The 56555-nt window shown below is 70.9% G+C and carries 52 protein-coding genes (2 of these 52 cut by a window edge); 39 read left to right on the top strand and 13 right to left on the bottom strand.

Features of this window, described 5'->3' with window-relative positions; translation table 11 throughout:
- The 6 genes from ACZ4N4_RS36445 to ACZ4N4_RS36420 all read left to right on the top strand — a co-directional run.
- On the top strand, positions 1-458 hold the 3' end of the coding sequence (locus ACZ4N4_RS36445; protein WP_453573300.1) for an ABC transporter substrate-binding protein. 1342 nt of this gene lie to the left of the window's left edge; the window shows 458 of its 1800 coding nt (coding positions 1343-1800); the start codon falls outside the window, past its left edge; the stop codon is at positions 456-458.
- 111 nt (positions 459-569) lie between these two features.
- On the top strand, positions 570-1568 hold the full coding sequence (locus ACZ4N4_RS36440; RefSeq protein ID WP_453573302.1) for an ABC transporter permease: 999 nt from the start codon (positions 570-572) through the stop codon (positions 1566-1568).
- Complete coding sequence (locus ACZ4N4_RS36435) at positions 1565-2662, top strand: ABC transporter ATP-binding protein (protein WP_453573304.1); 1098 nt, start codon at positions 1565-1567, stop codon at positions 2660-2662. The genes ACZ4N4_RS36440 and ACZ4N4_RS36435 overlap by 4 nt, the downstream gene beginning before the upstream one ends.
- A gap of 14 nt (positions 2663-2676) precedes the next feature.
- Positions 2677-4008 carry an ABC transporter ATP-binding protein gene (locus ACZ4N4_RS36430; protein WP_467596903.1) on the top strand — a complete coding sequence of 444 codons (1332 nt, stop codon included), beginning with the start codon at positions 2677-2679 and terminating at the stop codon, positions 4006-4008.
- Positions 4009-4284: 276 nt separating this feature from the next.
- Positions 4285-5676, top strand: a complete 1392-nt coding sequence (locus ACZ4N4_RS36425; protein ID WP_453573309.1) for a M1 family metallopeptidase — start codon at positions 4285-4287, stop codon at positions 5674-5676.
- Positions 5677-5723: 47 nt separating this feature from the next.
- The gene (locus tag ACZ4N4_RS36420; RefSeq protein WP_450765839.1) at positions 5724-6383 is read left to right on the top strand and encodes a trimeric intracellular cation channel family protein; all 660 of its coding nucleotides are present in this window, start codon (positions 5724-5726) and stop codon (positions 6381-6383) included.
- Here the strand turns inward: ACZ4N4_RS36420 and ACZ4N4_RS36415 are convergent.
- A complete protein-coding gene (locus tag ACZ4N4_RS36415; RefSeq protein WP_467596900.1) occupies positions 6292-7521 on the bottom strand; it encodes an alpha/beta hydrolase in 1230 nt (409 codons plus the stop codon). The two genes, ACZ4N4_RS36420 and ACZ4N4_RS36415, sit on opposite strands and share 92 nt — an antisense overlap.
- A 165-nt stretch (positions 7522-7686) precedes the next feature.
- On the opposite strand from ACZ4N4_RS36415, the gene ACZ4N4_RS36410 reads away from it, so the two are divergent.
- Positions 7687-8538 (top strand): thioesterase family protein, encoded by an 852-nt coding sequence (locus tag ACZ4N4_RS36410; protein ID WP_467596898.1) that lies wholly within the window; start codon positions 7687-7689, stop codon positions 8536-8538.
- 206 nt (positions 8539-8744) lie between these two features.
- Positions 8745-9131: a hypothetical protein gene (locus tag ACZ4N4_RS36405; protein WP_467596895.1), complete on the top strand. Its 387-nt coding sequence runs from the start codon at positions 8745-8747 to the stop codon at positions 9129-9131.
- A 75-nt stretch (positions 9132-9206) separates the two neighbouring features.
- Here ACZ4N4_RS36405 and ACZ4N4_RS36400 read toward each other — a convergent pair whose 3' ends face one another.
- On the bottom strand, positions 9207-9836 hold the full coding sequence (locus ACZ4N4_RS36400) for a TetR family transcriptional regulator (protein WP_453573322.1): 630 nt from the start codon (positions 9834-9836) through the stop codon (positions 9207-9209).
- A gap of 122 nt (positions 9837-9958) precedes the next feature.
- Here ACZ4N4_RS36400 and ACZ4N4_RS36395 point away from each other — a divergent pair, with 122 nt between their 5' ends.
- From ACZ4N4_RS36395 to ACZ4N4_RS36385, 3 genes are all read left to right on the top strand, one after another.
- A complete protein-coding gene (locus ACZ4N4_RS36395; protein ID WP_453573324.1) occupies positions 9959-10126 on the top strand; it encodes a hypothetical protein in 168 nt (55 codons plus the stop codon).
- A 33-nt stretch (positions 10127-10159) separates the two neighbouring features.
- Positions 10160-10432 (top strand): DUF4190 domain-containing protein, encoded by a 273-nt coding sequence (locus ACZ4N4_RS36390; RefSeq protein WP_360485177.1) that lies wholly within the window; start codon positions 10160-10162, stop codon positions 10430-10432.
- Positions 10433-10628: 196 nt separating this feature from the next.
- A complete protein-coding gene (locus ACZ4N4_RS36385; RefSeq protein ID WP_467596892.1) occupies positions 10629-11792 on the top strand; it encodes a cysteine desulfurase family protein in 1164 nt (387 codons plus the stop codon).
- An 82-nt stretch (positions 11793-11874) separates the two neighbouring features.
- Here the strand turns inward: ACZ4N4_RS36385 and ACZ4N4_RS36380 are convergent, their stop codons facing one another.
- Positions 11875-13491: a multicopper oxidase family protein gene (locus tag ACZ4N4_RS36380; protein WP_467596889.1), complete on the bottom strand. Its 1617-nt coding sequence runs from the start codon at positions 13489-13491 to the stop codon at positions 11875-11877.
- Between the two features lie 222 nt (positions 13492-13713).
- On the bottom strand, positions 13714-14367 hold the full coding sequence (locus tag ACZ4N4_RS36375) for an N-acetylmuramoyl-L-alanine amidase (RefSeq protein WP_467596886.1): 654 nt from the start codon (positions 14365-14367) through the stop codon (positions 13714-13716).
- 60 nt (positions 14368-14427) lie between these two features.
- Here ACZ4N4_RS36375 and mnmA point away from each other — a divergent pair, with 60 nt between their 5' ends.
- A complete protein-coding gene (gene mnmA / locus ACZ4N4_RS36370; RefSeq protein ID WP_453386215.1) occupies positions 14428-15567 on the top strand; it encodes a tRNA 2-thiouridine(34) synthase MnmA in 1140 nt (379 codons plus the stop codon).
- On the opposite strand, the gene ACZ4N4_RS36365 is transcribed toward mnmA, so the two are convergent.
- Positions 15557-15883, bottom strand: coding sequence for a DUF427 domain-containing protein (locus tag ACZ4N4_RS36365; protein WP_450765856.1), 327 nt, complete (start codon positions 15881-15883; stop codon positions 15557-15559). The genes mnmA and ACZ4N4_RS36365 overlap by 11 nt on opposite strands.
- Positions 15884-15933: 50 nt before the next feature.
- Between ACZ4N4_RS36365 and ACZ4N4_RS36360 the strand changes: the two genes are divergently transcribed.
- The 5 genes from ACZ4N4_RS36360 (at position 15934) to ACZ4N4_RS36340 (ending at position 22966) form a co-directional block, all read left to right on the top strand.
- A complete protein-coding gene (locus ACZ4N4_RS36360; protein WP_453573337.1) occupies positions 15934-16473 on the top strand; it encodes an LOG family protein in 540 nt (179 codons plus the stop codon).
- Between the two features lie 16 nt (positions 16474-16489).
- Complete coding sequence (locus ACZ4N4_RS36355; RefSeq protein WP_453573340.1) at positions 16490-17182, top strand: SDR family oxidoreductase; 693 nt, start codon at positions 16490-16492, stop codon at positions 17180-17182.
- Positions 17183-17310: 128 nt separating this feature from the next.
- The gene (locus ACZ4N4_RS36350; RefSeq protein ID WP_467596881.1) at positions 17311-18312 is read left to right on the top strand and encodes a methionine synthase; all 1002 of its coding nucleotides are present in this window, start codon (positions 17311-17313) and stop codon (positions 18310-18312) included.
- A 13-nt stretch (positions 18313-18325) separates the two neighbouring features.
- A complete protein-coding gene (gene ligA / locus ACZ4N4_RS36345; protein ID WP_453573346.1) occupies positions 18326-20521 on the top strand; it encodes an NAD-dependent DNA ligase LigA in 2196 nt (731 codons plus the stop codon).
- 213 nt (positions 20522-20734) lie between these two features.
- Positions 20735-22966, top strand: a complete 2232-nt coding sequence (locus ACZ4N4_RS36340) for a putative bifunctional diguanylate cyclase/phosphodiesterase (RefSeq protein ID WP_467596878.1) — start codon at positions 20735-20737, stop codon at positions 22964-22966.
- A gap of 167 nt (positions 22967-23133) precedes the next feature.
- On the opposite strand, the gene ACZ4N4_RS36335 is transcribed toward ACZ4N4_RS36340, so the two are convergent.
- Positions 23134-23712: a TetR/AcrR family transcriptional regulator gene (locus ACZ4N4_RS36335; RefSeq protein ID WP_467596875.1), complete on the bottom strand. Its 579-nt coding sequence runs from the start codon at positions 23710-23712 to the stop codon at positions 23134-23136.
- Positions 23713-23807: 95 nt separating this feature from the next.
- Between ACZ4N4_RS36335 and ACZ4N4_RS36330 the strand changes: the two genes are divergently transcribed.
- The 6 genes from ACZ4N4_RS36330 to gatB all read left to right on the top strand — a co-directional run bounded on the left by ACZ4N4_RS36330 (position 23808) and on the right by gatB (position 28391).
- On the top strand, positions 23808-24179 hold the full coding sequence (locus ACZ4N4_RS36330; protein WP_450765869.1) for a DUF4267 domain-containing protein: 372 nt from the start codon (positions 23808-23810) through the stop codon (positions 24177-24179).
- Positions 24180-24222: 43 nt separating this feature from the next.
- Positions 24223-24714: a cupin domain-containing protein gene (locus ACZ4N4_RS36325; RefSeq protein ID WP_351710992.1), complete on the top strand. Its 492-nt coding sequence runs from the start codon at positions 24223-24225 to the stop codon at positions 24712-24714.
- A gap of 111 nt (positions 24715-24825) precedes the next feature.
- Complete coding sequence (gene gatC, locus ACZ4N4_RS36320) at positions 24826-25122, top strand: Asp-tRNA(Asn)/Glu-tRNA(Gln) amidotransferase subunit GatC (RefSeq protein ID WP_018544665.1); 297 nt, start codon at positions 24826-24828, stop codon at positions 25120-25122.
- 6 nt (positions 25123-25128) lie between these two features.
- Positions 25129-26622, top strand: a complete 1494-nt coding sequence (gene gatA / locus ACZ4N4_RS36315; protein ID WP_453573356.1) for an Asp-tRNA(Asn)/Glu-tRNA(Gln) amidotransferase subunit GatA — start codon at positions 25129-25131, stop codon at positions 26620-26622.
- A complete protein-coding gene (locus tag ACZ4N4_RS36310) occupies positions 26619-26861 on the top strand; it encodes a hypothetical protein (protein WP_351739584.1) in 243 nt (80 codons plus the stop codon). The genes gatA and ACZ4N4_RS36310 overlap by 4 nt, the downstream gene beginning before the upstream one ends.
- Positions 26862-26876: 15 nt before the next feature.
- Entirely contained in the window at positions 26877-28391 is a 1515-nt protein-coding gene (gene gatB / locus ACZ4N4_RS36305) for an Asp-tRNA(Asn)/Glu-tRNA(Gln) amidotransferase subunit GatB (protein WP_453573359.1), read from the top strand.
- A gap of 50 nt (positions 28392-28441) precedes the next feature.
- Here gatB and ACZ4N4_RS36300 read toward each other — a convergent pair whose 3' ends face one another.
- Positions 28442-29239 carry an SAM-dependent methyltransferase gene (locus ACZ4N4_RS36300; protein ID WP_467596869.1) on the bottom strand — a complete coding sequence of 266 codons (798 nt, stop codon included), beginning with the start codon at positions 29237-29239 and terminating at the stop codon, positions 28442-28444.
- Between the two features lie 186 nt (positions 29240-29425).
- Here ACZ4N4_RS36300 and ACZ4N4_RS36295 point away from each other — a divergent pair, with 186 nt between their 5' ends.
- From ACZ4N4_RS36295 to ACZ4N4_RS36275, 5 genes are all read left to right on the top strand, one after another.
- The gene (locus ACZ4N4_RS36295) at positions 29426-29749 is read left to right on the top strand and encodes a hypothetical protein (protein ID WP_453573364.1); all 324 of its coding nucleotides are present in this window, start codon (positions 29426-29428) and stop codon (positions 29747-29749) included.
- Positions 29750-29848: 99 nt separating this feature from the next.
- Positions 29849-30424 (top strand): GNAT family N-acetyltransferase, encoded by a 576-nt coding sequence (locus ACZ4N4_RS36290; protein ID WP_453573367.1) that lies wholly within the window; start codon positions 29849-29851, stop codon positions 30422-30424.
- Between the two features lie 35 nt (positions 30425-30459).
- Complete coding sequence (locus ACZ4N4_RS36285) at positions 30460-31098, top strand: hypothetical protein (RefSeq protein ID WP_467596867.1); 639 nt, start codon at positions 30460-30462, stop codon at positions 31096-31098.
- Between the two features lie 197 nt (positions 31099-31295).
- A complete protein-coding gene (locus ACZ4N4_RS36280) occupies positions 31296-31487 on the top strand; it encodes a hypothetical protein (protein WP_453573373.1) in 192 nt (63 codons plus the stop codon).
- A gap of 203 nt (positions 31488-31690) precedes the next feature.
- The gene (locus tag ACZ4N4_RS36275) at positions 31691-34744 is read left to right on the top strand and encodes a helix-turn-helix transcriptional regulator (RefSeq protein ID WP_467596864.1); all 3054 of its coding nucleotides are present in this window, start codon (positions 31691-31693) and stop codon (positions 34742-34744) included.
- On the opposite strand, the gene ACZ4N4_RS36270 is transcribed toward ACZ4N4_RS36275, so the two are convergent.
- Together ACZ4N4_RS36270 and ACZ4N4_RS36265 are read right to left on the bottom strand one after the other, a co-directional pair.
- Positions 34732-35910 (bottom strand): PQQ-dependent sugar dehydrogenase, encoded by a 1179-nt coding sequence (locus tag ACZ4N4_RS36270; protein ID WP_467596861.1) that lies wholly within the window; start codon positions 35908-35910, stop codon positions 34732-34734. The genes ACZ4N4_RS36275 and ACZ4N4_RS36270 overlap by 13 nt on opposite strands.
- A gap of 147 nt (positions 35911-36057) precedes the next feature.
- Complete coding sequence (locus ACZ4N4_RS36265; protein ID WP_453573381.1) at positions 36058-37059, bottom strand: aldo/keto reductase; 1002 nt, start codon at positions 37057-37059, stop codon at positions 36058-36060.
- Between the two features lie 72 nt (positions 37060-37131).
- Here ACZ4N4_RS36265 and ACZ4N4_RS36260 point away from each other — a divergent pair, with 72 nt between their 5' ends.
- From ACZ4N4_RS36260 to serA, 6 genes are all read left to right on the top strand, one after another.
- A complete protein-coding gene (locus tag ACZ4N4_RS36260; protein ID WP_467596859.1) occupies positions 37132-38082 on the top strand; it encodes a 2-hydroxyacid dehydrogenase in 951 nt (316 codons plus the stop codon).
- Positions 38083-38484: 402 nt separating this feature from the next.
- A complete protein-coding gene (locus ACZ4N4_RS36255) occupies positions 38485-41523 on the top strand; it encodes a putative bifunctional diguanylate cyclase/phosphodiesterase (protein ID WP_467596857.1) in 3039 nt (1012 codons plus the stop codon).
- A 243-nt stretch (positions 41524-41766) separates the two neighbouring features.
- A complete protein-coding gene (locus ACZ4N4_RS36250) occupies positions 41767-43617 on the top strand; it encodes an acetolactate synthase large subunit (RefSeq protein WP_467596854.1) in 1851 nt (616 codons plus the stop codon).
- A gap of 21 nt (positions 43618-43638) precedes the next feature.
- On the top strand, positions 43639-44163 hold the full coding sequence (ilvN, locus tag ACZ4N4_RS36245) for an acetolactate synthase small subunit (protein WP_123973946.1): 525 nt from the start codon (positions 43639-43641) through the stop codon (positions 44161-44163).
- Positions 44164-44282: 119 nt separating this feature from the next.
- A complete protein-coding gene (ilvC, locus tag ACZ4N4_RS36240; RefSeq protein WP_360484627.1) occupies positions 44283-45281 on the top strand; it encodes a ketol-acid reductoisomerase in 999 nt (332 codons plus the stop codon).
- A gap of 227 nt (positions 45282-45508) precedes the next feature.
- Positions 45509-47098: a phosphoglycerate dehydrogenase gene (serA, locus tag ACZ4N4_RS36235; protein WP_453573393.1), complete on the top strand. Its 1590-nt coding sequence runs from the start codon at positions 45509-45511 to the stop codon at positions 47096-47098.
- A gap of 105 nt (positions 47099-47203) precedes the next feature.
- Here serA and ACZ4N4_RS36230 read toward each other — a convergent pair whose 3' ends face one another.
- Positions 47204-48715: an MFS transporter gene (locus ACZ4N4_RS36230; RefSeq protein ID WP_467596850.1), complete on the bottom strand. Its 1512-nt coding sequence runs from the start codon at positions 48713-48715 to the stop codon at positions 47204-47206.
- A 97-nt stretch (positions 48716-48812) separates the two neighbouring features.
- On the opposite strand from ACZ4N4_RS36230, the gene ACZ4N4_RS36225 reads away from it, so the two are divergent.
- Complete coding sequence (locus ACZ4N4_RS36225; protein ID WP_453573397.1) at positions 48813-49388, top strand: TetR/AcrR family transcriptional regulator; 576 nt, start codon at positions 48813-48815, stop codon at positions 49386-49388.
- Positions 49389-49412: 24 nt separating this feature from the next.
- Here the strand turns inward: ACZ4N4_RS36225 and ACZ4N4_RS36220 are convergent, their stop codons facing one another.
- Positions 49413-50717: a PucR family transcriptional regulator gene (locus ACZ4N4_RS36220; RefSeq protein WP_467596847.1), complete on the bottom strand. Its 1305-nt coding sequence runs from the start codon at positions 50715-50717 to the stop codon at positions 49413-49415.
- Positions 50718-50859: 142 nt separating this feature from the next.
- Here ACZ4N4_RS36220 and ACZ4N4_RS36215 point away from each other — a divergent pair, with 142 nt between their 5' ends.
- Both ACZ4N4_RS36215 and pruA read left to right on the top strand, forming a co-directional pair.
- Positions 50860-51786 carry a proline dehydrogenase family protein gene (locus tag ACZ4N4_RS36215; protein WP_453573402.1) on the top strand — a complete coding sequence of 309 codons (927 nt, stop codon included), beginning with the start codon at positions 50860-50862 and terminating at the stop codon, positions 51784-51786.
- Positions 51787-51869: 83 nt separating this feature from the next.
- Positions 51870-53501, top strand: a complete 1632-nt coding sequence (pruA, locus tag ACZ4N4_RS36210; protein ID WP_453573404.1) for an L-glutamate gamma-semialdehyde dehydrogenase — start codon at positions 51870-51872, stop codon at positions 53499-53501.
- Positions 53502-53586: 85 nt separating this feature from the next.
- Here the strand turns inward: pruA and ACZ4N4_RS36205 are convergent, their stop codons facing one another.
- Positions 53587-54579, bottom strand: coding sequence for a zinc-binding dehydrogenase (locus ACZ4N4_RS36205; RefSeq protein WP_467596844.1), 993 nt, complete (start codon positions 54577-54579; stop codon positions 53587-53589).
- A gap of 104 nt (positions 54580-54683) precedes the next feature.
- On the opposite strand from ACZ4N4_RS36205, the gene ACZ4N4_RS36200 reads away from it, so the two are divergent.
- Together ACZ4N4_RS36200 and ACZ4N4_RS36195 are read left to right on the top strand one after the other, a co-directional pair.
- Complete coding sequence (locus tag ACZ4N4_RS36200) at positions 54684-55598, top strand: LysR family transcriptional regulator (protein WP_467596841.1); 915 nt, start codon at positions 54684-54686, stop codon at positions 55596-55598.
- 223 nt (positions 55599-55821) lie between these two features.
- Positions 55822-55953 carry a hypothetical protein gene (locus ACZ4N4_RS36195; RefSeq protein WP_089098576.1) on the top strand — a complete coding sequence of 44 codons (132 nt, stop codon included), beginning with the start codon at positions 55822-55824 and terminating at the stop codon, positions 55951-55953.
- Positions 55954-56080: 127 nt separating this feature from the next.
- On the opposite strand, the gene ACZ4N4_RS36190 is transcribed toward ACZ4N4_RS36195, so the two are convergent.
- Positions 56081-56555, bottom strand: partial view of a purple acid phosphatase family protein gene (locus ACZ4N4_RS36190; RefSeq protein ID WP_467596838.1) — the final stretch only. The gene runs 1118 nt beyond the window's last position; only the last 475 of its 1593 coding nucleotides appear in the window; the start codon falls outside the window, past its right edge — the gene reads right to left on this strand; it ends in the stop codon at positions 56081-56083.

Here is a 56555-nt window from a genome sequence, read left to right as displayed (position 1 = left end):
CGTCGCTGAAGAAGATCGGCATCAACGCGCAGATCGACCAGTTCGACGGTTCGCAGACCACCGGCATCATCGGCAGCCCCGCGAACGTGAAGAAGAAGGGCTACGGCATCATCATCATGGGCTGGGGCCCGGACTTCCCGACCGTCCAGGGCTTCGGTCTGCCGCTGTGGGACAGCAAGTACATCGCGCAGAGCGGTAACAACAACTTCGCCCTGATCAACGACAAGACCATCGACGGTCTGTTCAACCAGTACGTCACCACGCTGGACGACACGGGCAAGACCAAGATCTCGACGGAGATCAACCACAAGGTCATGGAGGGCGCGTACTACCTGCCCTTCACCTTCGAGAAGTTCCTCAACTGGCGCAGCGACAACCTCGCGAACGTCTACACGACGGACAACTACAGCGGTACGTACGACTTCGTCAACCTCGGCCTGAAGAACCCGAAGAAGTAAACCGGCACACCCGCCGTACAGGCACGAAAGGCAGGTGAAGGCCGGCGCGGCGTGGTCGCGGGCCATCGGATGACCTCCGGTGGCCCGCGGCCCCGCGGCGGGCCGTAAGCTGTGCTCGCTTACCTCATCAGGCGGCTGTTCGCCGCCGCAGTGATGCTCGTGGTCATCGTCATGGTGGTCTTCGGCATCTTCTTCCTCGTCCCCAAGTGGGCGGGCGTCGACATCGCCTCGAGCTTCGTGGGCAAGCAGGCCGACCCGGCAGCCGTCGAGGCCGTACGGCAGAAGCTGGGCCTGAGCGACCCGATCTACTCCCAGGTCTGGGAGTTCTTCAAGGGCATCTTCGTCGGTCGCACCTACTCGGGCGGCGGCGACGTCACGCACTGCGCCGCGCCCTGCTTCGGCTACTCCTTCCGCAGCGAGCAGGCCGTCTGGCCGGTGCTCACCGACCGCTTCCCGGTGACCCTGGGACTGGCGCTCGGTGCCGCCGTGCTGTGGCTGATCTTCGGCGTCGCGGCCGGTGTGCTCTCCGCGCTCAAGCGGGGCACCATCTGGGACCGCGGTGCGATGGTCGTCGCCCTGGCGGGTGTCTCCCTCCCCATCTACTTCACCGGTCTGCTCAGCCTGGCGATCTTCGCCTTCGGGCTGAAATGGATCGACGCGCAGTACGTGCCCCTCAGCCAGAGCTTCGGTGGCTGGTTCGGCGGCATGATCCTTCCCTGGATCACCCTCGCCTTCCTCTACGCGGCGATGTACGCCCGGATCACCCGCGCCACCATGCTGGAGATCCTCGGCGAGGACTACATCCGCACGGCGCGCGCGAAGGGCCTCAAGGAGCAGACCGTCATCGGCAAGCACGCCATGCGCTCCACGATGACCCCCATCCTGACCATGCTCGGCATGGACCTCGGCGCCCTCATCGGCGGCGCCATCCTGACGGAGTCGACGTTCAACCTGCCCGGCCTCGGCCGCGCGGTGCTCGACGCCATCCGCAACCAGGACCTGCCCATCATCCTGGGCGTGACCCTGATCACTTCTCTCGCGGTGCTGATCGCCAACCTCGTGGTGGACATCCTGTACGCCGTGATCGACCCCCGAGTGAGGCTCACATGACCGAACTGAGCAAGAGCGGGGCCGCCGTGGGCGAGCCCACCTCCGCTTCGCCCGCCCCGACGTCCTTCCTGGAAGTGCGCGACCTGAAGGTGCACTTCCCGACCGACGACGGCCTGGTCAAGTCCGTGGACGGGCTCAGCTTCACGCTGGAGAAGGGCAAGACCCTCGGCATCGTGGGCGAGTCCGGCTCCGGCAAGTCGGTGACCTCGCTCGGCATCATGGGCCTGCACACCGCCGGCCAGTACGGCCGGCGCAAGGCGCAGATCTCCGGCGAGATCTGGCTGGACGGCACCGAGCTGCTGTCCGCCGACCCCGACCACGTGCGCAAGCTGCGCGGCCGGGAGATGGCGATGATCTTCCAGGACCCGCTGTCCGCGCTGCACCCGTACTACACGATCGGCCAGCAGATCGTGGAGGCGTACCGGATCCACCACGACGTCGACAAGAAGACCGCGAAGCGGCGTGCGGTCGAGATGCTCGACCGGGTGGGCATCCCGCAGCCGGACAAGCGCGTCGACAGCTACCCGCACGAGTTCTCCGGCGGTATGCGCCAGCGCGCGATGATCGCGATGTCGCTGGTGAACAACCCCGAGCTGCTCATCGCGGACGAGCCGACGACGGCCCTGGACGTGACCGTCCAGGCGCAGATCCTCGACCTGATCCGGGACCTGCAGACGGAGTTCGGTTCCGCGGTCATCATCATCACCCACGACCTGGGCGTCGTCGCCGAGCTCGCCGACGACATCCTGGTGATGTACGGCGGCCGCTGCATCGAGCGTGGCCCGGCCGAGAAGGTGTTCTACGAGCCTCGCCACCCCTACACCTGGGGCCTGCTCGGCTCGATGCCGCGGCTCGACCGCGAGCAGCAGGAGCGCCTGATCCCGGTCAAGGGCTCCCCGCCCTCCCTGATCAACGTCCCGTCCGGCTGCGCCTTCAACCCGCGCTGCCCGTACGCCGACGTTCCTAAGGACAACGTCACCCGCACGGTCCGCCCCGAGCTGACCGAGGTCGGCAGCCAGCACTGGGCCGCCTGCCACATGACGCAGGAGCAGCGGGAGCGGATCTGGACCGAAGAGATTGCGCCGAAGCTGTGAGCGAGGACAAAGCGGTGACCATCCCTGCGCAGAGCGAAGGTGCCACCCTCACCAAGGACGCCACCCCCGGCGAGACCCTGCTGAAGGTGACCGGGCTCCAGAAGCACTTCCCGATCAAGAAGGGCCTGCTCCAGCGGCAGGTCGGCGCCGTGCACGCGGTCGACGGCCTCGACTTCGAGGTCAGGGCCGGTGAGACGCTGGGCGTCGTGGGCGAGTCGGGCTGCGGCAAGTCGACGATGGGCCGGCTGATCACCCGGCTCCTTGAACCGACCGGCGGCAAGGTCGAGTTCGAGGGCAAGGACATCACGCACCTCGGGGTGGGCGGCATGCGTCCGCTGCGCCGCGACGTTCAGATGATCTTCCAGGACCCGTACTCCTCGCTGAACCCGCGCCACACCATCGGCACGATCGTCGGAGCGCCCTTCAAGCTGCAGGGCGTCACGCCCCCGGGCGGCATCAAGGCGGAGGTCCAGCGGCTGCTGTCGGTCGTGGGCCTCAACCCCGAGCACTACAACCGCTATCCGCACGAGTTCTCCGGCGGTCAGCGCCAGCGCATCGGCATCGCCCGCGCGCTCGCCCTGAAGCCGAAGCTGGTCGTGGCGGACGAGCCGGTCTCGGCGCTGGACGTGTCGATCCAGGCGCAGGTCGTCAACCTGCTGGACGACCTCCAGCAGGAGCTCGGTCTGACTTACGTGATCATCGCGCACGACCTCTCGGTCGTCCGGCACGTCTCGGACCGGATCGCGGTGATGTACCTCGGCAAGATCGTGGAGCTGGCCGACCGCGAGTCGCTGTACAAGGCGCCGATGCACCCGTACACCAAGGCGCTCATGTCGGCGGTGCCGATCCCGGACCCGCGGCGCAAGAACGCCAAGAGCGACCGCATCCTGCTCCAGGGTGACGTGCCCTCGCCGATCTCGCCGCCGAGCGGCTGCCGCTTCCACACCCGGTGCTGGAAGGCGACGGAGATCTGCAAGACGACCGAGCCGAAGCTCGTCGAGCTGAAGCCGGGTCAGCAGGTCGCCTGCCACCACCCGGAGAACTTCGCCGACCAGGCCCCGCAGGACACGGTTCTGCTGACGGTCGCCAAGGAGGCGGCCGAGCTGGTCGCGGCCGAGGTGCTCGCGGAGTCCGCGGAGACGTCGGCGGCGGTGGCGGCGGAGGTCGCCGAAGCCGCGACTCCGGCGGAGGCCGAGAGCCAGGAACCGGCCGAGGCCGAGGACCAGGAGTCGGCGGAGGCCGAGAGCCAGGAACCGGCCGAGGCCGAGGACCAGGAGTCGGCGGAGGCCGAGAGCCAGGAACCGGCCGAGGCCGAGGACCAGGAGCCGACTGACAAGCGGAACTGATCGCTTGTCGAAGTGCGACGCGGAAGTACCGGCAGGGTCCGTCCCTGCCGGTACTTTCTTCATGTCATGCCGTGGTCGCCGTAATTCCCACGCACCGTCTCCCGGTCGGCGTCGGCGCGGAGGTGACCCCGGCGCCGGAAGCCGACGTGTCACGAGAGCCAGGAGTCAACCGGCCGGTGACGCATGACAAGTTGGCAAAGTCATGCACATGACCGTACGAGAGCCTGCAGAGTCGTCCGTGTCCGATTATCGGCACACGCTCGAGAGGGACGACTCATGAAACTCTCCCGTTCGGCACGTTTAGGGGCCCTCGCGACAGCGGCGGCCTCTTTCCTTGTCATAGCCGCCTCCCCCGCCCCCACCCAGGGCACCCCCGGCATCGGCGACCCCTACTTCCCCGAGCTGGGCAACGGCGGCTTCGACGCCCGTCACTACGACCTCGACGTGGCGTACAACCCGGACACCGACCGTCTCGACGGCCGTACGACGCTCACCGCCCACGCCACCCAGAACCTCTCCTCCCTCGATCTCGACCTCCAGAAGCTGGAGGTCACACGTGTCGAAGTGAACGGCAGACGCGCCCAGTTCGCGCGCACCGGCGACGAGATCACCATCACGCCGAGGAACCCGCTGTCCAAGGGCCGCGACTTCACCGTCTCCGTCACCTACGGCGGCGTCCCCGAACCCCTCAGCGGCCCCATCGTCTTCGGCTCCGACTACGGCTGGATGAAGACCACCGACGGCGTCTTCGTCGCCTGCGAGCCCAACGCCGCCTCCACCTGGTTCCCGTCGAGCGACCACCCCTCCGACAAAGCCACCTACGACATCCGGATCAAGGCCCCGAAGGGCCTGACCGGCGTCTCCAACGGCCGGCTGGTCTCGACGTACGACAAGGGCGCCTCGACGTACACGCACTGGCGCGAGAGCCGGCCCATGGCGACCTATCTCGCCACCGCCACCATCGGGAAGTTCGACGTGCGGACGGGCAAGACGCCCTCCGGCATCCCGATCTACGTCGCCATCGACCCGGTCCTCGCGAACAGCAACAGCGTCGACGTGTACGCCGTGACCGCCGCCGCCACCGACTACTGGTCGCAGATCTTCGGGCCGTACCCCTTCGAGGAGACCGGCGCCATCGTCGACGACATGCCGGAGGCCGGGTTCTCGCTGGAGGTGCAGAGCAAGCCGGCCTACTCGGCGGTGCGCAACGAGACGACGATCGTGCACGAGCTGGCCCACCAGTGGTTCGGCGACTCGGTGAGCGTGGCGCAGTGGAAGGACATCTGGCTCAACGAGGGCTTCGCCACCTACGCCCAGTGGCTGTGGGCGGAGCACCAGGGCACCCGCTCGGCCCACGACTCCTTCCTGGCCGGCTACAACTCCCGCGCCGCGGACAACCCGTTCTGGGGGACCGTCGTCGCCGACCCGCAGCGCGACACCATGTTCGCCTCCGCCGTCTACCAGCGCGGCGCGATGACCCTCCAGATGCTGCGTGAGCGGATCGGGGACACCGCGTTCTTCAAGCTGCTGCCCGCCTGGACGAAGCTGCACCGGTACGGCAACGCCGACACCGCCGACTTCATCCGGCTCGCGGAGAAGGTCTCCGGTCAGCAGCTCGACGACCTCTTCCGGACCTGGCTGTTCACCCCAGGGAAACCCGCCCTGTGAGCCTGGCTTTGTAAGGTTCATGCACCCTGACAGGTCACAATGTCAGGGTGCAGCTCCAGCAACTCTTCACTCCCTCCGTCCAGCACACGCTCGATGTCATCGGCATCTTCGTGTTCGCGATCTCCGGCGCGCTGCTGGCCGTCCGCAAGAACTTCGACGTCTTCGGCATCGCCGTGCTCGCCGAGGTCACCGCGCTGGGCGGAGGGATCTTCCGGGACGTGATCATCGGGGCGGTGCCCCCGGCCGCCTTCACGGACCTGGGGTACTTCATCACCCCCCTGCTCACGGCGCTCGTGGTGTTCTTCCTGCATCCGCACGTCGAGCGCATCCAGTCGTCGGTGCTGGTCTTCGACGCGGCAGGCCTCGGCCTGTTCTGCGTGACCGGCACCACGAAGGCGTACTCCTACGGCCTCAACCTGACCGCCTCGGTCGCCCTGGGGCTCGCCACCGCGGTCGGCGGCGGTGTGCTCAGGGACGTGCTCGCCAACGAGGTCCCCTCGCTGCTGCGCTGGGACCGCGACCTGTACGCGGTCCCGGCGATCGTCGGGGCGACCATGGTGGCGGTGTGCATCCGTTACGACGCGCTGACCCCGTTCACCAGCGGGCTCGCGGTCGTCACCGCTTTCGTGCTGCGCCTGCTCGCGATGCGGTTCCACTGGCGAGCGCCGCGTGCGTGGAACCGCCGGACGACGGTTCGCGAGGAGTAGTACCGGCCCTGACGTGGCTCTGGCCCATGTTGACCGTCAGCCACTCGAAGACGGCCGGGACCTGGGGCCGCCACAGCGCCATGTTGTGACCGCCCGCGCTGCGCGGCAGGAACACCACATGCACGGTGGTCGGCGCCTTGGCGATCTGTTCGAGCGCCACTCCGGCCTGGTAGCCGTCGCCGGACTCGCCGGAGACGTAGAGGGCGATCCGAGGCGGGGCGGCCGCCTTCCGGAGCAACAGGTAGGGATTGTTCCGCTCGCGCAGGGTCACGCTCTGCGCGGCGAGTGAATTGCGTTCGCCGATCGGGTCGTTGTAGCCCGACAGGCTGATCGCGGCCCGGTAGCGGTCCGGGTGGGCGACGGCCAGCTTGACCGCGCAGTGCGCGCCCGCCGAGTACCCGGCGACCGCCCAGTTCGCCGGGGCCGCGGCGGCGCGGAAGTTGTCGGTCACCATCTTCGGCACGTCGACGCTGAGCCAGCTGTCGGCGTTCACGGTGCCCGGGATGTTGGCGCAGCCGGTGTCCACGCCCGCCAGCAGGTTGGTGCGCGGGGCGACCAGGATGAAGGGCGCGACCCGGCCGCTCCGCATCAGCGGCAGCAGCTGCTCGTGCACCTTCAGCGAACCGAACCAGGCCTTGGCCGAGCCGGGATAGCCCGGCAGCAGCTCCACCACCGGGAACCGGTGGTAGCGGTACTCCGGTTCGTCGTACTGGGGCGGCAGCCAGACGTAGACCTCGGCGTTGACGCCCGAGACCCGGCCCTTGAGCTGGGTGACCCGGACCCCGCCGGCCGCGCGCATGGCCGGCCCCTCGGACGCCGTGAAGCTCTGCCTCACCTTGGGCAACCGTTTCAGAGCTATGCCGCCGGTACCGTCCTGGCCGAGGTTGGCGGCCTGCTGGACGTGGTCGCCGGTGCCGAGCAGGTCGGCCCAGTTGTCGTACAGGTCGTTCTGGTTGTTGACCAGCACGAAGATCAGCGTCACCGCGGTGGCCTGCGCGAACAGCAGCATCAGGACCCGGGCCGCGGTGCGCACGGCCTGGGGCCCGCGCATCCTCGACCACAGGACGAGCGGGAGTATGAGGGCGACCACGGACAGGACGATGGTCGTGTAGAGGAACGGAGTCCCGGTGAGGCTCATGACCCCATAGAGGGGAATTCCGGGCTCCGGGTTACGGACGTGTCCGGACACTTACCTAGAAATTGCCGGAACCTCACCCGGCGGGTGGATCCCTTACCGGCCGGGCTGCTGGTATGTAGATCACAAAAGCTACCGCTTAGTAATCAATTCTTGTACTGTTCAGCCATGCCAGAAGCAGCTTCCACGCGGGCCGTGATCGGCGACAGCGAGTTCGACCGCGACACCGCGGTCACCCGGCGCGCGCCCGGGGTCTACGACATCGACCTCTCGGCCGGCTGGACCATCATCAGCGCCGTCAACGGCGGCTATCTGCTGGCCGTCCTCGGCCGGGCCCTCGCGGACACGCTGCCGCATCCGGACCCGTTCACCATCTCCGCGCACTACCTGACCGCGTCCCAGCCGGGCGCGGCCGTGATCCGCACGGACACCGTCCGCACCGGCCGCACCCTCTCCACCGGCCAGGCCTCGCTCTTCCAGTACGACGACGACGGCAACGAGGTCGAACGCATCCGCGTCCTCGCCTCCTACGGCGATCTCGCCGCCCTCCCCGACGACGTCCGCACCACGGCGACCCCGCCGGCCATCCCGCCGATGGACCAGTGCTTCGGGCCCGAGGACGGACCCGCCCCGGTCGAGGGCAGCTCCGCCATCACCGAACGCCTGATGCTGAAGCTGGACCCGTCGACCCTGGGCTGGGCCCTCGGCGCCCCCTCGGGCAAGGGCGAGATGCGCTCCTGGTTCGGGCTCGCCGACGGCCGCGACGCCGACCCGCTCGCCCTGCTCCTGGCGGTCGACGCGCTGCCGCCCACCGCCTTCGAGATCGGCCTCAAGGGCTGGGTCCCCACGGTGGAACTCACCGTCCACGTCCGCCACCGCCCCGCCCCGGGCCCGTTGCGTGTCTCCATCACCACCCGCAACCTGGCCGGCGGCTTCCTGGAGGAGGACGCCGAGGTCTGGGACAGCGCCGACCGACTGGTCGCCCAGTCACGGCAGTTGGCCCGGGTCCGGCTCGGCTGACGTATCCGCGGGGACCCCGTTCTGTCACGGACGCGTACCAGCGAGTAGACCGCGACCATCCGGAAAGTAGCAGGTCAGCGCGTTTTCTTGAGCCGCCCTTTACCCGAGTCACAGGCCGGGGACAGGGCGGCCCCAAGTGCGCCCTAAGCACCGTTGGTTGAGTGCCACGCCTCAGGACTCCCTCATCCTTTATGGAGCTGTCTCTCATGAAGCGTGTACGTCTCGTCCCCGCGGTCGCCCTGCTCGCCGTGTCTCCGCTGCTGCTGACCGCGTGCGGCTCGGGCGACTCGTCGTCGTCCTTTGGCAGCGGCAACTCCGGCCAGTCGCAGTCCTGTCAGGCGCCGTCCGGCATGCCGACCCGCAACGCCTCCGGGATGCCGAGCGGTGCTCCCTCCGGCGCGCCCACGGGCAACTCCACCGTCCAGCCGACCGGTACCCCCACCGGGATGCCGAGCGGCGGTCCGGGCGCCGGCGGCCAGGGCGGCCCCGGCGGCGGTCAGGGCGGCGGCGGTTGCGGCGGCGGTCAGCGCGGGCCCGGCGCGGGCGGCGCGGCGCCCAGCGGGGCTCCGACCCGGCAGGCCACGAAGAGCTGACAGCAGGCGTCGTACGGCAGGGGCGGCGCGTCCGGCGAACGGGCGCACCGCCCCTTCGCGTCGCCCGGACAGTCCCTAGTCCAGCCAGTGCTGCCGGCCGAGGCTGATCAGACGCATCTGGCGGGCGGCGACCTGGGTGACGCGCTGCCGCTCCGCCTCCGAGGGCTCCGGCGACTCCAGGGTCTCCAGGAACAGGGACGCGGTCATGAGCATCTGGTCCACGTAGAGGTGGGCGAGCATCAGCAGGTCGTCGTCGTTCCACCCGGCGGCCTCGGGGTCCTTGGCCAGCTCGGTCTTGACCTCCTCGGCGAACCGGGCCAGTTGGTCCCGGATGGCCTCGCGCACCGGCTGCACCCCGCCGTGCCGCTCCCGGGCGATGAACCGGACGTGCGCCGGGTGCGCGGCCACATGGTCGGCGATCAGCCGCACGGCGCGGGTGATGCGCTCCGGGCCGGGCGTGGAGACGGTGGTGCGGACCATGGGGTGCAGGCTGCCGAGCGCCTCGTCGACGAGGGCGACGCCCAGGTCGGCGGTGGAGCGGAAGTGCCGGTAGAAGGCGGTCGGGGCGACGCCGACGGCCCGGGTGACCTCGCGCAGCCCCAGGCTGCTCAGGCTCTGCTCCTCCAGCAGCCCCAGCGCCGCGTCCAGGAATGCCTGGCGGGTCTTCTGCTTCTGGGCCTGTCGGATGCCGAGGGTGTGACTCATGTCATCCAGTTAACAACTGTTCTCCGGAATTGAAAAGCCGTCGGAGTTGCTAGACTCAAAGTCAGTGAACAAGTGTTACTACAACCGTTCACCCAAACTTAACGGAGGGGGGATCGAATCCCATGCTGTTCCTCGTCGCCGCACTCATGCTGCTCGGCGTGGTGCTGGGCACCGTGGCCCACGCGCCGCTCGACGTCACCGCAGGACTCGCCGCCGTGATCGCCGTCTGGCTGGCCGTCTTCGCACTCCGCGAGCGCAACGCCCGCCGGCGCCGCACCTCGGCCAACTGACCGTCCACCACGACTTCCAGGAGCTGAGCCATGCTGCACCTCACCGCCCCGGCCACCACCCGCCCCGAACCCCGCACCCGCGACGCCGACGGCATGGCCGTGGCGTCCTTCATCCTCGGCCTCCTCGGCCTCCTCGTCCTGAACCTGTTCCTGGGCCCGATCGCGATCGTCCTGGCCCTGGTCTCCCTGTGGCGCGGCACGCAGCGCAAGGGCCGCGCATACCTGGGCCTGGCCCTGGGCGTCGCGGACCTGGCGGTCCTCGCCATCGCGATGGAGATCTCGAACACGGTGTCCTGGAGCTTGTGAGCGGGACCCTGTGAGCCTCGTTCACCCTGGGAGCCTCGTTCAGGGAAGCGCCCCAAAGGGGCGCGGGGCTGTGTCCATGTGCGGCTCCGCCACGTGGGCGCGACCAGCCCCGCACGGCCCGCGGTGACCCACCGGCCGAGCCGACCACGGCGCCCCTCGGTTCCATGGCGAAGCCCCCCGTAGAATCGTCGTCATCATGGCCTACCTCGACCACGCCGCCACGACCCCGATGCTCCCGGAGGCGGTAGAAGCCCTCACCGCCACCCTCGGCGTCACCGGCAACGCGTCCTCCCTGCACGCCTCCGGCCGCAAGGCCCGCCGCACGGTCGAGGAATCCAGGGAAACCCTCGCGGCAGCGCTCGGCGCCCGCCCCAGCGAGGTCGTCTTCACCTCCGGCGGCACCGAGGCCGACAACCTCGCGGTCAAGGGCCTCTACTGGGCCCGCCGTGACGCCGACCCCGCCCGCACCCGCGTCCTGTCCAGCCCGGTGGAACACCACGCGGTCCTCGACGCGGTCGACTGGCTCGGCGAACACGAGGGCGCGACGGTGGAGTACCTCCCCGTCGACTCCTACGGCCGGGTCCACCCCGAGGCGCTGCGCGAGGCGATCGCCCGCAATCCCGACGACGTGGCCCTCGCCACCGTCATGTGGGCCAACAACGAGATCGGCACGATCCTGCCGGTCCGCGAACTCGCCGACGTGGCAAGCGAGTTCGGCATCCCCCTGCACGCCGACGCGGTCCAGGCCGTCGGCCAGACCCCGGTGGACTTCGCCGCCTCCGGCCTCGCCGCGATGACCGTCTCCGGCCACAAGGTCGGCGGCCCGTACGGCATCGGCGCCCTGCTCCTCGGCCGTGAGTACACCCCCGTGTCGGTCCTGCACGGTGGCGGCCAGGAGCGGCACGTCCGCTCCGGCACCCTCGACGTCCCGGCGATCGCCTCCTTCGCGGTCGCGACGAACCTCGCCGTCGAGCGCCGCGAGTGGTTCGCCCGCGAGATCGGCGCCCTGCGCGACCAGTTGGTCGACGCCGTGCGTGCGGCCGTACCGGACGCGATCCTCGGCGGCGACCCGGTGGACCGCCTGCCGGCCAACGCGCACTTCACCTTCCCCGGCTGCGAGGGCGACTCGCTGCTCCTGCTGCTCGACGCCCAGGGCATCGAATGCTCGACGGGCTCCGCGTGCACGGCCGGGGTGGCCCAGCCCAGCCATGTCCTGCTGGCCACCGGGACCGATCCGGACCTGGCCCGCGGCACCCTGCGCTTCTCGCTCGGCCACACCTCCACCCAGGCCGACGTGGAGGCGGTCGCCAAGGCGATCGGCCCGGCGGTGGAGCGGGCCAGGGTCGCCGGGCTGAGCTGAGGCCCGGCGACGAAGGCGGCCCGAGCGGCTGCCGCCGGCGCTTCCACCGCCGGCGGCAGCCGTCCCGAGAGCCAGGTTCGGGCTAGCTCTCGGTGACCATGAGGGACGCCATCATGCCCTCGTCCTCGTGCTGCAGCAGATGGCAGTGGAGCATGTACATGTACGTGTCGTCGGTGAAGTCGGTGAACTCCATGGCGATCTCGATGGAGCCGCCGCCGACCACCTCGTAGGTGTCGTACCAGCCGAGTTCGACGCCGGTCGGATCGTCGCCGTTGATGGAGATCAGCTGATACGGCACGTCGTGCAGATGGAACGAGTGCTCCAGCTGCGTGCCGTTCTTGATCGTCCAGATCTCCTTCGACCCGAGGGTCGTGCTGATCATGGCCATCGAGCTCATGCTGGTACCGGCCGAGCCGTTGATGGTCATGGTGGTGCCGCTCTGGCCGAGGGTGATGGTCCGGGCGGTGAAGTCGCTGGTGTCGTACCGGTCGATGGTCCGCAGCGAGGCGGGCAGGTCGTCCGGGGTGTCGGTGCCGCCGGCGGCGACGGTCAGGAAGTCGTACGTGCCGCTGCCGCCGCGGACCCAGCCGGTGGTGACGACCGCCTGGAGGGTGACGTCGTCCGAGAGGTCCATGACCATCTCGGCGCGGGCGCCGGCCACCAGCCGGATCTCGGTCACGTCCGCGGCCGCGGACAGATAGCCCTGGTCGGTGGCGATCTGCGACATCGTGCCGCCGTCGCTGCGCTGGATGGTGATGATGTCCGACGGCGAGGCGTTGAGCAGCCGGAACCGGGTGCGGGTCTTGGTCGCGGAGAAGGTGAGCGTGGTGTCGTCGACGTTGGTGCCGTTGACCAGCAGCGGGTAGTTCAGGTCCCCGCTGAGGTAGCCGGTCAGGTCGTACTTGATGTCGCCGTCGTCGTCCACGGCCAGGCACTGGAAGATCAGCGGGATGTCGTCGGTGCCGTAGGTGCTGGGCAGCGCGGCGCTGGTGGTGTTGTCGTCGTCCTCGACGATGATCATGCCGGCCAGGCCGTGCACCGCCTGCTTCGCCGTGGTGCCCAGGGCGTGCGGGTGGTACCAGAGCGTCATGGGCTCGTCGAGCACCTCGAAGGTCGGCGACCAGATCTCCCCGTCGGAGAAGGCGACCTGGGGACCGCCGTCCATCTTGGCCGGCACGTGCGCGCCGTGGAAGTGGACGGTGGTGTCCTCGCCCAGGCTGTTGGTGATGTTCAGGAGGACCGTGTTGCCCTTGGTCCACTTCATGGTGGGGCCGAGGAAGGACTGGTTGTAGCCCGCGGTGGTGCTGGTGACCCCGCTGAGCACCTCGGCGCTGCCGGTCTGCGCCTCGATCGTGTAGGTGGTGGTGCTGTCGGAGGTGCTGCCCTCCAGCAGGTCCGGGATGGACAGGGTGGCGGTGTTGGTCGCGGCGCCGGCCTTGTTGCCGCTGGCGTCGGTCAGCAGGGCGAAGGTCGCGCCGCCCGCGGCGACCGCGCCCAGACCGACGCCGGCCATGCCGCCGAGGAACTTCCGCCGGTGAACGCCCTTGCCGCGCTTGGCCGTCGCGTCCTTGGAGTGCTCGGCCCCGGTGACGCGCCCGGCCCTGGAGTGCTCCGCGCCCTTGGCGCGCCGGCGCCTGCCGCGGGTGCCCTGCTCTTCGCTGCCGCCCGTCTCGAAGGAGGGCTCTGAGGTGTGGGTCATGGCGGGGATGTTTGACCTGGGGACTGTGTGAAATCTGAGGCGAAGTTAGGAGGAGAGCGGGCGGACTGTGCGGCGGCCATGGATGCTGGTGATGCTTAACTCCCTTGCGAAGAGCCGGAGTTGACCAGACCCAGCTGGCGCCCGGGGTGGGGGACGCAACGGACACAGACGGCACGCAGAGCGAGCACAGGATAACGATTCACTCACATGCGGAACCGTGGCTCAGGACTGTCCGACCCGCCGTACAAGACCCATGTAGCGCTCCCAGTCCCAGTGCTCGCCCGGGTCGGTGTGGTCCGTCCCCGGCACCTCCACATGACCGATCACGTGCTCCCGGTCCATGGACATGCCGTACCGCCGGCATATCGCGGCCGTCAGCCGCGCCGACGCCGCGTACATCGCGGCGGTGAAGTCCTCCGGGCGGTCCACGAAACCCTCGTGCTCGATGCCGACACTGCGCTCGTTGTACGACCGGTTGCCCGCGTGGAACGCCACGTCCAGCTCCCGGACCAGCTGGGTGACACGCCCGTCCTTGCGCACGATGTAGTGCGCCGCCGCCTCGTGCGCCGGGTCCTGGAAGACCTTCACCGCGCTCGCGTAGCCGCCCTGGGTGACATGGATGACCACCCGGTCGATCGGGTAGTCGTCCGGCCGGTTCGCCGTCCGGTAGTTCGCGGGTGATGCGGCCACCCAGCGCGCGCCCCTGAAGTCCACCGCGCCCGCCACCCGCGCCTTGCGCACCCCCGGCAGCCGCCAGTACAGCCGCGTCAGCTCGTCCCTGGTCAGCGCCACCGTGCCCGCGGCCGCCGCCGCCCCGCCGACCAGCAGCGCCCGCCGCCCGATCCGCCGGTCCCGATCACCGCTCGTCGCCCCCATGTGATCCCCAACGGATACTCGCGGGCCCCGGTTCCCGCGTCCCCTTACCCTGGAGGGGCTATGACTGACACCCCGCAGCGCACCCGCCCCCTCCGCGTCCTCGCCGCCATGTCGGGCGGCGTGGACTCCGCCGTCGCCGCCGCCCGTGCGGCCGAGGCGGGCCACGACGTCACCGGCGTCCATCTCGCGCTCTCCGCGAACCCCCAATCCTTCCGCACCGGCGCGCGGGGCTGTTGCACCATCGAGGACAGCCGCGACGCCCGCCGCGCCGCCGACGTCATCGGCATCCCGTTCTACGTCTGGGACCTCGCCGACCGCTTCCGCGAGGACGTCGTCGAGGACTTCGTCGCCGAGTACGAGGCGGGGCGCACCCCCAACCCGTGCCTGCGCTGCAACGAGAAGATCAAGTTCGCGGCCCTGCTCGACAAGGCCCTCGCCCTGGGCTTCGACGCCGTCTGCACCGGCCACTACGCGAAGATCGTGACGCTCCCCGACGGCTCCCGCGAGCTGCACCGGGCCTCCGACATGGCGAAGGACCAGTCGTACGTCCTCGGCGTCCTGGACGAGCAGCAGCTCGCGCACGCGCTCTTCCCGCTCGGCGACACCCTGACGACCAAGGACGAGATCCGCGCCGAGGCCGAGCGCCGGGGCCTCGCGGTGGCGAAGAAGCCCGACTCCCACGACATCTGCTTCATCGCCGACGGTGACACCCAGGGCTTCCTGGCCCGGCGGCTCGGCAAGGCCGAGGGCGACATCGTCGACGAGTCCGGCGCCAAGGTCGGCACCCACGAGGGCGCGTTCGGCTTCACCATCGGCCAGCGCAAGGGACTGCGGATCGGCACCCCGGCGGCCGACGGCAAGCCGCGCTACGTCCTCGACATCTCGCCGGTCGACAACACGGTGACGGTCGGCCCGGCCGCCGCCCTGGACGTCAGCGCGCTGACGGCGATCCGGCCCCGCTGGTGCGGCACCGCCCCCACCGGCCCGGCCCTCTACACCGCCCAGCTCCGCGCCCACGGCGGCGAGACCGAGGTCAGCGCCGAACTCGTCGACGGCGAACTGCGCGTCACGTTCACCGAGCCGGTCCGAGGCGTCGCACCCGGCCAGGCGATCGTCCTGTACGACGACACCCGGGTCGTCGGCTCGGCGACCATCGCGTCGACCGTCCGGGCGGCGGACACGGCAGCCGTCAGCCAGTGACCTCTACGTCGTAGAAGCAGAGGTGGTCCTTGATCTGGGCGACGTCGGACTTGGGGTCGGGGTAGGCCCACACCAGGTCCGGCGCGTCCGGCAGGGACCAGTAGGAGGCGGTGCCCTTGAAGGGGCACACGGTGTGCGACTCGGAGGGCGTCAGGAGATCGAGCCGGACGTCTTCGGCCGGGATGTAGTACCGCACCGGGGAGCCGGTCTCGCGCAGGACGAGGGGCCGATCGCTTTCGGCCAGAATCAGATCGCCGTGCACCACGCGCACGCGCTGGTCGCTCTTCTCGATGGTGATCGTGTGTCCAGAAGCCATACAGGGATGACAGCGGCGGGGGCCGGGTTGTTCCCGCCTACCCTGACCTCATGCGAATCTGTGTCTTCCTCTCCGCCGCCGACCTGGACGAGCGCTACACCCGGCCGGCCCGCGCCTTCGGGGAACTGATCGGCAAGGGCGGCCACACCCTCGTCTGGGGCGGCTCCGACACCGGTCTCATGAAGGTCGTCGCGGACGGCGTCCACGAAGCCGGCGGCAAGCTGGTGGGCGTCTGCGTCGAGTTCCTCGCGAACAAGGCCCGCCCCGGCGCCGACGAGATGGTGATCGCGTCCGACCTCGCGGAGCGCAAGCGGCTCCTGCTGGAGAAGGCCGACGCCGTGGTGATCATGGTCGGCGGCACCGGCACCCTGGACGAGGCCACCGAGATCCTGGAGCTGAAGAAGCACGGCCGTACGGACAAGCCGGTCGTCCTGCTGAACACCGCCGGTTTCTACGACGGCATCGAGCAGCAGTTCCACCGCATGGAGGAGGAGGGCTTCCTGCCCCGCCCCCTGGCGGAGCTGATGCACTTCGCCGCCGAACCCGCCGACGCGCTCGCCTACCTTGAGGCGAACCGGCCCGTCGACTGATGCGAGCATGGCCCCCATGGCAACTCATGTGATCACCGGTGCCGGATCCGGCATCGGCGCCGCCGTGGCCCGCCGCCTGCACGCGCGCGGGGACGACCTCGTCCTGCACGCGCGCGACGCGGGCCGCGCGAAGGAACTGGCCGCCGACTTCCCCGGTGCCCGCACGCTGGTGGGCGACCTGGCGGACCCGGACAAGCTCTCCTGGGCCTTCTCGCACCAGTCGCTCCCGGACCGGGTCGACTCGCTGCTGCACATCGCGGGCGTGGTCGACCTCGGCGAGATCGGCGAGCTGACCCCGAAGTCCTGGCGCCACCAGCTGAACGTCAACCTGGTCGCGCCGGCCGAACTGACCCGCCACTTCCTGCCCCAACTGCGCGCCGCCCGGGGCCATGTGCTGTTCGTCAACTCGGGCGCCGGCCTCAACGCCGGCGCGGGCTGGTCGGCGTACGCGGCCTCCAAGCACGGCCTGAAGGCCCTCGCCGACGCCCTCCGCCAGGAGGAACACGGCAACGGCGTCCGGGTCACCTCGGTCTACCCCGGTCGCACGGCGAGCCCGATGCAGGCCAAGGTCCACCAGCAGGAGGGCAAGGACTACGACCCGGCGCAGTGGATCGACCCGGAATCGGTCGCGACCACGATCCTGACCGCCCTGGACCTCCCGAGGGACGCGGAGATCAACGACGTGACGGTTCGACCGGGTCAGGGATAGCGCTGTCAGGGGCGCGGGGCTGTGTTCACATGCGGCTACCGCCGCGTGGGCGCGACCAGCCCCCACAGCCCGCACATCACCAACCACCGCCGCACCCCCCCGTCGGCCACCGACCCTAGGCTTCCCACGTGAACGCAACCCCCTCCTTCGGCCCCGCCACAGCCATCGGCTCGCTCCCCGGCACCGACGCCCGCGAGGCCGCCAAGGCCGCGACCGGCAGCTTCGAGGACTTCCCCTTCCTCCCCGAACTGCCCGCCCGCGGTCCCGGCGCCGACATGATCGGCCGTACCGCCGGCCTGCTCGTCGAGCTGTACGCGCGCGTGGAGCCCAGCGGCTGGCGGCTCGGTGACCGGCCGGGCCGGGACACCCGGCGGGCCGTCTCCTGGCTGGGGGAGGACCTGGACGCGCTGGAGGAGTTCACCCAGCACTACGAGGGTCCGCTCAAGGTCCAGGCGGTCGGCCCCTGGACCCTGGCCGCCGCCCTGGAGCTGCGCAACGGCGAGGCGGTCCTCTCCGACCCCGGCGCCTGCCGTGACCTGGCCGCCTCCCTCGCCGAGGGCCTGCGCCTGCACCTGGCCGAGGTCCGCCGCCGGATCCCCGGCGCCCGGCTGGTCCTGCAACTCGACGAGCCGTCCCTGACCGCCGTGCTGCGCGGTCAGGTGAGGTCGGCCAGCGGCTACCGCACCCACCGGGCCGTGGACCGCCAGCTCGTCGAGTCGACGCTGCGGGACGTCATGGGCGTCCACGCCGACGGCCCGGTGGCCGTGCACTCCTGCGCCCCCGACGTCCCCTTCGCACTGCTGCGCCGCGCCGGGGCCGCCGCCGTCTCCTTCGACTTCTCGCTCCTCACCGAGCGTGACGAGGACGCGATCGGCGAGGCCGTGGAGGGCGGTACCCGGCTGTTCGTCGGTGTCGTGCCCGGCAGGGACACGGCATTGTCAGACCCTGCCGGTAGCGTCATGGGTGTCAGGACGCTGTGGCGCCGGCTGGGGCTGCAACCAGGGCTTCTCGCGGAGGCCGTGACGGTCACCCCGGCGTGCGGGCTCGCGGGTGCTTCCCCCGCGTACGCCCGGCAGGCGCTCGCCCACTGCGTCCGGGCGGCGAGATCACTCGCGGACAACCCAGAGTAACGGGAGGAACACGGTGGCCGGCGACAAGCAGCAGGCGGAGACGGCGGTACCCGCCGAGGCACGGGAACAGCACGCGCGGACCGCCGAGCAGATCGAGGAGCACCGCTTCCGGTACTACGTGAAGGACGCTCCGGTCATCAGCGACGCGGAGTTCGACAAGCTCCTGAAATCCCTCGAGGCACTGGAGGACCAGTACCCCGAGCTGCGCACCCCGGACTCGCCGACCCAGAAGGTCGCGGGGGCGTACGCAACGGAGTTCACCGCGGTCGAGCACCGCGAGAGGATGCTGTCGCTGGACAACACGTTCAACGACGAGGACCTCGCCGCCTGGGCCGAGCGGATCCACCGGGAACTGGGCGACCAGGGGTACCACTACCTGTGCGAACTGAAGGTCGACGGCCTCGCCGTCAACCTCACCTACGAGCACGGCCGGCTCACCCGCGCGGCGACCCGCGGCGACGGCCGTACCGGCGAGGACATCACGCCCAACGTCCGGACGATCGCCGAGATCCCGGACCGGCTGCACGGCGACACGGTGCCGGACCTGGTGGAGATCCGCGGCGAGGTCTACTTCCCGATGGAGAAGTTCGCCGAGCTCAACGAACGGCTGGTCGCGGCCGGTGACAAGCCGTTCGCCAACCCGCGCAACGCGGCGGCCGGTTCGCTGCGCCAGAAGGACCCGCGGGTCACCGCCTCCCGCCCGCTGCACATGGTCGTCCACGGCATCGGCGCCCTGGCGGGCTTCGAAGGCATGACCCGGCTCTCCCAGGCCTACGACCTGCTCAAGACCTGGGGCCTGCCCACCTCCCCGCACAACCGGGTGGTCGACGACCTGGACGGCGTACGGGAGTTCATCGCCTACTACGGCGAGAACCGGCACTCCGTGGAGCACGAGATCGACGGAGTGGTCGTCAAGCTCGACGAGATCCGCCTCCAGGGGCGGCTCGGCTCCACCGCGCGGGCGCCGCGCTGGGCGATCGCCTACAAGTACGCGCCGGAAGAGGTCAACACCAAGCTCGTCGACATCAAGGTCGGCGTCGGCCGCACCGGCCGGGTCACGCCGTACGCGCAGGTCGAGCCGGTCACGGTGGCGGGCAGCGAGGTGGAGTTCGCGACCCTGCACAACCAGGAGGTCGTCAAGGCCAAGGGCGTGCTGATCGGCGACACCGTGGTGCTGCGCAAGGCCGGTGACGTGATCCCGGAGATCCTCGGCCCGGTCGTCGACCTGAGGGACGGCAGCGAGCGGGAGTTCGTGATGCCGGCCGAGTGCCCGGAGTGCGGGACACCACTGCGGGCCATGAAGGAGGGCGACATCGACCTCCGCTGCCCCAACGCCCGGGCCTGCCCCGCCCAGTTGCGAGAGCGCGTCTCCTACCTTGCGGGCCGCGAGTGCCTGGACATCGATCACTTCGGCTCGGTGGCCGCGGCCGCCCTCACCCGGCCGCTGGAGCCGGCCGACCCGCCGCTGACCGACGAGGGCGACCTCTTCGACCTCACCGTCGAGAAACTGCTGCCCATCAAGGCCTACGTCCTGGACCAGGACAGCGGGCTGCCCAAGCGCGACCCCAAGACCGGCGAGGAGAAGGTCGTCACGGTCTTCGCCAACCAGAAGGGCGAGCCCAAGAAGAACACCCTCGCCCTGCTCCAGAAGATCGAGGAGGCGAAGACCCGCCCGCTCGCCCGCTTCCTCAACGGCCTGTCCATCCGGCACGTCGGACCCGTCGCCGCGCAGGCGCTGGCCCGCGAGTTCCGCTCCATCGAGCGCATCGAGCAGGCCGGCGAGGAGGAGCTGTCGAACATCGACGGCGTCGGCGGGATCATCGCGACGGCGCTCAAGGAGTGGTTCGCCGAGGAGTGGCACCGCGAGATCATCCGAAAGTGGAAGAACGCTGGAGTCCCACTGGAGGACGAGTCGACCGGCGAGGACGAGGGACCGCGCCCGCTGGAAGGGCTCACCGTCGTGGTGACCGGAACCCTGGAGCACTTCACCCGGGACGGCGCCAAGGACGCCCTGCAGAGTCGCGGAGCCAAGGTGACCGGCTCGGTATCGAAGAAGACGTCGTTCGTGGTCGTGGGTGACAACCCCGGATCGAAGTACGACAAGGCGATGCAGGTGAAGGTTCCCGTTCTGAACGAGGACGGATTTGTCGTCCTTTTGGAGCAGGGACCGGACGCGGCGGCCGAAGTCGCCCTTCCGACCGGGGAGTAGCGGTTGAAGGCCACCCGTTCGGCGCATACCAGATGCATACGGGTGGCCAGGGCGCAATCGGGCAACCGTAGACGACCGCTGCCCGTGGAAGCCTTCTGCGGCCTACTGTTGAGGCGTGCGCCTGCCGTGCCCAGCTGCGGTTGGGGCATTCCCGTGCTCCGGCAGGGCACGGACCGCATGGCGTGGGCACCGCCGGCTGTGAGAGGGACGGGAATGGAACCGACCGAGAGCGCCGCCCCGGAAGCGCGGCTGACGCTGCGCCGCCGGGCGAGCGTGTGGCGGGGGACTCGGTGGACGGTACGGGGTGATCGGCACGTCGGCATGCCGGGGTTGAGCGCCTCCGTCGACGCGCGCGACCCGCTGCCACTGGCCGCCGTCGAGCCGCCGCCCGACCTGCCCGGCCACGAGCACGAACGGCACCTGTCCTGGCCCGCGCTGCCCGCCGCAGTCGTCGCGGCCGCCGCGTTCGTCCTCGGCGCCGGCTTCTACCGCGCCTTCACCGACAACCACGCCCTCTTCCCGTCCGGCACGGTCGGCTGGTCGCTGGCCGTACTCACCGGCATCATCGTCGGCCACCTGGTGCTGCTCGGCCGCGCCCGCTGGTGGGGCGGCACCGGCTCCGGCGCCGCCCTCACCCTCGCCGTGCTCCTGCTCTACGGCTGGGTGCCGGCCGGCATGGTCAGCCTCACCGTCGTCGTCCTGGTCGGGATAGCCAGGCGCCACCGCTGGCGGCAGGGCGTCCTGCACGGTGCGGTGGACATCCTCGGCATCGGTGCCGGCGCGCTGGTGCTCGGCGTGTTCGGGCGGGTGCCGACCGTCGAGTCGCCCTGGAACCCCGGCACCTGGAGCGTCGCCACCGCCCCCGAGGTCGTCCTCGTCGCGGTGGCGTATCTCGCGGTCACCCGCGCCCTGCTCTGGTACCTGCACGCACCGCGCGGCGGCGGACTGCCCACCGTCGCCCGCACCGCCCTGATGCGCCAGGGCCTGGTCGCCGTCGCACTGCTCGGCATCGCTCCGCTGATCTGCGTGGTCGCCGTCGCCCAGCCGCTGCTGCTCCCGCTGTTCTCCATCCCGCTGGTCGCCCTCGACTCCACCCTGTGGATAGCCCGGGCCCGCGCGGAGGAGCAGCTGCGCGACCCGCTGACCGGACTGCCCAACCGGCAGTGGCTGCTTGAGCGGATCTGGACCGCCCTCGACGACGCCGAACGCATCGGCGCCCGCTCCGCCCTGATGCTGATCGACCTCGACCGGTTCCGTTCGGTCAATGACACGCTCGGTCATCTCGCCGGTGACCGGCTGCTGCTGCAGATAGCCGACCGGCTGCGGGCCGCGCTGCCGCGCGGTGCGGAGGCGGCCCGGCTCGGCGGCGACGAGTTCGCGGTGTTACTGCCCGTCGCCGACTCCACGACGTCCGCGACCCGCGTCGCCCGCGGCCTGGTCTCGGCCCTCTCCTCCCCGCTCGACCTCGACGGACTCACCCTGGTCCTGGAGGCCAGCGCGGGCGTCGCCGTCTTCCCCGACCACGCGCTGGACGCGGAGGGGATGCTGCGCCGGGCGGACGTGGCGATGTACCAGGCGAAGCGTGACCGTACGGGCGTCGAGGTGTACGAGTCCAAGCGGGACTCCAACACCCCGGACCGGCTGGGGCTGCTGGGCGATCTGCGCCGCGCCCTGGACGCCCACGAGGTGCAGTTGCACTACCAGCCGAAGGTGCGCTTCGACGGGCAGGTGGCCGGTCTTGAGGCGCTGGTGCGGTGGGTGCACCCGGAGCGCGGCAAGGTACCGCCGGACGAGTTCATAGCGATCGCCGAGTCCTCGGGCCTGATGCCCCACCTGACGGAGTACGTCCTGGAGACCGCGCTCGGCCAGGTCGCCCGGTGGCGGGCACAGGGGCTGCGGGTACCGGTGGCGGTGAACGTGTCGCCGCGTGACGTCCACACCCCCGGCTTCGCGGGCTCGGTGGCGGCGCGGCTGGCCCGGCACGGGGTCCCGGCGGGGGCGCTCCAGCTGGAGATAACCGAGCATGTGCTCCTGGAGGACCCGCAGCGGGCCGCCGACACCCTCGCCGGGCTGACCGGGCACGGCGTGAAGATGTCGCTGGACGACTTCGGCACGGGCTACTCGTCGTTGGTGCACCTGCGGCGGCTGCCGGTGAGCGAGCTGAAGATCGACCGGTCCTTCGTGGCCCGGCTGGCCGTGGACAACGAGGACGCGGAGATCGTGCGCTGCACGGTCGACCTCGCGCATTCGCTGGGGCTGCTGGTCGTCGCGGAGGGCGTGGAGGACGACGAGACGTGGGAGCGGCTGCGGGACCTCGGGTGTGACGCCGTGCAGGGGTGGCTGGTCGCCGCGGCGATGCCGCCGGAGGAGACGACGGCGTGGCTGTTGGCGCGGGGGTCGCGGGGCTGGCAGCGTCCGCGCGCTGCGTTGCCGGCGGCCGAGTAGATCTCCGGCCGCCCGCCCGTTCACCCTTCGTGGAGAGGCCGGCGTCTGCCGTGGGGGTGGGGCGCCGTGGCCGGGTACGGGACGTCCGTGGTTGCTCGCTCAGTTCCCCGCGCCCCCGCGGGGCGCGGAATCTGCGCGGCGCTGAAGGCCTGCTGGGCGCTGAAGGCCTACGGGGCGCTGAAATGGCCGATCAGCAGTGCCAGCCTCGTCTCGTGGGCGCTCTCCGGCAGGCGGCCGCTGCGCATCAGGGTCACCAGGCCGTGCAGGGCTGCCCAGAACGTCTCCGTCAGGAGGGCGGGGTCGTCGCCGGCCATGGCGATCGGCTCCACCGCAAGCAGCAGCTCGGCGAACGCGGCCTGCAGCGCCTCCGGGGCCTCCGGGGTCGCGAACGGAAGGTCCACCGTGTGCGTGAATATCACGTCGTACAGCGCGGGGCGTCGGCGGGCGAACGACGTGTACGTCTCCGCCACCGCCGCCAGTGACTGCCTCGTGCCCTTCGCCGCCGTGCGTGCCGCCCGTAGTTCCGTCGCCATTTCCGCGCAGCCCTGGACCGCCACCGCCGCCATGATCGCGTCCTTGCCCTTGAAGTGGCTGTAGAGGACCGGCTGGCTGTACTCGATCTCGGCGGCCAGGCGCCGGGTCGTCACCGCGTCCCAGCCCTCCGCCTCCGCGAGTTCCCGTGCGGCCGTGACGATCAGCTGCTCCCGCTCTGCCCGCTCGCGCTCCCGGCGCGTCTGAATCGACATGCCAGCGATTCTAGCACCGCTAGCCAATCTGCCGACGCTCTGCTAGCTTTGCTTTCAGTCCTAGCGCTGCTAGAAAAACCACCAAGGGGGCCGTCATGACCATCACCGCCTACACGCTCGCCGCCGTACTCGACCTGTTCATCCTCTTCATCGGGGCCAGGTTCCTGCTCCAGCCCAAGGCGTCCGCCGCCGGCTACGGCGTCCCCGCCGACCCGAACGGCGACGCCTCCGCCTACCTCGCGATCAAGGGCCTCCGGGACGGCTCCTTCGGCGTCGTCGGCTTCGCCCTGCTCGCGTTCGCCGGCGCCCGTGCCGAGGCCTGGTTCATGCTCTGTGTGGCACTCGTGCCGCTCTTCGACACGGTGATAGTGCTGCGCCATGGCGGGACCAAGGCGGTCGCGTACGGGATCCACTTCGCCACCGCGATCGTTGTGCTGATCAGCGCGGTGCTGCTGTTCCTCGTCTGATCGGCTCGCTTGAACGACACGTCTATCAACAGGGGGTTCGGGAATGTCGTTGTTCGTACCGAAGTTCGATGAGTCCGTGATCGTGCGGGAGGCCGACGCCGAGGTGGTCGGCGGTGATCCGACCCGGGTCCGGCTGCTCGCCGACAGCAGCGCCACCGGCGGCGCGCTCTCCACCGTCCGCGTCACGCTGGGGGAGGGCGCCGACGGCGCCGTGCCGCATCTGCACCGCAACTCCGCCGAGATGTTCTACCTGCTCGACGGCGCCGCCGACCTGCTCTCCGGCGAGGACGTCGTCACCGCCGAACGCGGCGACCTGGTCGTCATCCCGCCCGGCGCGCCGCACGCCTTCGCCGCCGTCCCCGGCAGCACCGCGGACATCCTGATCGTCATCACCCCGGGCGTGGAGCGCTTCGAGTACTTCCGCCACCTCCAGCGCCTGCGGCTGGGCGAGGCCACCCTGGAGAGCCTCCTGGAGGTGCAGGAGCTGTACGACAACCACTACCTGAAGAGCGTGGCCTGGGAGCAGCGTCACTGAGCCGGTGAGCCGCCGCGGTTCGGGGGTCCGGGGAAACCGTTGCACGGTCACCGGGCCCCGCCCCATAGGATTGGCTCCAAACCACACACACTCACCCCAGAGGAACGCTGCATGCCTGGCATCACGCGCGAGGAGGTCGCCCACCTCGCCCGGCTGGCGCGTCTGGAGCTGAAGCCCGAAGAACTCGACCACTTCGCGGGACAGCTCGACGACATCATCGGCGCGGTCGCCCGCGTCAGCGAGGTCGCCGACCAAGACGTACCGCCGACCTCACACCCGCTGCCGCTGACGAACGTCATGCGCGCGGACGAGGTCCGTCCCTCGCTCACCCCCGCGCAGGCGCTCTCCGGCGCCCCGGCCCAGGAGCAGCAGCGTTTCAAGGTGCCGCAGATCCTGGGGGAGGACTAGACACTCATGACGGACATCATCAGGCTCACCGCCGCCGAGACCGCCGCGAAGATCGCCTCCGGCGAGCTCACCGCGGTCCAGGTCACCGAGGCCCACCTGGCCCGGATCGAGGCCGTCGACGAGAAGGTGCACGCCTTCCTGCACGTCGACCGCGAGGGCGCCCTCGCCCAGGCGCGCGCCGTCGACGAGAAGAAGGCCAGGGGCGAGAAGCTCGGCCCGCTCGCCGGCGTCCCGCTCGCGCTCAAGGACATCTTCACCACCGAGGGCGTTCCGACGACCGTCGGCTCGAAGATCCTGGAAGGCTGGATCCCGCCGTACGACGCCACCCTCACCAAGCGGCTGAAGGCCGCTGACGTGGTCATCCTCGGCAAGACCAACATGGACGAGTTCGCCATGGGGTCCTCCACCGAGAACAGCGCCTACGGGCCGACCGGCAATCCCTGGGACCTCACCAAGATCCCCGGCGGCTCCGGCGGCGGCTCCTCCGCCGCCCTCGCCTCCTTCCAGGCGCCGCTCGCCATCGGCACCGACACCGGCGGCTCCATCCGCCAGCCGGCCTCCGTCACCGGCACCGTCGGTGTGAAGCCGACGTACGGGGCGGTCTCGCGGTACGGCATGGTCGCGTTCTCCAGCTCGCTGGACCAGGGCGGCCCGTGCGCCCGTACGGTCCTGGACGCCGCCCTGCTCCACGAGGTCATCGCCGGGCACGACCCGATGGACTCCACCTCCATCGACGCGCCCGTCCCGCCGGTCGTCGAGGCCGCCCGCAACGGCAGCGTCGAGGGCATGCGCGTCGGTGTCGTCAAGCAGTTCCGCGGCGAGGGCTACCAGCCCGGTGTCATCCAGCGCTTCGACGAGTCCGTCGAGCTGCTGAAGGAACTGGGCGCCGAGATCGTCGAGCTGGACTGCCCCTCCTTCGACCTGGCGCTCTCCGCGTACTACCTGATCGCGCCCTCCGAGTGCTCCTCCAACCTCGCCCGCTTCGACGGCCTGCGCTACGGCCTGCGGACCGGCGACGACGGCACGCACTCCGCCGAGGAGGTCACCTCCCTCACCCGTGAGGCGGGCTTCGGCCCGGAGGTCAAGCGCCGCATCATGCTCGGCACCTACGCGCTGAGCAGCGGGTACTACGACGCGTACTACGGCTCCGCGCAGAAGGTCCGCACGCTCATCACGCGTGACTTCGAGAAGGCCTTCGAGCAGGTCGACGTGATCGTGTCGCCCACGACCCCGACCACCGCCTTCGCGATCGGCGAGCGCGCCGACGACCCGATGGCGATGTACCTGGCCGACCTGTGCACCATCCCGACCAACCTGGCGGGCAACGCGGCCATGTCGCTGCCCTGCGGTCTCGCCCCGGAGGACAACCTCCCGGTGGGCCTGCAGATCATCGCGCCGGCGCTGAAGGACGACCGCCTTTACAAGGTCGGAGCCGCTGTCGAGGCCGCCTTCGTGGAAAAGTGGGGGCACCCGCTCCTTGAGGAGGCACCGTCGCTGTGAGCAACGCACTGTCCAAGGCCAAGGGCTTCAAGAAGTCGAAGTCCGGTACCTACCTGTCGATGGCCACCACCGTGTTCGGCGCGGTCGGTGTCGCCAAGCAGATCAAGAAGGCCCGCGCCGAGCACGACACACTGCGGCTGATCGACGCCACCGTGTCCGCCGTCGCGATCGTCACCGGCCTCGCCATCCTCTACCGCGAGCTGAAGCGGCTGGGCGACGACGACGTCCTGCTGGGCTGAGAGGGAAGTTTCACCGTGACCACCACGACCGACCTGGTGTCGTACGAGGACGCGCTGGCGTCGTACGACCCCGTCATGGGCCTTGAGGTCCATGTCGAACTCGGCACCAAGACCAAGATGTTCTGCGGCTGTTCGACCGAGCTGGGCGCCGAGCCCAACTCGCAGACCTGCCCGACCTGCCTCGGCATGCCCGGCGCGCTCCCGGTCGTCAACGCGATCGGCATCGAGTCGGCCATCAAGATCGGTCTCGCGCTCAACTGCGAGATCGCCGAGTGGTGCCGCTTCGCCCGGAAGAACTACTTCTATCCGGACATGCCGAAGAACTTCCAGACCTCCCAGTACGACGAGCCGATCGCCTTCAACGGCTACCTCGACGTGCAGCTGGAGGACGGCGAGACCTTCCGCGTGCAGATCGAGCGTGCCCACATGGAGGAGGACACCGGCAAGTCCACCCACGTGGGCGGCGCGACCGGCCGTATCCACGGCGCCTCGCACTCGCTGCTCGACTACAACCGCGCGGGCATCCCGCTCATCGAGATCGTCACCAAGCCGATCGAGGGCGCCGGCGAGCGTGCTCCCGAGGTCGCGCGGGCGTACGTCCGTGAGCTGCGCGAGGTCATCAAGGCGCTCGGCGTCTCGGAAGCCCGCATGGAGATGGGCCAGATGCGCTGCGACGTGAACCTGTCGCTGCGCCCGAACGGCACCGAGAAGTTCGGCACCCGCTCCGAGACGAAGAACGTCAACTCGCTGCGGTCCGTGGAGCGCGCGGCCCGCTTCGAGATCATGCGGCACGCGGCGGTGCTGTCGTCCGGCGGCACGATCATCCAGGAGACCCGGCACTTCCACGAGGACACCGGGTCCACGACCTCGGGCCGCGTGAAGGAGGAGGCCGAGGACTACCGGTACTTCCCGGAGCCGGACCTCGTCCCGGTCGCCCCGTCCCGCGAGTGGGTCGAGGAGATCCGCGCCGCGCTGCCGGAGATGCCGCTGGCCCGCCGCAACCGGCTGCTCACCGAGTGGGGCATCTCCGCGGTGGAGATGCAGGCGATCATCAACGCCGCCGCGCTGGACCTGATCGTCGCCACCATCGACGCCGGATCCGACGCGGCCTCCGCCCGCAAGTGGTGGATGGGCGAACTGGCGCGCAGCGCCAACGAGTCGGGCAGGGCACTGGACGAGCTGGCGATCACCCCGGAGCAGGTCGCCCGGGTCACCGCGCTGGTCAACTCCGGTGACCTCAACGACAAGCTGGCCCGCCAGGTCATCGAGGGCGTCCTCGCGGGCGAGGGCACCCCGGACGAGGTCGTCGACAAGCGCGGTCTGAAGGTCGTCTCCGACGACTCGGCGCTCGGTACGGCGGTCGACGAGGCCATCGCCGGGAACCCGGGCATCGCCGACAAGATCCGCGGCGGCAAGGTGGCCGCGGCCGGCGCTCTGGTCGGCGCGGTCATGAAGGCGACCCGCGGCCAGGCCGACGCGGCCCGCGTCAAGGAGCTGATCCTGGAGCGGCTGGGCGTCAGCGAGGGCTGAGCAGCAGTGCGCGGTACGGCCCCGGAGGCGATGCCTCCGGGGCCGTACGGCTATCTGCGGCGCGCGACCACGCGGACGAATCCCAGGGCGCGGCCCTCGTCGGCGCGGAGCATCTCGGCGACGTGGCGGGCCATCGTGCGGTGGAACTCCTCAGGGCTCTCCTCGGCGACCACCTCGCACCACAGCAGCCAGTCCCGCCAGCCGTCCGGCTGCCAGTCGGCGGTCTCGACCTCGACGGCGCCGCTGCGGGTCCAGTGCCGGCGCCACCAGCCGGGCGAGTGGAAGCACCAGTAGTCGGGCTCCCACCAGGGCCTGAGGTGCTCGGGCGGTTCGACCCCCGCGGGCTCCTCCCGCAGCGCCGGGACGACCACGCCGATCCGGCCGCCGGGCCGCAACAGGCGGGCGACGGTCGGGAGATAGAGGTCGTCGGTGCCGAAGTACTGGTAGGCGTCGATGCTCACGATCGCGTCGAAGCCGCCTTCGGCGAACGGCAGGTCGTGCGCCTCGGCGTGCACGGGCTGCACCCGGTCGGCGAACCCGGCCTCCGTGATGCGCCGGGCGTTGTCGTCGGCCTTGATCCAGAGGTCGGCGGCGGTGACCTGGGCATGGAACTCCCGGGCCAGGAAGACCGACGTCATCGCCCGGCCGCAGCCGAGGTCCAGCACACGCGCGCAGGGGCGCAGGGCGTCCAGACCGAGGGCGGGGGCCAGCCATTCCAGCAGCCACAGGGCGTTCGGCCCCATCTGGTTGTCGACCACCCAGCGGGGGTCGTAGGCGTTGCTGAGCGGGTAACGGGGGTGGGTCAGGCGGTCAGTGAGGCGGTCGCCCCCGGTCCTGGTGTCGGACATGGGTGAACGGGCTCCTTGTGATCTTCGTAGTGGAAGGCGATGCGTAGGAGCTCATTCGGACCGGCAAACAATGCACCCGCTTCGGTCGTCGGCGAGGGGCCGCTCAAGGCTGACCAGCGGAAGCTAGCAGTTGTCGACATCGTTCGCAGCTGGTTTCCTCAGGTGCGGGCACTACGCTCGCCCGCCATGACCGGACACCCGGAATCCGACACCGAACCGGAGACGACCGAGGTGGAGGCCGCGGACGACGACGAGGATCCCTACGAGGACGCCCGTCGGGCCCGCTGGACCGCCACCGCCACCGGGGCCCTGCTGACCCTGATGGGCCTGACCGCCTCGCTGATGAGACTGGGCGGCGGCGTGCCCGCGCTGGTGCCGACCGCCTATGCGGGGGGCTCCGCCGTGTGTGTGGCCGCGGGGGTGCTCGGGGCCCGGGGCCGCACCCGCAGAGCCCTGTGGCTGATGATCCTGGGGGTCATGGTCATGGCTCTCGGCGACCAGTTCGACTGACGTTGCCGCCCCGGATCGGCATCGAGCCGCAGGAGTGCCGCGCCGCGCATGAGAGGCTCGACGTGCCGGCCGGAGACGTGGTGGAACTGGAGAAGCACGATGTACGCGATATCCCTGGGTGACGACGGCGCCGAACTGCGTCCGCTGGAACCCTGGCATGCCGAGGAGTTCCTGGCCCACCTGGAACGCGGGCGGGAGTTCATCGGACAGTTCATCTCCTTCGGCTCCAGGGAGACGGACGTGCCCTCCGCGCGGGCGATGCTCCAGCGGTACGCCGACCTGCGCGCCGCCGACACCGGTTCCCTGCACGGCCTGTGGCTCGAGGGCACGCTCGTCGGCGGGGTGCTCTTCCTGAACTTCGACGCGGAGACCGGGAACTGCGAGGTCGGCTGCTGGCTGGAGCCGGCCGGCACCGGACGCGGACTCGTCACGCGCGCGATGCGGGTACTGATCGACTTCGCGGTCGAGCAGCGCGGCATCCACCGGATCGAGTGGGTCGCCGCCTCGGGCAACGAGCCCAGCCTGAACGTGGCCCGGCGGCTGGGGATGACCCGCGATGGCGTACGCCGCCAGGCGCACCCCTATGGTGGCCTACGGCACGACCTGGAGGTGTGGTCGATCCTCGCCCCGGAGTGGCGTGAAGCACGCGCGCGTGCCGTACAGAACGATCATTAAGACGCCTCTCAGACAGGATCCGTACGGTGCCGGACATGGGAACCAAGACAGTTGACGAGACCGGTGCCGAGACGGGCGCCGAGGCCACGACCGACGAGGAGAAGGTGAGCGTCACCAAGAGCGCCGACGACGTGACGGAGCCCGCGACCGGGGCCGAGCCGGAGGCGGCGGCCGCCGGGGCCGAGGCCGCCGACGGCACGGACGCCGACCTCGACGCGGAGGACCTGGAGGACGACGCCGACCTTGCCGCAGGCCTGGCCGAGGACGAGGCCGAGGGCCCGTCCGGGGTCGGCCAGGGCGCCGCCGCCGTCGTCTCCGTCGTGCTCGGCCTGGTCTCCCTCACCGGTGGCTGGATCGGTACGGTGGCCGCCGCCCGCGAGACCCTCATCGGCCAGCTCCAGACCTCGTCGAGCGCGAGCGTCGCCAAGCAGGTCAAGGAGGTCTACGGCGATGCCTGGCAGACCACCGCGCTGTGGGCCGGCGCGTTCGCGCTGGTGGCCCTGATCACCGGCGTCGTGGTGCTCGCCCGGCCCGCCTTCGGTGCCCCCGGCAGGCCGCAGGCGCCGTGGATCAAGTCGGTCGCCTGGGCGGGTGTCGCGCTCGGCGTCATCGGCCTGCTGCTGGCCGTCCTCAAGTACTCCGACGCGCTCCTCGGACTGCCCTCGACCAGCTGAGACAGCCCAGGTCGGAAGGGGCCTTAGGACGTCCGTAAGCACCTTACGGACGGCCTGAGGCCCCTTATGCGTGTCCGGGGCCCGGTGGCCGTCCGAAGATGCGGAACTCTCCCGATGTGGCACACCCCCCTGGGAGACGAAGGTGGAGGCATCGCGAGAAGCGAAGCCCAACCACCGTCTCTCACAAGGGGAACACCATGTTCGAGTTCGAGCTCCACCAGGTCCGTGCCGCCGAACTGCACCGCCAGGCCGCCGACGCCCGCCTGGCCCGCGAGGCCGTCCGCTCCCGCCGGGCCGCCCGCCGCGAGCAGGCAGCCCGCCAGGCCGCCGTGCCGGAGGAGGTCCATACCGTCCGCCGCGGCCGACGCGGGCTCCCGGGCACGGTGTGAACAGGGGGCCGGGCGGCACCGACCCCCGCCCGGCGGCCGGGGACACGGCGGCCGGGGACACGGAGACCGGTGGCCGTACGGGGGTCGGCCACCGGTCTGCGGGACTGCCGTCGGATCGCACGCTGCAGGCCACGCCGCCGGGTCGTATGACAAGCGGACCGGGGTTGTGGAAAACCGCTGCCGTCCACTCCGAGGCGCATGCGATGCTCTGGCCTGTGGAAACCAGGTCCGTGAGTCCCGTGTTCGTAGGCCGCAGCGACGAGCTGGGGACGCTGAACGAGGCGCTGGCCCGTGCCGAGGCCGCCGAGCCGCAGGCGCTGCTGCTCGGCGGTGAGGCCGGGGTCGGCAAGACCCGGCTGGTCGAGGAGTTCGCCGCGGCCGCCTGCCGCCGGGGCGCGGTCGTCGCGCTCGGCGGCTGCGTGGAGATCGGCGCCGACGGGCTCCCGTTCGCCCCCTTCTCCACCGCGCTGCGCGCGCTGCGGGCCGCGCTGCCCGACGAGCTGGCCGCGGCCGCCGCCGGGCAGGAGGACGAACTGGCCCGGCTGCTGCCGGAGTTCGGCGAGGCATCCGCCGGCCGCCACGACGAGCAGGGCATGGCCCGCCTCTTCGAGCTCACCGCACGACTGCTGGAACGGGTCGCCGCCGAGCGCACGGTGGTCGTCGCCCTGGAGGACCTGCACTGGGCCGACGCCTCCACCCGCCACCTCCTCTCCTATCTGCTGCGCACCCTGCGCACCGGCCGGCTCGTCGTCCTTGCCACCTACCGCTCCGACGACATCCACCGCCGCCACCCGATGCGCCCGCTCCTCGCCGAACTCGACCGGCTGCGCACCGTCCGCCGTATCGAACTGGCCCGGTTCAACCGGGATGAGGTCGGCCGCCAGATGGCCGGCATCCTCGCCGCCGAACCCGACCCCGCCCAGGTCGACGAGATCTTCGAGCGTTCCGACGGCAACGCCTTCTTCGTCGAGGAACTCGCCGTCGCCTGGGCCGAGGGCTGCTGCACCGGGCTCACCGACTCCCTGCGCGACCTGCTGCTCGTGCGGGTCGAGGCGCAGTCCGAGAGCGCCCAGCGGGTCGCCCGGATCGTCGCCGAGGGCGGCTCCACCGTCGAGTACCGGCTCCTCGCCGCCGTCGCCCAGCTCGCCGAGGACGACCTCATCGAGGCGCTGCGCGCGGCCGTCGGCGCCAACATCCTCACCGCCACGCCCGGCGGCGACGGCTACCGCTTCCGGCACTCCCTGGTCCGCGAGGCCGTCGCCGACGACCTGCTCCCCGGCGAACGCTCCCGGATCAACCGGCGCTACGCCGAGGCCCTGGAGTCGGACCCCGGGCTGGTGCCGGCCGACGCGCGCGTGACCCGCCTGGCCAGCTACTGGTACCAGGCCCACGACCCGGCCAAGGCCCTGCCCGCCGTCCTCCACGCCTCCGTCGTGGCCCGCCGCCGGCACGCCTACAGCGAGCAACTGCGGCTCCTGGAGCGGGCGATGGAACTGTGGGACACCTCACCCGAGGAGATCCGGGCCGCCCTGCGCCCCGTCGACTACACCGACGTCTACCCGCCCTGCGGCTGCGATCCGGCCACCACACCGCTGCGCTACCTCGACCTGATGGCGGAGGCGGCGGTCGCGGGCCGCTTCTGCGGGGAACGCGAACGCGCCCTGAAGATCACCAAGAGGGCGCTGCGGATGGTCGAGGACGAGGGGGACCCCCTGCGCGCGGCCTGGTTCTGGGTGCAGCGCTCCCGGCTGGTCCAGGACCTGGCCCGGGGCGACGGCTGGCAGGAACTCGGCACCGCCCAGGACCTGGTGCGCGGCCTGCCGCCCTCGGAGGTGCACGCCGACGTGCTGGCCAACGTCGCCAACTGGTGCATGCTCCACGAACCCGGCCCCGAGGCCTTCGCCGCCGCCGAACGGGCCGTGGAGTACGCGCGGATGGTGGGCGCCCGGGAGATCGAGCTCAACGCCCGCATCACCCTGGGCTGCCTCATGGTCGACGCCGGTGACGTCGAGAACGGCATGGCGGAACTGCGCCGGGTCAAGGAGACCGCCCTGCGGGAGGGCGCGGCCAATGTCGCGGGCCGCGCCTATGTGAACCTGCCCTCCGAGCTGGACTCGGTCGGCCGCAGCGGGGAGGCGGTGCCCATCCTGCGGGAGGGACTCGTCTTCGCCCGCAGGTACGGCCTGCTGGACTCCGAGGTGTGGATCTGGGGCAACCTCTCCGACTCGCTGTACGCGCTCGGCCAGTGGGACGAGGCCGCCGAAGCCGCGGCGGGCGCCCTCGGCTCCGCGGCCAGCGCCAAGCCCCGGGGCGCCGGCGCCCTGCGCCTCGCCAAGATCGCCCTGGCCCGTGGCGACGCCGCCGAGGCCGCCCGTCAGCTCGCCATCGCCCACGAGCACTACGGCACCCACGACCCGATGCCCCAGGCGCTGCTGCCCGTCGCCCGGATCGCCGTCGGCGTCGCGGCCGAGGAGGGCCGGCTCCTCGACGCCCGCGCCGAGCTGGACCGCGCCCTGGACCGCGGCTTCCCACCGGGCACCCAGCGCTACGGCTGGCCCCTGCTGCTGGCCGCCGCCGCTGCCGAGGCCGACGCCCGCGCCCTGCCCGCGGTGGCCGACGGCCGCGCCGAGTTCCTCGACCGGCTCACCGAGGCCGTGCGCAAGCTCACCACCGGTGCGCCCCTGTGGCTGGCGTACGAACGCTGGACCCGGGCCGAACTGCACCGCGCCCGGGGCACCGACACCGTCGCGCTCTGGTCCGACGTCGTCACCGACTTCGAGCGCCTGGACCGCCCCTACGACCTCGCCCGGGTCCGCCGTCGCCTCGCCCAGGTCCTGCTCGAAGAGGCGTCCGACGACGACGGACGCGACCGCGCGACGGAGCTGCTCCGGCTGGCCGGGGCGGTCGCCGCCCACCTGGGCGCCCGCCCGCTCGCCGAGGCCGTCGCCCTGCTCGCCCAGCGCGCCCGCCTCGGTCTCACCTCCGACACCCCGCGCCGGGCCCTGGACCCTGCCGAGAGCCTCGGCCTCACCAACCGGGAGCGGGACGTCCTGCGGCTGGTCTCGGCGGGCCGTACCAACCGTCAGATAGCCGAGGAGCTCTTCATCTCCCCGAAGACCGCCAGCGTCCACGTCTCCAACATCCTGGGCAAGCTCGGCGTCTCCGGGAGGGGAGAGGCCGCCGCGGTGGCCCACCGCCTGGAACTGTTCCCGCCGGACCGCACGGACCGCACGGCCACCGCCGGTCAGCGCACCTGAAGCTCCAGGATCCGGTCGTCACCCGACTTCGGCCGGCCACGCCCGTCGGTGTTGCTGGTCACCAGCCACACCTTGTCGCCGCCCGCCGCCACGACCGTGCGCAGCCGGCCGTACTCGCCCTTGAGGAAGGCCTGTGGTTCGGCGCCCGCGACGGTGCCCTTCAGCGGGATGCGCCACAGCCGCTGGCCCTTGAGGCCGGCCATCCAGATCACCCCGTGGACATAGGCGATGCCGCTGGGGGAGGCGTCGTCGGTGTGCCACTGGGCGATCGGGTTCACGTACCTGGCGTCCGAGGACCGGCCCTCCGCGTTCGGCCAGCCGTAGTCCCCGCCGGGCTTGACGGCGTTCAGCTCGTCCCAGGTGTCCTGGCCGAACTCCGAGGCGAACAGCCGCTGGTGGTCGTCCCAGGCCAGGCCCTGCACATTGCGGTGACCGTAGGTGTAGACAGGGGAGCCGGGGAACGGGTTGCCGGGGGCCGGGTCGCCCTCCGGGGTGAGCCGCAGGATCTTGCCCCCCAGGGAGTCCTTGTCCTGGGCGAGACCCCGCTGCCCGCTCTCCCCGGTGCCGGCGTAGAGCATGCCGTCCGGGCCGAAGGCGATCCGCCCGCCGTTGTGGATGAACCCCTTGGGGATGCCCTTGAAGATCGTGTCGGGGGCGCCCAGCTGCTCCCCGGCCGGCTTGCTCCGGTCCCAGAGCAGGCGCACGATGCGGTTGTCGGAGGCCGAGGTGAAGTACGCGTAGATCATGTGGTCCGAGGCGAAGTCGGGGGAGAGGGCGATGCCCAGCAGACCGCCCTCCCCGGCCGCGGACACCCCGGAGACGGTGCCCAGCTCGGTCTTCTTCCCGGTCTTCTCGTCGACCTTGCTGATCGTCCCGTCGTCACGGTCGGAGACGAGCAGCCCGGAGCCGTCCGGCAGCGGCGCGAGACCCCAAGGCGACTTGAGCCCTCCGGCGACCGTGCGCACCACCTTCACCGACCCCGTGGCAGGCGCGGCCGACTCACTCGCCCCGGCGGACGCGGAGGAACCACCGGAACCCACCGACGACCCCCCGGCCCAGGTCGGGGTGGGCAGATCCCCACCACCGCCCCCGGAGGAACAACCGGCCGCGAGCAGGAGCCCGGCCGTGACCAACAAGGCGGGCACAACTCGTCGTTGCACGATCATGGTCCTTTCGACGGCTCTTCTCCGGCGACGTTAGTGCAGCGCCCCGTAAGGGGCGCGGGACTGTGCCGATATGCGGCTCCGCCGCGCGGGCGCGACCAGCCGACATGGCGCCGCACCCAACCACGGGCAGATCACGGCAATTGACTGCTAATCCCATGATCCCTGTGCGGCAGGCAGTGAGCCCAGCTCGGCGACATCCTCCGCGGTCAGCCGCACGTCCACTGAGCCGGCGTTCTCCGTCGCCCACCGGCACTGCTTGGTACCGGGAACCGGCACCACATGCCGCCCCTGCGCCAGCACCCACGCCAGCGCCACCTGAGCCGCGGTGACACCGTCGCCCCCCTGTCGGCCCGCAACCCGCCGCAGCCCTGCCACGATCGGCTGGTTGGCCGCCATCATCTCCGCCGTGAAGCGAGGGTGCCGCGCCCGCACGTCGTCCGGTTCGAAGCCCTCGCCCGGCGTGAGCGTGCCGGTGAGGAAGCCGTTGCCCAGCGGCATCGCCGCCAGGAAACCCACCCCCCGTGCCTCGCACCACGGCAGCAGCGCCTCCAGCGCCTCCGGCGACCACACCGACAGCTCCGCCTGCACCGCGCTCACCGGAAACACCTGCTGCACCCGCTGCAACTGGCGCAGGGTCGCGTCATGCAGCCGCGCGCCGGACCTGCGCCCCCCGCGCGCCCCCAGGGCGCACAGTCCCAGCGCGCGCACCTTCCCCGCCTGCACCAGCTCTGCCATCGCGCCCCAGGTCTCCTCGACGGGGACCTCGGGATCGGCGCGGTGCAGCTGGTAGAGATCTATGACGTCGGTCTGCAGCCGCCGCAGGGACGCGTCGCAGGCCCGCTTCACATAGCCGGGCCGGCCGTTCGCCACGATGTGCTGGTCGCCGACCAGCAGGCCCACCTTGGTCGACACGAAGGCCTCGGCGCGCCGCTCCTTGAGCACCCGCCCCAGCAGCAGCTCATTGGTGAACGGGCCGTACATGTCCGCGGTGTCCAGCAGCGTCACGCCCAGGTCCAGCGCCCGGTGCACCGCCCTCACCGACTCGTCACCGCGCTGCCGCGACCCGCTGTAGGCCCAGCTCATCGGCATGCACCCGAGTCCGACGGCCCCCACCGCGAGCGCCCCCGCGCCGATCGTCCTGCGCTCCACCAGCTCGTGAACCTCCTTCTAGAGCCCCCAACCTAACCTCTGCGCGCGCACTCCCTGACATAGCCTCCTGGCATGACCCAAGACGCATGGCTTCCCATCCCGCTGAGGGAGTTCCAGGAGCTCCCCGACGGGCTCAACTATCTCTTCTGGGACGGAGACCAGGACTTTCCCGGTGATCCCGCCGACTGCGCCGTGTATGTGGTCCCCTACACGAAGCCGCAGAAGGTGCGAGCGCGGCCGCTGCCGGAGATGCGCAACCTGCGCCTCATCCAGACCCTCACAGCCGGTGTCGACGACATGATCGCGGCCCGCGCCCTCATCGTCCCCGGCGTGCCGCTGTGCAACGCGCGCGGGGTGCACGAGGCGAGCACCGCCGAGCTCGCGCTCACCCTGACCCTGGCGTCCCTGCGCGGTGTCCCGGGGTTCGTGCGGGCCCAGCAGCAGGGGCACTGGGAGGGCGGCTTCCACCCCGCCCTCGCCGACAAGAGCGTCCTCATCGTCGGTTACGGCGCCATCGGTTCGGCCATCGAGGACCGGCTCGTGCCGTTCGAGGTTGCGCGGGTGGCGCGCGTCGCGCGCTCCGGGCGCGCCTCGGCGCGCGGTCCCGTGCATCCGCTCACCGAACTGCCGCAACTGCTTCCGGAAGCCGACGTCGTCATCCTCGCCACACCGCTCACGGACAGCACGCGTGGCCTGGTCAACGCGGATTTCCTCGGGCGGATGAAGGACGGCGCACTGCTCGTGAACATCGCGCGCGGGCCCATCGTGGACACCAAGGCGCTCCTCGCCGAGCTGGAGAGCGGCCGCCTCACCGCCGCCCTGGACGTCACCGATCCCGAGCCGCTGCCGGCCGGACATCCCTTGTGGCAGGCGCCCGGCGTGCTGATCAGCCCCCATGTCGGCGGCCCCACCTCGGCCTTCCTGCCGCGCGCCAAGCGGCTCGTCACCGACCAGTTGAACCGCTTCGTGAACCGGGAGCCGTTGCGAAACGTGATCCTTACGACGGGATCCACCGACAACTGACAATCGCAGCAACACGCGTGTAATCCGCTTCCGGTACGGTCCGCGACCTTCCGGGCGCGGTGGGTACGCGTATAGCCGCTGGTCGTCACGGAGCGTAGAGAAGCTATGTCCCTGAGTGACGAGACTGGTGTATCGTCCCGACAGGGGCTGCGCCGTGCACCGTTCGGCGCCGGGGATGGACATTTCAGATTTGTGAGGGGGGCGACGGGCGATGCACGGCCTATGGACGAACGATCCGACGCGGCGGAGCCGCCGGCGGCGACCCTGGCGCACAGCTGCGCGCAGACGCGGCCACCACACCAGCCATCACCACCACCGCAGCCACAGCGGACGCAAGAGGCACGCTCACCCAGCGCACCGGGACCAGAGGGAGCCGGGCGTGGCGCGGACCGGGAGCATCCGGTGACAGCGCCGACGCCTGTGCCGACCGCCCTCCCCGGAGCGCTGCGGGCGCAGCCTCCGGCGGGAAGGCCGAACTCCCGGCCGCCGGCCACCGGCGGCGGGACCGGCGTGGTCCGTCAACTCGTCCTGGCCCTGATCTGCGCGGGATACGCCGTCGGTTCCGCGTTCGACTGGGGCTCGAACCAAATCGCCCTGTTCATGGGCGACTTCGGTCTGACCGCGGCGGCCGGCGCCGCCGCCGTGTCGTGCTTCTGCTACGCGCGCTCCCCGCGGGTCCGCTTTCGACCCGCGTGGCTGCTGTTCGCCCTCTCCTCGGCGATGGCGGCCCTGGGCAACGCGGTCTGGGGGTGGTACGAGGTCGTGCTCCAGCGGCCCGTGCCCAGCCCCAGCTACGCCGACCTGTTCTTCCTGTGCTTCGCGCCGCCCGCCATCGTCGGTCTGCTGGTGCTGGCCAAGCGGCCGATGACCAAGGCCGGGTGGATCTGCCTGGGGCTGGACGCCTGGCTGATCGGCGGCTCGCTGCTCACCCTGTCGTGGAGCCTCGCGCTCGCCCAGGCCGCCCGGCTCGACGGGCCCAGCGTCGCGCACACCGCGCTCTCGCTGGCCTACCCGCTGCTGGACATCGCCCTGGTCAGCATGGTGCTCGCGCTGCACTTCCGGCGCTCGCCTGGCAACCGCACCGCGGTGAACACCGCGATCGGCGCCCTCGCCCTGACCGTGATGTGCGACGCCCTGTTCACCTCGCCGCTGCTGCACAGCAGTTACCGCTCCGGCCAGCTGCTGGACGCGGGCTGGTTCGCCGGCTCGCTGCTGCTGGCGTACGCCCCCTGGGCCGCGCCACGGCCGACGGGGGAGCCCGAGGGGCACACCCGCGTGGTCCACGAGCACGTGCCCGGCGGGCGGGCCACGGTGCCCAGGCAGGCGTCCGCCCCGGGCGGCGAGCACGTCCGGTACCCGGCGGGCCGCCCCCTGGCCGGCTCGCTGGCCGCCCTCACCCCGTACCTGGCCGCCGCCGTGTGCACGCTGGGCATCCTCTACAACGTGCTCAACGGCCGCAGTCCGGACCATGTCGTCCTGATCACCGCCGGCTGCGTGGTCCTCGCGCTCGTGGTCCGCCAGGGCATCATGCTGCTCGACAACATCACCCTCACCCAGGAACTGGCGCATCAGGAGAACCACTTCCGCTCCCTGGTGCAGGGCTCCAGCGACGTCATCATGATCGCCGCGCCCAACGGCATCCTCCGGTACGTCTCCCCTGCCGCCGCCGGGGTCTACGGACGGCCCGCCGAGGAGCTGGTCGGCTCCGAACTGGGCAACCTCATCCACCCGGAGGACCTGGGCTGCGTGGTGCACGAGGTGCGCCGCTTCCTCGCCACCGGCCCACTGGAGGAGGCCACCACCCGTATCGAGTGCCGTTTCCGGTCCGGTGACGGCGGCTGGCTCAACGTCGAGTCCACCGTCAACCGGCACCACGGCGGCCTCATCTTCAACAGCCGGGACGTGACCGAAAGAGTGCGGCTGCAGGCGCAGCTCCAGCACAACGCCGAGCACGACCCGCTCACCGACCTGCCCAACCGCGCCCTGTTCACCCGGCGGGTGCAGCAGGCCCTGTCCGGCCGCCGTTCCTCCGACCGGGGCCCCGCCCTGCGGAACACGGCCGTGCTCTTCATCGACCTGGACGGATTCAAGGCCGTCAACGACACCATCGGGCACCAGGCCGGCGACGAACTGCTCGTCCAGGCCGCGCGCCGGCTCCAGGACGCGGTCCGCCACGGCGACACCGCCTCCCGACTGGGCGGCGACGAGTTCGCGGCGCTGATCGCCGGAGACGGCACCCGTGACCGCAGTGCCCGGGAGCGGCACATCCTGGAGCTCGCCGACCGCCTCAGGACGACCCTCTCGCAGCCGTACGCCATTGACGGCAACGATGTCCGTGTCAACGCGTCCATCGGTGTCGCCTTCGCCGAACCGGGTCTGGGTGCCGGTGAGTTGCTGCGCAACGCCGACCTGGCGATGTACCGCGCCAAGTCGGCCGGAAAGGGCCGCGTCGAGCTGTACAGGCCGCAGATGCAGCAGGACGTCGTACGCAAGGCGGAACTGGCCACCCGGCTGCGGGCCGCGCTGCACGACGGCGAGTTCGCGCTGCTGCACCAGCCCGTGGTGTGCCTGGAGAGCGGCCGGATCGACTCGGTCTCCGCACAGGCGCGCTGGCGCTCCTCCCAGGGGGTGCTGTTCACGCCCGCCGAGTTCCTGCGGGTGGCCGAGGACAGCGACAAGACCGCCGAGCTGGACCGCTGGATCCTCCAGGAGGCGGTCGAACAGGCCGCCGAGCGGGCCGCCAACGGGCTCGTGGTGCCGGTCGCCGTCCGGACGTGTGCCCGGCGGCTGCTCGACCGGTCCTCGCCGCTCGGCTCCGTGGAGGCCCTGCTGACCCGGCACGGGCTGCCCTCGGGGGCGCTGGTCCTGGAGCTGTCCGACACCGACCCCAGGGTTCCGCTGGACGACCTGGAGCGGCGCCTGACCGCGCTCAGCCGGCACGGTGTCCGGATCGCGCTGGACGGCTTCGGCAGCGGCTACGCGGCGATCACCGCCCTGCGCAAGCTCCCCGTCGACATGCTCAAGCTCGACCGCAGCCTGGTCGAGGGGGTCGTCGAGTCGCCCCGGTTGCACAAGATCACCAGCGGGCTGCTGCGGATCGCCGGCGATCTCGGGCTCCAGTCGGTGGCCGAGGGCGTGGACCTGCCGGAGCAGGTCACGGCGCTGCGCGCGATGGGGTGCACGCACGGGATGGGCATGGCCTTCTCCGGCCCGGTGGACGAGTACCGGCTGCGCCGGGCCCTCGGTTCCGGCCACTATCCGGTGCCGCACGCACCGGCCGAGCCGGCGTTCGCGGGCGCCGCCGGAGGCGAACGAGCCATGGAGAGGGGCGCGGGGGTGTACACCGGTGGTGTGCCCGCGGTCGCCGGTGGGGTGACCGCCGTGTTCGGAGGCGGCAGTGCCCTTCGCTCACATAATGAGACTCCCGTCCCACCCACTTGACACGTGGTGCGCGTCAGAGGGAGGGTCAGTTCCATGCGCACCCGAATTCTCGTACTTGGACAGCGCGTCGGCTGAGCTGGGACCCACCGGAGAACGATCCGGAAACCCCAGCGACCACACCGGCGCGCTCCCCTCGCTTGCCTTTTGGCACGAGGGGTTTTTTGTTGCACCAGCACCAGACGTACGGCGGCAGAAATCCGTACGAACCTCGCAAAAACCCTCAGCATCGAGAAGAGAATGCCGATGACCGAGCAGGCCCCGGGGGCCCACCATCCGCAGCCGCGGCCCCGTTCCGGAGGACAGCAGTCCGCGCCCGTCGAGCACGTCACGGGTGCGAAGTCCCTCATCCGCTCCCTCGAGGAGGTCGGCGCTGACACGGTATTCGGCATTCCCGGCGGCGCGATCCTGCCGGCCTACGACCCGCTGATGGACTCCACCCGGGTGCGCCACGTCCTGTGCCGGCACGAGCAGGGCGCCGGTCACGCGGCCACCGGCTACGCGCAGGCCACCGGGAAGGTCGGCGTCTGCATGGCCACCTCGGGGCCGGGTGCCACCAACCTGGTGACGCCGATCGCGGACGCGCACATGGACTCGGTGCCGCTCGTGGCGATCACCGGGCAGGTCGCGTCCTCCTCGATCGGCACGGACGCCTTCCAGGAGGCGGACATCGTCGGCATCACCATGCCGATCACCAAGCACAACTTCCTGGTCACCAAGGCCGAGGACATCCCCCGGGTCATCGCCCAGGCGTTCCACATCGCCTCCACCGGACGTCCCGGCCCGGTGCTGGTCGACATCGCCAAGGACGCCCTCCAGGCGAAGACCACCTTCTCCTGGCCGCCGGTCATGGACCTGCCGGGCTACCGCCCGGTGACCAAGCCGCACGCCAAGCAGATCCGCGAGGGTGCCAAGCTGATCACCTCCGCGAAGCGGCCCGTCCTCTACGTCGGCGGCGGTGTCATCAAGGCCGGCGCCACCGCCGAGCTGAAGGTCCTCGCCGAACTCACCGGAGCGCCCGTCACCACCACCCTGATGGCGCTCGGCGCATTCCCCGACAGCCACCCGCTGCACGTGGGAATGCCGGGCATGCACGGTGCGGTCACCGCCGTCACCGCGCTGCAGAAGGCCGACCTGATCGTCGCCCTCGGTACCCGCTTCGACGACCGCGTCACCGGCAAGCTGGACAGCTTCGCCCCGCACGCCAAGATCGTCCACGCCGACATCGACCCCGCGGAGATCGGCAAGAACCGCGCCGCCGACGTGCCGATCGTCGGGGACGCCCGCGAGGTCATCGCCGACCTGATCCAGGCGGTGCAGAAGGAGCACAGCGAGGGCCACCAGGGCGACTACACCGCCTGGTGGAAGGACCTCAACCGCTGGCGCGAGACCTACCCGCTGGGCTACGACCTGCCCGACAACGGGTCGCTCTCCCCGCAGCAGGTCATCGAGCGCGTCGGGCAGCTCGCTCCCGAAGGCACGATCTTCGCGGCGGGCGTCGGCCAGCACCAGATGTGGGCCGCGCACTACGTGCAGTACGAGAAGCCCGCCACCTGGCTGAACTCCGGCGGCGCCGGAACCATGGGCTACGCGGTCCCGGCCGCCATGGGCGCCAAGGCCGGACAGCCCGGCCGGACCGTCTGGGCGATCGACGGCGACGGCTGCTTCCAGATGACCAACCAGGAACTGACCACCTGCGCCCTGAACAACATCCCGATCAAGGTCGCCATCATCAACAACGGTGCCCTCGGGATGGTCCGCCAGTGGCAGACCCTCTTCTACAACCAGCGGTACTCCAACACCGTGCTGCACTCCGGGCCGGACGACGTCAACCCGGACGCCCGCGGCACCCGCGTCCCCGACTTCGTGAAGCTGTCGGAGGCCATGGGCTGCTACGCGATCCGCTGCGAGTCCCCGGACGACCTCGACAAGGTCATCGAAGAGGCCAACTCCATCAACGACCGCCCGGTCGTCGTCGACTTCATCGTCCACGAGGACGCGATGGTGTGGCCGATGGTCGCCGCCGGCACCTCCAACGACGAGATCATGGCCGCCCGGGACGTCCGCCCCGACTTCGGCGACAACGAAGACGACTGAGCGAGAGAGACGTAAAAGACCATGTCCAAGCACACGCTCTCCGTTCTGGTGGAGAACAAGCCGGGCATCCTGGCCCGGATCGCCGCGCTGTTCTCCCGGCGGGGCTTCAACATCGACTCGCTGGCCGTCGGCGTCACCGAGCACCCCGACATCTCCCGCATCACGATCGTGGTGAGTGTCGAAGCCCTGCCGCTGGAGCAGGTCACCAAGCAGCTCAACAAGCTCGTCGAGGTGCTCAAGATCGTCGAGCTGGAGCCGGGTTCGGCCGTTCAGCGGGAACTCGTTCTGGTGAAGGTGCGCGCCGACAACGAGACGCGCTCCCAGATCGTCGAGATCGTCCAGCTGTTCCGCGCCAAGACCGTCGACGTCTCCCCGGAGGCCGTCACCGTCGAGGCCACCGGCAGCAGCGAGAAGCTGACCGCCATGCTCAAGATGCTGGAGCCGTTCGGCATCAAGGAGCTCGTGCAGTCCGGCACGATCGCGATCGGCCGCGGCGCGCGTTCGATCACCGACCGGTCGCTGCGCGCGCTCGACCGATCTGCGTAAGGCTGGAAACGGACGGCCGACGGTTGCCGGCCGCCCGTATGCCGAGACCCCGAAACTTCCCTTCCGACCGCCGTCATACGGTGGGACGCACCATCCGCACACCAAGGAGAGAACCCAAAGTGGCCGAGCTGTTCTACGACGCCGACGCCGACCTGTCCATCATCCAGGGCCGCAAGGTCGCGGTCATCGGCTACGGCAGCCAGGGCCACGCCCACGCGCTGTCGCTGCGCGACTCCGGTGTCGACGTCCGTGTCGGTCTGCACGAGGGCTCCAAGTCCAAGGCGAAGGCCGAGGAGCAGGGCCTGCGTGTGGTGACCCCGGCCGAGGCCGCCGCCGAGGCCGACGTCATCATGATCCTGGTGCCGGACCCGATCCAGGCCCAGGTCTACGAGGAGTCCATCGCCCCGAACCTGAACGACGGCGACGCGCTGTTCTTCGGCCACGGCCTGAACATCCGCTACGGCTTCATCAAGCCCCCGGCCGGCGTCGACGTCTGCATGGTCGCCCCGAAGGGCCCGGGCCACCTGGTGCGCCGTCAGTACGAGGAGGGCCGCGGCGTTCCCTGCATCGTGGCCGTCGAGCAGGACGCCACCGGGAACGGCTTCGCGCTGGCTCTGTCGTACGCGAAGGGCATCGGCGGCACCCGCGCCGGCGTCATCAAGACGACCTTCACCGAGGAGACCGAGACCGACCTGTTCGGCGAGCAGGCCGTCCTCTGCGGTGGTACCTCCGCGCTGGTCAAGGCCGGTTTCGAGACGCTGGTCGAGGCCGGTTACCAGCCGGAGATCGCCTACTTCGAGTGCCTGCACGAGCTGAAGCTGATCGTGGACCTCATGTACGAGGGCGGCCTGGAGAAGATGCGCTGGTCGGTCTCCGAGACCGCCGAGTGGGGCGACTACGTCACCGGCCCGCGGATCATCACCGACGCCACCAAGGCCGAGATGAAGCAGGTCCTCGCCGAGATCCAGGACGGCACCTTCGCCCGTAACTGGATGGACGAGTACCACGGCGGTCTGAAGAAGTACAACGAGTACAAGAAGCAGGACTCCGAGCACCTGCTGGAGACCACCGGCAAGCAGCTGCGCAAGCTGATGTCGTGGGTGAACGAAGAGGCGTGAGCCCCAGGTGACGGGGCCGGAGCGGCATGTTCCGGCCCCTTGTCCACCCCGTCGGATCTCGGACGGGTGATCCTTCCGCAGAGGCGCAGGACGACCACCACCACGCCACTACACTGCCGTAATACATACGCGTCAGGCCCACAGCGTCGTGCGTCTCCACGCGGCAAGCCCCTCCACCGCCAGCGGCCGTCGGGACGGCCGTCCGCATTGGACATGTGAGGACTCACGTGAGCTCGAAACCTGTCGTACTCATCGCTGAAGAGCTGTCGCCCGCCACCGTCGACGCGCTGGGCCCGGACTTCGAGATCCGGCACACGAACGGAGCAGACCGGGACGAGCTGCTCCCGGCCATCGCCGACGTGGACGCGATCCTGATCCGCTCCGCCACCAAGGTCGACGCCGAGGCCATCGCCGCGGCGAAGAAGCTGAAGGTCGTCGCACGAGCCGGCGTCGGCCTGGACAACGTGGACGTCTCCGCCGCCACCAAGGCCGGCGTGATGGTCGTCAACGCGCCGACCTCCAACATCGTGACCGCCGCCGAGCTGGCCTGCGGTCTGCTGGTCTCCACCGCCCGCAACATCCCGCAGGCCAACTCGGCGCTGAAGAACGGCGAGTGGAAGCGCAGCAAGTACACCGGTGTCGAGCTCGCCGAGAAGACCCTCGGTGTCGTCGGCCTCGGCCGCATCGGCGCCCTGGTCGCCCAGCGGATGTCCGCGTTCGGCATGAAGGTCGTGGCGTACGACCCCTACGTCCAGCCTGCCCGGGCCGCGCAGATGGGCGTCAAGGTGCTGTCGCTGGACGAGCTGCTCGAAGTCTCCGACTTCATCACCGTGCACCTGCCCAAGACCCCCGAGACGGTCGGTCTGATCGGCGACGAGGCGCTGCGCAAGGTCAAGCCGTCGGTGCGGATCGTCAACGCGGCGCGCGGTGGCATCGTCGACGAGGTGGCGCTGTACGCGGCGCTCAAGGAGGGCCGGGTCGCCGGCGCCGGCCTCGACGTGTACACGAAGGAGCCGTGCACCGACTCCCCGCTCTTCGAGCTGGACCAGGTCGTCTGCACGCCGCACCTCGGTGCCTCCACCGACGAGGCCCAGGAGAAGGCGGGCATCGCGGTCGCCAGGTCGGTCCGTCTGGCCCTCGCCGGCGAGCTGGTCCCGGACGCGGTGAACGTCCAGGGCGGGGTCATCGCCGAGGACGTCAAGCCGGGCCTGCCGCTGGCCGAGCGCCTCGGCCGCATCTTCACCGCGCTCGCCGGTGAGGTCGCGGTCCGCCTCGACGTCGAGGTCTACGGCGAGATCACCCAGCACGACGTGAAGGTGCTGGAGCTCTCGGCGCTCAAGGGTGTGTTCGAGGACGTCGTCGCCGAGACCGTCTCCTACGTCAACGCCCCGCTGTTCGCGCAGGAGCGCGGTGTCGAGGTCCGCCTCACCACCAGCTCGGAGTCGGCCGACCACCGTAACGTCGTCACCGTGCGCGGCACCCTCGGCAGCGGTGAGGAGGTCTCGGTCTCGGGCACGCTGGCCGGCCCGAAGAACCTCCAGAAGATCGTCGCGGTCGGCGACTTCGACGTCGACCTCGCGATCGCCGACCACCTGCTGGTGCTGCGCTACGAGGACCGGCCGGGTGTCGTCGGCACCGTCGGCCGCATCCTCGGCGAGGCGGGCATCAACATCGCCGGCATGCAGGTCGCCCGGTCGATCGCGGGCGGCGAGGCGCTGGCGGTGCTGACCGTCGACGACACGGTGACCTCCGGTGTGCTGGCCGAGGTCGAGGCGGAGATCGGGGCGACGTCGGCCCGTTCGGTGAACCTGGTCTGATCTCTTCCCACCGGCCCACCCGACTCGGTCGGCTGGAGGGCTGGACTCGTTCGTCGTCAAACGCCGGACGGGCTGACAAAGTCAGCTCGTCCGGCGTTTGTACGGTCACCTCCGCCGCAGCGTCACCGCCGCCCCCACCGCGGCCGGCACCAGCAGCACGGCCCCGGCGATCGCCGCTCCCTGCATCCCGCTGGTGAACGCCTCCCGTGCGGTGTGCAGCAGGGCCTCTCCCGCGGGCCCCGGCAGCCTCCCCGCCGTGGCCAGCGCGCCGCCCAGCGTCTCGCGGGCCTCCGCCGGGGCCGTGGCCGGCATCCCGTGGCGGTAGACCGCCGTACCGATCGACCCCAGCACGGCCATGCCGAGCGCCCCGCCGAACTCGGTGCTGGTCTCCAGCAGCGAGGAGGCCGTACCCGCCCGTTCCACCGGTGCGCCGGTCATCGCGAGGTCGGTCAGCTGGGACATGATCGCGACCATTCCGCAGGCCAGCACCCCGGCTCCGGTCAGCACCAGCCACAGCGAGTCGGTGCCGACGAGGGCGAGCAGGACGAACCCGCCCGCCATGGCCGTGAAGCCGCCGGCGACGACGTAGCCCCGGTCGACGCCCCGCTGGACCAGTTGTGCCGTGACCGGACCTGCGACGCCGATGAAGACCGAGGGCAGCAGACTCCACAGCGCCGCCTCCAGGGGGCTCTTGCCGAGCACCGCCTGCAGGTACTGCGTGGTGAAGATCGCCGAGCCCATCATGGCGAGCGAGGCGACGAGGTTCAGGACCAGCGCCGGGGTGAAGCCACGGCCCCTCAGCAGGGCCGGGGGGACCAGCGGGGAGGCGCCGGTGCGCTGGCGGTGGACGAAGAGCGCGGCGAAGAGCAGGCCGACGGTGATCGAGACGACGTACAGCGGGTGCCAGCCCTCGGAGGGGATCTCCTTCACGCCGTAGACCACCGGGAGCACGGCGGCCATCGACAGCGGGACGCTCAGCCAGTCGAAGCGGCCGGGGGAGGGGTTCCTGGACTCGGGGAGCAGGATCGGGCCGAGCACCAGCAGCATCACCATCGCGGGCAGGTTGACCAGGAAGACCGAGCCCCACCAGAAGTGCTCCACGAGGATCCCGCTCATCACCGAGCCCAGGGCGATCCCGCCGGTCATCACGCCGGACCACAGGCCGATCGCCTTCGCGCGCTGGCCGGGGTCGGTGAACATCGTGCGCAGCAGGGCCATCGTGGACGGCATCAGGGTCGCGCCGCCGATGCCGAGGATCGCGCGGGCCGCGATCAGGGTTCCGGCGCTGTCGGCGTACGCGGCGAGCAGCGAGGCGCCGCCGAAGGCCGCGGCGCCGATCAGCAGCAGCCGCCGGCGGCCGACGCGGTCGCCCAGTGCGCCCATCGTCATCAGCAGGCCGGCCAGGACGAAGCCGTAGACGTCCAGGATCCACAGCTGCTGGGTGCCGCTCGGGCGGAGGTCGGCGCCGATCGCGGGGAGGGCGAAGTAGAGGACCGAGACGTCCATCGAGACCAGGAGCAGCGGCAGCATCAGCACGCCGAGTGCGGTCCATTCGCGGCGCCCGGCACGGGAGTTGGTCTCAGGTGTGCTCGTGGTCGTGCTCGTCGGGTTCTTCATGCCAAGGAATGTACGGGCGTCTTAAACGCTTGTCTAGAACGTTTGTATAAGTCATGCGTCTAGGACGGTTGTATGGATCCCGGGTAGGGTGGTCGGCATGGGACACCGTGAGGATCTGCTGGACGGCGCCAAGCGCTGCCTGCTGGAGAAGGGGTTCGCGCGGACGACGGCGCGCGACATCGTCAAGGAGTCGGGGACCAACCTCGCCTCGATCGGCTACCACTACGGCTCCAAGGACGCGCTGCTCGCGCAGGCCTACATCGCGCTGGTGGAGGAGATGTCCTTCGAGGGCGGCGACGGGGGGCTGACCGGAGCGCCCGGCTCCCTCGAACGGTTCCGTGAGGTGTGGTCGAACATCGTCGACAGCATGCGCGGGCCCGGCTCACTGTGGCGGCTCAGCGTGGAGATCGTGACGATGGGCGATCAACTACCGGAGGTGCGCGACCAGTTGGCGCGCGCCCAGCGCGAGGGCGGCCGGGGCCTGACCTCGCTGCTGATGGGCGTACCGGAGGAGGAGGTCTCCGACGAGACCGCCGACACCCTCGGCCGCTTCTACATGACCCTGATGTCCGGCCTCATCTCACAGTGGACCTTCGACCCGAAGACCGCGCCCGACGGCGACGCGCTCACCGAGGGCCTGCGCCAGATCGTCGAGGCCGCGACCCGGACCTGACCTGCGGCCGCGAGCGGGCGGCGACTACAGCCGCGCCCTCTTCAGCGCCATGTGCAGCAGCAGCCGGTCCTCCCCGTCGTCCAGGTCGAGGCCGGTGAGCTGCTCCACGCGGGACAGGCGGTAGTACAGGGTCTGCCGGTGGATGCCGAGGGCCGCGGCCGTACGGCCCGCCTGGCCCGCGCAGTCCAGGTACGCCTCGGCGCTGCGGGCCAGTTCCCGGTGGGCCGGGGTCAGCAGGACGGCCACCGCCGGGTCGTGCGAGGCCTCCGGCGGCAGCGCGGTCAGCAGCCGGTACGGGCCGATCTGCGCCCACTCGGCGACCGGCCCGAACCGGGGCTCGGCCAGCGCGGCGCGGGTGGCCGCGGCGGCCTCCTGCCAGACCGTGCCCAGCTCGGCCAGGCCTGCCCGGGCCTCGCCCACCCCCGCGGCACAGCTTCGGGCCGCCGCGCCCGTGAACCCGGCGGCGACGGCGGCGGCCGTGCGCGCCCCGGCCCCGCGCGCCGACGCTGACGCCGGCCGGGCCGACCGGGCCTCCTCCGCCTCCTTGAGCAGCCGCGCGGCGGCCGTCAGGGCGGGGGTGACCGCGTCCGTGCTGCGCAGCCGGACCAGGACGGCCAGGCTGTGGCCCGTCGCCCCCCACGGCAGCGTGCACAGCGCGGTGGCGTGCGGGACCGTACGCGGGGACGGGGCGTCGTCCGGGTCGGCGGACGGCCAGGGGGCGACACAGACCATCGTGTGCGGGCCGTCCGCACGGGCGCCGAGGGCGGTACGGAACTCGGCCACCGCCATGTCCCGTTGCCAGCCGGGCTCCGCGACCAGCACCGCCCGCAGCTCCCGGCCAAGACCCGCCCCCGCCTGCGCCTCGTCCGCGAGCAGCGCGCCGATCCGCCCCGCCACCCCCATGGCGGCGGCCAGCTGGGTGTCCGTCGGACCCGGATCGTCGTCCAGGAGCCAGACGTAGCCGAGGACGACACCCCGATGGCGTACCGGCAGACAGATCCTTGCCCGGTACACCCCCGCCTCCGGCGTACGCGGGATACGGACCGGCCCGGTCGCCCGGGTGATGCCGAAGCCCTCGAACCAGGCGCGGACCGCCGCGGTGGAGCGCCGGGTCAGGATCGAACGGGTCCGGACCGGGTCCAGCTCCGACGGATCGAGGTCGCCCTCACTGTCGTACGCCCCGAACGCGATCAGCTCGAAGTCGCGGTTCTCCAGGGTCGCCGGGACGCCCAGCAGCTCGGAGATCTCGTCGACCAGCTCCTGGTAGTCACCCTTGAATTCGGACGTCACCCGGGCATTCTCCCGCAATTCCCGAACGCCTTCATACATCTGTCTGAGATCTGCGGCACGGATGCGTGACAGCTGTCGATGGCTCACGATCGGAGAGATCCCTAACTTTCACGGTGGTTCTCCGTGCCGTATCCACACCGTCGGATCGCGGCCGTTCTGGCATGTGTTGTGGAGGTGCCCCGTGCTGGGTCCCGTGATTCTCGCCGCGTCGCGCAGCGACCGGATGCGTCGTCTCATCTCGGCGGCCCCGGTGACGAAGCAGGTCGTCGACCGCTTCATCCCCGGTGAGTCGGTCGACGACATCGTCCCGATCATCGAGGAGCTCACCGGCCGCGGCCTGGAGCTGACCATGGATGTCGTCGGCGAGGACATCACCACCCCGGAGCAGGCCACCGCCGCCCGGGACGCCTACCTGGCACTCGTCGACCGCCTGCGCGGGCTCGGCCTCGGCGAGCGCGTCGAGATGTCGGTGAAGCTGTCGATGTTCGGACAGGCGCTGGAGGGCGGCCACGAGCTGGCCCTCGCGAACGTCCGCCCGGTCGTCGAGGCCGCCGCCGCCATCGGTACCACCGTCACCCTCGACGCCGAGGACCACACCACCCTCGACTCGATGTTCGCCATCCACGAGGAGCTGCGGAAGGACTTCCCGGGGACCGGCTGTGTCATCCAGGCCTACCTCTTCCGCACCGAGGCCGACGCCCGCCGCCTCGCCGCGGCCGGCAGCCGGGTCCGCCTGGTCAAGGGCGCCTACAAGGAGCCCGCCGAGGTCGCCTACCAGCAGAAGCACGAGATCGACAAGGCGTACGTGCGGATCCTCGGGACTCTGATGGAGGGCGAGGGGTACCCGATGGTCGGCTCCCACGACCCCCGCCTCATCTCCATAGCCCAGGAACTCGCCCGGCGCGCCGGGCGCAAGCCCGACGAGTACGAGTTCCAGATGCTGTACGGCATCCGCGGTGACGAGCACCTGCGGCTGGCCGCCGAGGGCCACCGGATGCGCGTCTACACCGCCTACGGCACCGACTGGTACGGCTACTTCATGCGGAGGCTCGCGGAGAAGCCGGCGAACCTGCGCTTCTTCCTCCGCTCCATGCTCAGCAAGGGCTGAGGCGTACCCCTCCCGCCCGCCGCACGCCCTTCTCCCGCCCGCCCCCGGCAACACCCGCTCACGTACAAGGAGTTACGGATCTCATGGACGCTGTGACCCAGGTCCCCACCCCCGTCAACGAGCCGGTGCACGGCTACGCCCCCGGCTCGCCCGAGCGCGCCCGCCTGGAGGCCAAGCTCAAGGAGCTGGCCGACAACCCCATCGAGCTGCCGATGACCATCGGCGGCGAGAAGCGGCTCGGCGGCGGCGAGCAGTTCCAGGTCGTGCAGCCGCACAACCACAAGTCCGTCATCGGCACCGGCCGGCACGCCACCCAGCAGGACGCCAAGGACGCGGTCGACGCGGCCCTCGCCGCCGCGCCCGCCTGGCGCGCGATGTCCTTCGACGACCGCGCGGCCATCATCCTGCGCGCCGCCGAGCTGCTCTCCGGCCCCTGGCGCGAGACCATCGCGGCCTCCACCATGCTCGGCCAGTCCAAGACCGCCCAGCAGGCCGAGATCGACAGCCCCTGCGAACTGGTCGACTTCTGGCGGTTCAACGTCCACTACGCCCGGCAGATCCTCGCCGAGCAGCCCCCGGCCAACTCCCCGGGCGTGTGGAACCGGATGGACCACCGGCCGCTGGAGGGCTTCGTCTACGCGATCACGCCGTTCAACTTCAGCGCGATCGCGGCCAACCTGCCCACCGCCCCCGCCCTCATGGGCAACGTGGTGGTCTGGAAGCCGTCCCCGACCCAGACCCACGCGGCCGTCCTGCTGATGCAGCTGCTGGAGGAGGCCGGGCTGCCCAAGGGCGTCATCAACCTGGTCACCGGTGACGGCATCGAGGTCTCCAAGGTCGCCCTCGAGCACCGCGACCTCGCCGGCATCCACTTCACCGGCTCCACCAAGACCTTCCAGCACCTGTGGAAGACGGTCGGCAACAACATCGAGAAGTACCGCACCTACCCGCGTCTGGTCGGCGAGACCGGCGGCAAGGACTTCGTGGTCGCCCACCCGTCGGCCGACCGCGCGGTCCTCAAGACCGCGCTGACCCGCGGCGCCTTCGAGTACCAGGGCCAGAAGTGCTCGGCGACCTCCCGCGCCTACATCCCGGCGTCCATCTGGAACTCCGGCTTCAAGGAGGAGTTCGCCGCCGAGGTCGAGTACCTCACCATGGGTGACGTCACCGACCTGTCGAACTTCATCGGCGCCGTGATCGACGACCGTGCCTTCGCCAAGAACAAGGCCGCGATCGACCGCGCCAAGGAGGACCCGACCTGCACGATCGTCGCGGGCGGCTCCTACGACGACTCGGTCGGGTACTTCGTCCGCCCGACCGTCGTCGAGTGCTCCGACCCGGAGAACGAGGTCTTCCGCACCGAGTACTTCGGCCCGTTCCTCGCCGTGCACGTCTACGAGGACGACAGTTACGACGAGATGCTGACCCAGATGGAGTCGGTGTCCGAGTACGCGCTCACCGGCTCGGTCATCGCGGGCGACCGCGCGGCGGCGGCGTACACGATGGAGAAGCTGCGCTACGCGGCCGGCAACTTCTACATCAACGACAAGTCGACCGGCGCCGTCGTCGGCCAGCAGCCCTTCGGCGGCGGCCGTGCCTCCGGCACCAACGACAAGGCCGGCGCCCCGCAGAACCTGCTGCGCTGGACGCTGACCCGCGCGATCAAGGAGACCCTGGTCGCCCCGACCGACTACTCCTACCCGCACATGGGCTGACCCACAGCCCACCCCAGCCCGGGCCGGGAAGCCTGACCCACGAGCAGGCTTCCCGGCCCGTTCCCATGCCTCGCCCGAGGCGGCATCAGACCGCCCGGACCAGGATCTTGCCGGTGTTGCCGCCATGCAGCATCAGCAGGAACGCCTCCACGATCCGCTCGAAACCGTCGACCACCGTCTCGTCCGCCACCAGGGCACCGCTGCGCAGATGCGGCACGGCGAAGTCGTACAGCTCCTCCTGTGCGTCCTGGTGGTTCCGCACCAGGAAGCCCTCGATGCGCAGGCTCCGCTCCACCACACGGGCGTGGTCGAACACCACCGGAGGCGCGTCCGGGGTGTTGTACTGGCTGATCGTGCCGACCCGTACCACCCGGCCCCGCTCGCGCAGCGCGCCGATCGCCGCACCCAGGTGGTCGCCGCCGACGTTGTCGACGAAGACGTCGATGCCGTCGGGGGCGGCCCCGGCGAGGAGGGCGGCGACCGGGGCGGCGCGGTAGTCGAAGGCCGCGTCGTAACCGACCTCTTCGGTCAGGTACCTGACCTTCTCCGGGCTTCCCGCGCTGCCGGTCAGCCGCCCGGCGCCGAGCAGCCGGGCGAAGCGGCCGGCCGCCGTGCCGACCCCGCCGGCCGCGCCGGAGACGAACAGGTCCTCGCCGTCGCGCAGCCGGGCGATCCGGGTGAGCGCGACGTAGGCGGTGAGCCCCGTGCCGCCCAGCACGCTCAGATACGCCGACAGCGGGACGCCCGGGTGGTCGGGGATGCGCCGGACCTCCTCGGGGCGGACCACCGCGTGGGTGCGCCAGCCCTGCCGGTGCACGACGAGCTGCCCCTCCGGCAGGGACGGGGTGCGGGAGGCGACGACCCGGCCGAGTGTGCGGCCCTCCAGCGGGGCGTCCAGTTCGAAGTCGCCGTCCATCATCTCGCGGTGGTACGGATCCACCGACCAGTAGAGGCCGGCCACCAGGGCCGTGCCGGGGGCCGGTGCGGGGACCGGGGACTCGGCGAAACGGAAGTGGGCGGCCGTCGGGAAGCCCGTGGGGCGGGCGGTCTGGTGCACGGTGAGCGCGTTCTCGGTCATGGCAGGGGACCGTAGGCAGGAATGCCGGGCCCGGGCACCGGGTTGGGCTCATGGAACACGCCGATCCATGAGACGGCCTCATACCTGCAGGCGGGAGACCCCGAGTGACCGCAGCCGACCTGGCCCCGCAGGAGCTTCGCATCCTCGTCGCCGTGGCCGACGAGGGCGGCTTCTCCAGCGCCGCCGTCCGGCTCGGCGCCACCCAGTCCGCGGTCTCCCACGCCGTCCGCGGTATCGAACGGAAGCTGGGCGCCGTGCTGTTCGAGCGCGGCCGGTTCGGTGCCCGGCCGACCCCTGCCGGAGAGCGGGCGGCGGCCCACGCGCGCCGGGTGCTGCGGATGCTGGAGGTGATGGCGGCCGACGTGCGGGGCGCGGCCGGCGGCGAGGCCGCGGGCCCGCTGCGGGTCGCGGCGTTCCGCGGCGCGGCCCTGCATCTGCTGCCGCCCGCCCTGGAGCGGCTGGCCGCCCTGCACCCGGCCGTCGAGGTCACCGTGGCCGTCGTACGGGAGTTGGGGCCCGGCACCGCGGGCGAGGTGGCCGCGGGCCGGGCCGACCTCGGGATCGCGACCTTCGGCGACACCTCGGAGCTGCCCCCCGGACTGGTCGGCGGGGTGCTGCTGGAGGAGCCGTACTCCCTGGTGCACCCGGTCGGGCATCCGGCGCCGCGCTCTCTCCCGCTCGTCGACTGGAAGGAGAACTGCGGCTCCTACACCCGCGACTGGTGGGCCGCCCAGGACTGGATTCCGGCGGCGACCGTCACCGCCGAGGACGACGGGGCGGTGCTCTCGATGGTGGCCGGCGGTCTCGGCATGGCGATCATGCCCGCGCTCTCGCTCACCGCCGCCCCGCCCGCGGTGGCGATCACCGACCTCGGCCCGCGGCGGCCGTACCGCCGCGTCGGTTACGCGACGACTGCGGAACTGGCCGCCACGCCCGCCGTACGGGCCCTGATCCGGATTCTGCGCTCGCTCGGCCGGGGGACCCCCGAACGCACGAAGGGGCAGCTCAGGGCGGTGTGACCCGGTCCGCCGTCTCAGATAGTAGGAAGTCCGAGTAATTGTGCAGACAGAAGCGGGCCGTTCCCTTACGTTTGTAGGAGCCGAACGTCTCGCTCGACCAAGCGAATGGCGGTCGTGAGCCGGGCCCCGTGCAGGCAACCCCTGCGGCACCGCTCCCCGCCCCTTCCGGCGTCTCGCAACCCCCCATTGCCGTACTCCATGTATGTCGAAGGAGTCGATTCCCATGGCCGAGACGACCGTCCGCCGCCGCGTCCGCCACGTGTCCCGCACCAGCGAGTCCGAGCGCAAGAACGCCGCCGCCGCCCTCCAGCGCGCCCTCGACCGCCGCGACAACGGCGGCGAGACGGGCCACTGAACCCACCTGGAAAACGCCGGTAACACGTGTAACACCCCCTTGACCGGGAGCCGCACCCGCACGGAGTACGGCGCGGCCGGGACAGCCGCGCCGTACTCCGGGGTGTGCTTCGGCACGTACTCCGGTGTCAGCCGCCCCGCCGGATCTCGAAGTGGTCGATCCGCGCCCCGCTCTGCGCCAGCGCCGACACGCGCAGCCTCGCAGTGGTGCCCGCCTCCGCCTCGACCTTGAGGAAGGAGAAGCCGGTGTACCGCACCCGCGACCACTCCACCGTCTCCGCCACGTTGTGCTGTCCCTCGCTCCAGTGGAAGCTGCGCACCGCGCCGTGCCGGGTGACGTGCCCCTCGTAGCTGTCCTTGACCCCGGACGGGAACGAGTACAGGTCCCGCCCGCCGCCGCCCGCCGTGACGTACACGATCCCGTCCCGCGTCGGGTCGGTCGAGCCGCCGACCGGGACCGCGCGGCCGACCCCGCCGCCCTTCACCGCATCCGTGCGCTCGTAGACGTGGTTGTGCCCGTTGACGACCAGGTCCACCTGGTACTCGGTGAACAGCGGCAGCCAGGCCGCCCGGATCCCGCCGTCGGAGGCGTGCGCGGACGTC

Source organism: Streptomyces sp. NPDC026538, assembly GCF_055567535.1.
Note: the sequence above shows the minus strand (reverse complement) of the source record. Positions and strands in the feature narration are given on the sequence as shown.

What these genes read in the sequence shown, in the direction of transcription:
- ACZ4N4_RS36330 (WP_450765869.1), top strand. Translation starts at nt 23,808, where the DNA reads ATGACCATCACCGCCTACACGCTCGCCGCCGTACTCGACCTGTTCATC.
- ACZ4N4_RS36300 (WP_467596869.1), bottom strand. Translation starts at nt 29,239, where the DNA reads ATGTCCGACACCAGGACCGGGGGCGACCGCCTCACTGACCGCCTGACC.
- ACZ4N4_RS36385 (WP_467596892.1), top strand. Translation starts at nt 10,629, where the DNA reads ATGGCCTACCTCGACCACGCCGCCACGACCCCGATGCTCCCGGAGGCG.
- ACZ4N4_RS36230 (WP_467596850.1), bottom strand. Translation starts at nt 48,715, where the DNA reads ATGAAGAACCCGACGAGCACGACCACGAGCACACCTGAGACCAACTCC.
- ACZ4N4_RS36250 (WP_467596854.1), top strand. Translation starts at nt 41,767, where the DNA reads ATGACCGAGCAGGCCCCGGGGGCCCACCATCCGCAGCCGCGGCCCCGT.
- ACZ4N4_RS36360 (WP_453573337.1), top strand. Translation starts at nt 15,934, where the DNA reads ATGCGAATCTGTGTCTTCCTCTCCGCCGCCGACCTGGACGAGCGCTAC.
- ACZ4N4_RS36260 (WP_467596859.1), top strand. Translation starts at nt 37,132, where the DNA reads ATGACCCAAGACGCATGGCTTCCCATCCCGCTGAGGGAGTTCCAGGAG.
- gatC (WP_018544665.1), top strand. Translation starts at nt 24,826, where the DNA reads ATGCCTGGCATCACGCGCGAGGAGGTCGCCCACCTCGCCCGGCTGGCG.
- ACZ4N4_RS36220 (WP_467596847.1), bottom strand. Translation starts at nt 50,717, where the DNA reads ATGTATGAAGGCGTTCGGGAATTGCGGGAGAATGCCCGGGTGACGTCC.
- ACZ4N4_RS36405 (WP_467596895.1), top strand. Translation starts at nt 8,745, where the DNA reads ATGAAGCGTGTACGTCTCGTCCCCGCGGTCGCCCTGCTCGCCGTGTCT.
- ACZ4N4_RS36195 (WP_089098576.1), top strand. Translation starts at nt 55,822, where the DNA reads ATGGCCGAGACGACCGTCCGCCGCCGCGTCCGCCACGTGTCCCGCACC.
- ACZ4N4_RS36395 (WP_453573324.1), top strand. Translation starts at nt 9,959, where the DNA reads ATGCTGTTCCTCGTCGCCGCACTCATGCTGCTCGGCGTGGTGCTGGGC.
- mnmA (WP_453386215.1), top strand. Translation starts at nt 14,428, where the DNA reads ATGACTGACACCCCGCAGCGCACCCGCCCCCTCCGCGTCCTCGCCGCC.
- ACZ4N4_RS36205 (WP_467596844.1), bottom strand. Translation starts at nt 54,579, where the DNA reads ATGACCGAGAACGCGCTCACCGTGCACCAGACCGCCCGCCCCACGGGC.
- ACZ4N4_RS36355 (WP_453573340.1), top strand. Translation starts at nt 16,490, where the DNA reads ATGGCAACTCATGTGATCACCGGTGCCGGATCCGGCATCGGCGCCGCC.
- ACZ4N4_RS36365 (WP_450765856.1), bottom strand. Translation starts at nt 15,883, where the DNA reads ATGGCTTCTGGACACACGATCACCATCGAGAAGAGCGACCAGCGCGTG.
- ACZ4N4_RS36325 (WP_351710992.1), top strand. Translation starts at nt 24,223, where the DNA reads ATGTCGTTGTTCGTACCGAAGTTCGATGAGTCCGTGATCGTGCGGGAG.
- ACZ4N4_RS36435 (WP_453573304.1), top strand. Translation starts at nt 1,565, where the DNA reads ATGACCGAACTGAGCAAGAGCGGGGCCGCCGTGGGCGAGCCCACCTCC.
- ACZ4N4_RS36225 (WP_453573397.1), top strand. Translation starts at nt 48,813, where the DNA reads ATGGGACACCGTGAGGATCTGCTGGACGGCGCCAAGCGCTGCCTGCTG.
- ACZ4N4_RS36280 (WP_453573373.1), top strand. Translation starts at nt 31,296, where the DNA reads ATGTTCGAGTTCGAGCTCCACCAGGTCCGTGCCGCCGAACTGCACCGC.
- ACZ4N4_RS36285 (WP_467596867.1), top strand. Translation starts at nt 30,460, where the DNA reads ATGGGAACCAAGACAGTTGACGAGACCGGTGCCGAGACGGGCGCCGAG.
- ACZ4N4_RS36335 (WP_467596875.1), bottom strand. Translation starts at nt 23,712, where the DNA reads ATGTCGATTCAGACGCGCCGGGAGCGCGAGCGGGCAGAGCGGGAGCAG.
- ACZ4N4_RS36410 (WP_467596898.1), top strand. Translation starts at nt 7,687, where the DNA reads ATGCCAGAAGCAGCTTCCACGCGGGCCGTGATCGGCGACAGCGAGTTC.
- ACZ4N4_RS36275 (WP_467596864.1), top strand. Translation starts at nt 31,691, where the DNA reads ATGCTCTGGCCTGTGGAAACCAGGTCCGTGAGTCCCGTGTTCGTAGGC.
- ACZ4N4_RS36375 (WP_467596886.1), bottom strand. Translation starts at nt 14,367, where the DNA reads ATGGGGGCGACGAGCGGTGATCGGGACCGGCGGATCGGGCGGCGGGCG.
- pruA (WP_453573404.1), top strand. Translation starts at nt 51,870, where the DNA reads ATGGACGCTGTGACCCAGGTCCCCACCCCCGTCAACGAGCCGGTGCAC.
- ACZ4N4_RS36295 (WP_453573364.1), top strand. Translation starts at nt 29,426, where the DNA reads ATGACCGGACACCCGGAATCCGACACCGAACCGGAGACGACCGAGGTG.
- gatA (WP_453573356.1), top strand. Translation starts at nt 25,129, where the DNA reads ATGACGGACATCATCAGGCTCACCGCCGCCGAGACCGCCGCGAAGATC.
- ilvN (WP_123973946.1), top strand. Translation starts at nt 43,639, where the DNA reads ATGTCCAAGCACACGCTCTCCGTTCTGGTGGAGAACAAGCCGGGCATC.
- ACZ4N4_RS36400 (WP_453573322.1), bottom strand. Translation starts at nt 9,836, where the DNA reads ATGAGTCACACCCTCGGCATCCGACAGGCCCAGAAGCAGAAGACCCGC.
- ACZ4N4_RS36380 (WP_467596889.1), bottom strand. Translation starts at nt 13,491, where the DNA reads ATGACCCACACCTCAGAGCCCTCCTTCGAGACGGGCGGCAGCGAAGAG.
- ACZ4N4_RS36290 (WP_453573367.1), top strand. Translation starts at nt 29,849, where the DNA reads ATGTACGCGATATCCCTGGGTGACGACGGCGCCGAACTGCGTCCGCTG.
- ACZ4N4_RS36270 (WP_467596861.1), bottom strand. Translation starts at nt 35,910, where the DNA reads ATGATCGTGCAACGACGAGTTGTGCCCGCCTTGTTGGTCACGGCCGGG.
- ACZ4N4_RS36425 (WP_453573309.1), top strand. Translation starts at nt 4,285, where the DNA reads ATGAAACTCTCCCGTTCGGCACGTTTAGGGGCCCTCGCGACAGCGGCG.
- ACZ4N4_RS36415 (WP_467596900.1), bottom strand. Translation starts at nt 7,521, where the DNA reads ATGAGCCTCACCGGGACTCCGTTCCTCTACACGACCATCGTCCTGTCC.
- ACZ4N4_RS36340 (WP_467596878.1), top strand. Translation starts at nt 20,735, where the DNA reads ATGGAACCGACCGAGAGCGCCGCCCCGGAAGCGCGGCTGACGCTGCGC.